Origin of the sequence: Stenotrophomonas sp. ATs4 (genome assembly GCF_051861585.1) — a bacterium.
GTDB lineage: Bacteria > Pseudomonadota > Gammaproteobacteria > Xanthomonadales > Xanthomonadaceae > Stenotrophomonas > Stenotrophomonas maltophilia_AS.
Genome location: NZ_JBLYPK010000004.1, coordinates 339,575 through 396,728 on the forward strand (window position 1 = coordinate 339,575; position 57,154 = coordinate 396,728).

Consider the following 57,154-nt stretch of genomic DNA (forward strand, 5'->3'; position numbering starts at 1 on the left):
CTTCGGGGCTGTAGTCGAAGTCAGTAATGTTGTCGACGAAGTCATGAACGATATCCGGGTTTCCGTTGGCATCGTACGTGCGCTCCTTGTAGCTCGCAGGGCAGGTCGATGACCGGCTTCCGGTCACCGACACCTGACGACCATCCTCGTAGGCATACGTGGTGGTACGTCCCAATGGGTTGGTCTCACTGACTTTCAGCTTGACCGGACGCGTCCGGTCATCCGTTGCCGCCAGAAGCGTGCTCTTTGACCCGCTACGTGCGGCGAGTTGGATCGGACCACCCGGCAGCGAGCGGGGTTGAATGCAGATCTGGCCCTGGCGTGGGTTGTACTCACACCACCCGGTCTCTTCGCTGCCGCGGACACCCCCCGGCCTGGCAGGCGCGGGAGGTGCCGCCACCGGCGCACTGCTCTCGACCGCGTAGCTGAAGGTATGCCGCTCTATCCCACCGGCATGCTCCGATAGCGTCGCTCGCTTGTTGGCATCGTATGCGAAGGTGGAGTACCGCACGCCGTTATAGGATTTTCCGGTTAATCCCCCCAGATAGCGCGCGTCTTCATAGTGATAGGTAATGGTCGTCTGCGGCGCAGCTGGCAGCGTTACGCTTGCAAGGCGGGCACGCCCCGCTCCGAACACGTCGGCGGTATAGCCATACTGGTAGACATTCCCAGCCGGGTCCTTGGCCTGAGTCAGCAGACCGTTGTTCCACGTGAACTGGATGCTTCGACCTGACGAGTGGGTGACCGTCTGCAGGTACTTGTTGATGTAGGCAAAGCTCCAGTACACGCCTTGCTCGTTACGGAGTTCGGTTATGTAGCCGTCTGCGTTGTAGCGTTCGATTCCGAGCTCTTCATTGTTCAGCGTGAAACTTCCATCGCTGTTCTTCGCCAGGTACGCGATCGGCTTGGCGCGATCCTCGTTCCATCGCGCTTGGGCCTCATTCCAGATCAGCTTGATGCGTCGGCCATCCGGGCGCTGTGCCCACGCCGTTTTCTGTGCGTTGGAGAACGCCAGGCTGTAGTCGAAGTTGCTGATCCAGTGATTGCCGAACAGACCTGCGGCACTCCAGTGGTGATTGTAGGTGCGTTCGAGGAACAGACCCATTTCCCCATTGACGGTGAAGTCGCGCTCGATCTCCACCTTGTTGCCGGTGTAGAGAACGACAGGATTGCCCTTGCGTTCACTGCAGTCGTCACGGCGATCATCCGTTTGCTGTTCCAGCGCCGTTTTGGCAGGCATGGAGATATCGGAGTGGTAGGACACACCCCGGCCGATGGAGATCACACCCGAAGAAGCGATTGCGGTGGAGGAGGGCGGACGGATAGCGTTGACCCTGTCCATATTTTGGATATCGGAGCTTCCGTCTTTGTTTTGAAGGTAGACATGAGTTGCCTTCCTCGCAGAAGCGACAGGTACCCACCAGGTACTTGTCATCATCAATGGGATCAACAGAAGGGCGGTAGCAGACGTACTTGTCGAACGGAGCTTCATGCTCTTGGTGTTCCTTGAATTCCTGGATCGGATTCCACTCGCCCCTGAGCAAATGGTTCAGGGGCCCAGATAGTAATCTGATGTTCAGCTCATTGAGTAGAGCAAAGATGCGCGTGTACGACTGTTGATCGCCGATACAGCGAAGAGGATGCCATCACCGTCATGAGCATTGATGTCGATAGCGACAAGCGAGCGCTATATCCGCCACGAGATGCCATGGACGCTGCCGCACCGCTGAAGAAGATCACTCCTGCCAGAGGTAGCCTTAGAACAACGAACCCTGGGGCGTATCTTTCTTCGGCGGCAACGGCTTCAGGAACCGGCTGCAATCCAGCTTCGGCCAGTGGCTGTTCTGCGCATTGAAGCCGAGCCGCTTGCGCGCCAGCTTGAAGCGGTTGTTCAACAGATCGGCATATACGCCCTGGCCACGCATGCGCGTACCGAACTGGCTGTCGTAGTCCTTGCCGCCACGCAGTTGCTGGATGGTGCTCATCACATGCGCGGCGCGATCGGGATGATGGGTGTCCAGCCAGTCGCGGAACAGCGGTGCCACTTCCAGCGGCAGGCGCAGCAGCACGTAGCCTGCGGTGCTGGCGCCGGCATCGTGCGCGGCCTCCAGTACGGCTTCCAGTTCGCTGTCGTTGATCCATGGGATCACCGGCGCCACCATCACCCCAACCGGAATACCTGCCTCATGCAGGCGCTTCATCGCACGCAGCCGTGCATGCGGTGCAGACGCGCGTGGCTCCAGCTTTGCGGATAGATGCGGGTCCAGCGAGGTCACCGAGAAGTGCACGCTGACCAGGTTCTCCGCCGCCAGCGGCGCAAGCAGATCGATATCGCGCTCAACCAGCGCGTTCTTGGTGATCAGCGAGAACGGATGCTTCGTCTCCAGCATCACTTCGATCAGCTGGCGGGTCAGCTTGAACTTGCGCTCGATTGGTTGGTACGCATCGGTGTTGATGCCCAGCGCGATCGGTTGCGGCACGTAGCCCGGCTTCGACAGTTCCTTGCGCAGCAGCTGCGGCGCATTGGCCTTGGCGAACAGCTTGGTTTCGAAATCCAGGCCCGGCGACAGGTTGAGATACGCGTGCGAGGGACGCGCAAAGCAGTACGAGCAGCCATGCTCGCAGCCGCGATACGGATTCACCGACTGGCTGAAGCCCACGTCCGGCGAATTGTTGCGGGTGATGATGCTGCGCGCGGTTTCGGCACGCACCTCGGTGCGCAGGCGCGGCGCAAGGAATTCCTCGCTCTCGTCGACCGCCCAGCCGTCGTCCACCGCCTCGCTGACGGTGCTTTCAAAGCGCCCGGCAAGGTGGGACGTGGAACCTCGGCCTTTGATCGAAATACCCATTGCGGCAAGGTACGCCGTGGCTGTCTCAATGGCTGCGACGGCCGCCTGAAGGATTCAGGACGGTGCTGAGCCGAGCATGGGCTCGGCTCTACAGTTGATGCAGAGATCTTGTAGAGCCGAGCCTACACTCGGCTGCAATGCATCAAAGCAACGCCAGATACCCGCGCACGGTGGCATCCAGCCCGTCATACAGTGCCTCGCCGATCAGCGCGTGGCCGATCGAGACCTCCAGCACGTCCGGCACGTTGGCCAGGAAATCACGCAGGTTGTCCTGCGACAGGTCATGGCCGGCATTGACGCCCAAGCCCACCGCCTGTGCACGGCGTGCTGCGGTCGCGAACAACGCCAGCATCGCGTCGGGATTCCCGGCCGCATGCGCCTCGGCGTAGGGACCGGTGTACAGCTCGATGCGGTCGGCACCGACCTCGGCGGCCTGCTCCAGCAGCGGATTGCCAGCATCGACGAACAGGCTGACCCGGCAGCCCATCGCTTTCAGTTCGGCGATCAGCGGGCGCAGGCGCTCCGCGTCGCGCTCGAAGTCAAAGCCGTGGTCGGAAGTGATCTGGCCATCGCCATCCGGTACCAGGGTGGCCTGGGCCGGGCGTGTCTGCGCGCACAGCGGCAGCAGCCCGGGGTAGCCCTCGCGCGGCGGCGCGAACGGATTGCCTTCGATGTTGAATTCAACGCCACGCGCGCGGGTCAGCGTGGACAGGGCCAGCACGTCCTCGGCGGTGATGTGGCGACGGTCGGGCCGCGGGTGCACCGTGATGCCGTGCGCACCGGCATCCAGGCAGGCCTGGGCGGCACGCACCACGTCGGGTTCGGCACCGCCGCGCGAGTTGCGCAGGACGGCGATCTTGTTGACGTTGACGCTGAGCTGGGTCATGGAACGGAACTACTTGGAAAGAGGGGACGGGTCGTGTTCGTCAGGGGCGGTGCTGCGACGGGCCTGGGCCTGTTCGCGCAGGCGGCGCAGTTCTTCGGCGTCGACCAGGGTGGCGGGGTCGCGCTGCAGATCGCCGAAGCGGGCCACATAACGGCCACGTACCCAGGCCAGCAGAAATCCGAGGGCAGCCAGCAGGCACAAGGTCATCAGCCCGGCGTTGGGGGTCTTCAGGGCGAAGGCGAAACAGCCCAGCGCCAACAGCAGGTACAACCAATACATAGTCGGGCTCCCCGGATGATCGCCGCAGTGTAGCGCTGCGTCAGAGCAGCGGCGAGGCCAGCCGCGCGAACGCCTCGGGCAGGCGGTGCAGCCATAGCGAACGGCCCGCCTGGTCGTTCACCCGGGTGGCGCGGTCGAATTCGCCCTGCAGCAGTTCGGCCAGGGCGGCAACACGGTCGCGATCGCTGATCATCATCGACAGCTCGAAGTTCAACCGGAAGCTGCGATGGTCGAAATTGGCACTGCCCACGATGCAGACATCATCGTCGGCGATGAAGGCCTTGGTATGCAGCATGCGCGGGCCGTACTCGTAGATCTTCACGCCGGCATGCAGGAGCTCGTCGAAGTAGGAACGCGCGGCCTGGGTGACGAACCAGGAATCGCTCATCTTCGGCACCAGCAGGCGCACGTCCAGGCCGCCCAACGCGGCCGAGGTCAGTGCCATCCGCGCCGCTTCCCCCGGGACGAAGTAGGGCGTGACCAGCCAGACCCGCTCGTGCGCTTCCTGGATCGCCGCCACGTGTAGGCGATGGATGGTTTCCCAGCCCGAGTCCGGGCCGGAAACCAGCACCTGGGCGTTGATCGGGCCATCCGCGCGCAACGGCATGTCGGCCGGCCACAGGCGTGCGATATCCATCCGTGAAGGATCCTGCCCACTGGCGTACAGCCAGTCCTCGGCGAACACCAGCTGCAGGCTACGCACCACGTGACCACGGATGCGCATGTGCAGATCGCGGTAGGCATCGCTCCTGCGGCTTTCGTCTTCATCGTCGGTGATGTTGATGCCACCGGTGAAGGCCAGGCGGCCGTCGACGATCACCAGCTTGCGGTGGGTGCGGAGGTTCAACCACGGGCGCTTGAACGGCTTCAACAGTTGCCGTGGATGGAACCAGATCGCTTCGCCGCCGGCATCGAGCAGCGGCTGCAGGAAGCGCCGCGGCAGGGCAGAGGACCCCACCGCATCAAGCAGCAGGCGCACCTGCACGCCGGCCCGCGCGCGTTCCACCAGCGCGTCGCGCAGAGCGGTGCCGGCATGGTCCGGGTTGAAGATGTAGTACTCCAGATGCACGTGATCGCGTGCCTGCGCGACGGCCTCCAACAGCGCCGCGTAGGTGGCGGCACCGTCCACCAGCCAGGTCACTTCGGTGGCACTGCTCGGTGCCAGTCCAGTGGTTGCCTGCGCGATCTTGGCAAGCTCGGTGCAGTCGGCATCGGGCGGGCACACGTCGCTGTAATGCTCCATGCCCGACCGCGCACGCCCGCGACGCAGGCGCTGCCGCTTCACCTTCTGCGGGCCCAGCAGGTAGTAGATGAAAAGGCCGAGATAGGGCAGCAGCGCCAGCGACAGGATCCAGCTCAGCGTGGCGACAGGCTCGCGCTTCTGCAGCATGATCCAGCCCGCCAGCGCGAACAGGTACAGCAGGTAGGCCACCGCCAGGATCGTGCCGAGGTGGGCGATGCCATCCAGCCAGTGACGCAGGGAGTCGAAGAGGGCGAGCATCCGCCGATCATAGCGGGCGCGAGTGTAGTGATGGGGTCAGAGCCCTTTGCGGGAAGGGATCTGACCCTGGCAACCGGCGGCCGACGGGGTCGGATCCCTTTCCGCAGGAAAGGGCCCTGACCCCCGCGCAAAAAAAGACGCCCCTGTTTCCAGGGGCGTCTGCAGTCGCGTCATGACTGTTGTGCTGCGGTAGTACGTATTACTGCTGCACGAAGCCGATCTTCTTCATCTGAGCATTCTTCGCAGCAGCCAGAACCTTGGCCATTACGTCGTACTCGGAATCCGGGCTGGCGTCGATGCGCAGTTCCGGCTGGTTGGTCGGGTCACGCTGGACCTCCTGCTCCATCCGCTGCTGCAGCTCGCTCGCATTGATCGGGCTGTTGTTCCACGAGACCTGGTTGCTGGCGTCGATCTTCAATTCGATCGGCGGCGGCGGTTCGACCAGCTGCGGCGGTGGGTTGAGCACGCGCTGCGGCAGGTCCACGGCGATCGGGTACGTCATGATCGGCGCGGTCACGATGAAGATGATCAGCAGCACCAGCATCACGTCCACGAGGGGCGTAACGTTGATGTCTGCCATGGGGCCCTTGCCACCACCACTACTGAATGCCATGGCTTATTGCCCCTTCTCTTTGGTCGCAACGAAGCCGACGTCGAGCATGCCCTGTTCCTGCGCGATCTTGGTCATCTCGTTGATGACGCGCATCTTGGTGGTGCGGTCACCACGCAGGTTCAACGGCGGCTGCGGGGTCTGCTGGGCGGCGGTCGCCAAGCGCGACTCGAGAGTCTGCTTGTTGATTTCTTCGTCGTTCCAGTAGATCGAGCCATCTTCCTTGACTGCCAAGGTGATGGGACCCTTGCGATCGTTGGTGTCGTCCGGCTTCTGGACCAGGTTGGCCTCCGGCAGATCCACCTTGACCTTGTGGGACATCAGGGGCGCCGTGATGATGAAGATGATCAGCAGCACCAGCATCACGTCCACGAGGGGCGTAACGTTGATGTCGGCCATGGGGCCGCCGCTGTTACCACTACTGAAAGCCATAACGGGCTCCGTCTAGATCGTGTTGACTACGTTCTCGCTGGGTACAGCGCGTCGCAATTAGCGGACGCGCGAACCGGTGGCGAAGAAGTCGTGCAGGTCGTGCGCGAAGGTATCGAACTTGCTGATGGTCGCGCTGTTGATCTTGCTGAAGAAGTTGAAGGCGAACACGGCCGGGATCGCGACGAACAGACCGATGGCGGTCATGATCAGCGCTTCACCCACCGGGCCGGCAACGGCGTCGATCGAAGCGGAGCCGGTGGCACCGATCTTGATCAGCGCGCCGTAGATGCCCCACACGGTACCCAGCAGACCGACGAACGGAGCGGTCGCACCGACGGTGGCCAGCAGGGTCATGCCCGACTGCAGCTTGTTGCTTTCGCGGGTCACGGCCTGACGCAGAGCGCGGTCGACGAACTCCGAACGGCTCAGGTTCTCACCGACGCCGCCAGCAGCGCCGCCTTCAGCACGCTGGTGGTGCGCAGCAGCCTGGGCAGCGTCCAGTGCGATCTTCGAGAACGGCTCCGAAGCCGGCTGCTCTTCCATCGCACGGATGGCGTCCTGCGCGTTCGGGGTATCCCAGAACAGGCTGACGACGCGATCAGCGGCGCTCTTCAGGCGGGTAGCACGGAAGATGTTGATGACGGTCCAGTACCAGGACATGGCCGACATGACGACCAGGGTCAGCAGCACGACCCAGGAGACCGCGAAATCACCCGGCTTGGTGGTCATTTCGTGGATCAGATGCTCGAAGCCCATCTGCGACAGGGCGTTGGACGGATTGCCCCCGGCAGCAGCGGCGATGAAAATTTCCTGCAGCATGACGCTTACCTTTGTTGTGTGTGGTGATAAAGGGTGTAGCTAAGCTAAACAATCGAACCGGGGGCGAGGGCGGCCAGGCGGCCACCCGGGCCACATCAGTTCAGTGCAAAGTTGACCGGGACGCGGACGCGGCCAGCAGCCTTCTTACCGCCAGCTTCGGCGGCGTTGAAACGCCACTTCCGGGCAGCTTCCATCGCAGCACGGTCCAGATCGCGGTTACGGCTGGACTTTTCCACCGTGACATTGGTGACGTTGCCGCTGGCATCGACATCAATGATCAGGATCACTTCGCCCTGGATACCAGCGCGGAAGGCTGCCGGCGGGTAGCGCGGCGGATTCATGGCCTTCGACGAGATGTCCACGCTGGCCTCGATCGAGGTCGGCGGAGCCGGCGGCGACGGCGGCGACGGCGGGGTGACGATGTCGCTCGGGCGCGGCTCCGGCACGTCCACGACCGGCGCCTGCGGCGGCGGCGGAACCGGCGACGGCTTCGGCGGCGACAGGTTCTTCACCGGCGGCGGCGGAGTATCCGTCGGCGGCGGCGGCGGCGGCGGCGGGGGCGGCGGCGGCGGCGCGTCTACGATGGTCACCATGACATTACGCTCCTTATCTGCCACGGCCTTGGGAGCCACGGCGGGGATGAGGAGCATCATGAAGGCGGCCAGATGCAGGGCAATTACAAACGCGATGCCGACGATGCGAGGCCAGCTCAGCCCCTTGTCATCGGGTTGTTCGTACCGGTGAACGACTAGTTGTTCCGTCATGCGCCAAGAGCTCAATAGTGGGGCCGGGATGCCGGGGGCGGAATCCCTGATCAGCGGTGCATGACACCGCAGGAACCTCCAAGCTTATACCAATCCTGAGCGCCTGCGCATCAACCGAGCAGGCATTCAGGCGTTATTCCTACTTACTTCAGGTTGATGATTTTCTTGGCATCAGCCTGGTTCTTCACGCCCTTCGCCAGCGCCTGCTGGGCGGCCTGCTTGGCCTCGGGGACGCGACCTTCGGCATGCAGGACGCGTGCCAGGTTCAGGTAGGTCTCACCGTCCTTGGAAAGCGGGGCGGCCTTCTGCCACGCATCGATCGCCTGCGGCACCTGGTCGGAGTAGTAGTAGGACTGGGCCAGCGCCAGGTACACCTGGTAGTCCGGCTTCAGGATGCCCTTCTGCAACCCTTCGTTGATGACCGCGATGACGTCCTTTTCCTTGTGCTCGGTATTGGCATAGATCGAGTACAGCTGCTTGTACTCGCGCTCTTCGGTGAGCTGGCCGCTGCTGCGCAGCTTGTCCATCACCACAGCCGCCTTGTCCATCTGCTCGGCCTGCATGTACATGCTGGCCAGGTTCAGCTGGGCCTTCTTGTCACTCGGGTTCTTGGCTGCCAGCGCCTCGGCTTCCTTGACCGCTTCACCCGACTGGCCGGCTTCGGACAGGGCCGCCATCAGCAGCTGGTTCCAGTTGTCCTTCGGCTCGGCCGAGCCGGCGATGGCCTGCTTCAGCACCGGGATCGCTTCCTGGTAGCGCTCCAGCTGGTACAGCGCCTGGCCCTTGGCGATCAGCTCTTCCGGCTTGGTCGACTTGCTCTCGGCGAAGTACTTGTCCAGGGTCGCCAGGCCTTCGGCGGTCTTGTCTTCCTGCAGCTCCAGCTGGCCCAGCATCAGCATCGACTGGAAGTGGCCGTTGTTGTCCAGGCCGTTGAACTGCAGGACCTGCTTCAGGTAGGCGACGGCAGCCGGGGTGTCGTCGGTCTGGTAAGCGGCCTGCGAAGCCAGCTGCGCGGCCAGCGACTTGTCGTACTCGTTCGCGGCGCTGTCAGCCAGGATCTCGTCGGCCTGGGTACGGGTTTCCGGGAACTTTTCCTTGTTGTAGCTGTCGATCAATTTCTGCAGCTTGCTGCCCATCTTGGCCGAGGCCTTGACCGACGGCTCCTGGCGGGTCGCGTTCGGGTACAGCGCCTCGGCCTTGGCCTGCTTGCTGCTGCCGCCGCGGTTGCCGCGCTCGGAGGAGCGCGAGGACTGCGCGAAGGCATCGGTGACCACGGCGCCGGTCAGGGCGGTCGCGACGAGGACGGAAAGCACTGCTTTGTGGTTACGGAAAATCATCGTTCACCTCGATCGAACCGCCGGTTAGCGGCAAAGTCGGACTGTCAGAAAAATCTGAGCCGCCAAACGTATCAGAAACAGATGGCGTGAGAAATCGTTTTATGTGCTGCAATACAGCATGAAACTGCGCACTCATCCGCACTTTGGCCGCAGTCCACCCGCCTGCGCCTGCTGATAGACCGGGGTCAAGCCCGGTGCATCGCGGCGCAGTTCCTGGATCCGGTTGGCTGGATCAGGGTGGGTGGAGAGCCATTGTGGGCTGCGACCGCCACTGGCGGCCATCATGTTCTGCCATAGATCGACGGCCTGCGCAGGGTTGAACCCCGCCCGCGCCATCAACCGCTGGCCGATCACGTCGGCCTCGCTTTCCTGGGTGCGCGAACCCGGCAGCAGGAAGGCGGTCTGTGCCCCCATGCCGCCGAGCTGGTTGACGGTACTGGCGGCGCCATCCCCGTAGGCAGCACCGGCCAGCGCGCCGAGCACCGCCAGGCCGGTCTGTGCGCCCATCTGGCGGGTGATGCGCTCTTCATGATGACGGGCAATGACGTGGCCGATTTCATGGCCGATTACGGCAGCCAACTGGTCTTGGTTCTTGGCCACGGTGAAGATGCCGGTGTTCACACCGACCTTGCCCCCGGGCAGGGCGAATGCGTTGGGCTCCTTGTCGACGAACACGGCCGTTTCCCACCGTACGCCACGGTACTGGGGCGGCAGCTGCGCGACCAGGGCGTTGACCACGCACTGCACATAGCCGTTCTGACGGCCATCGGTGCTGATCTTTTCCTTCTGCTTGGTTTCGGCGAACGCCTGCGCACCGAGCTGGTCCAGCTGCGCCTGCGACACGCCACCCACCATCTGCCGGCGGCCGGTGGGGGAGGTCGTTGTCGCGCAGGCACTGACCAACAGGGTAATGACAAGGGCCAGCAGCAGTTGTTTCATGGATGCACCCCCGTGTTCATATGCGCAGTGTGTAGCGTAACGGCTTAATCTTTCGTCAAGCGGACAGGGCGTTACGTTGCCCCGAAGAATACAAGCGCGGCGAGGGCCACGCCGTTGTTCAACGCATGCGCGGTGATCGCCGCCCACAGCGTGCCGGTGCGCTGGTACAGCCAGCAGAACGCCGCGCCCATGCCGCCGTAGACCAGCCACAGCTGTGCGATCTCGGCCGGGCCATTGGCACTGGTGCCGGGAATTTCATGGATCAGGGCGAAGGCAAGGCTGCTCAACACCAGACCCAGCCACGGACGGCCTGCCTGCCAGAGGCGGCCGAACAGCACGCGACGGAACAGAAGCTCTTCGTAGGCAGGCGCCAGCACCACTGCGAACAGCACCAGGAACAGCGGAAAGCGCGCGATCGCACTCTGCATCAGTGCCAGGTTGGTGGGCACCGGCTCAATGCCGAACTGTTTGGCCAGGAAGGCAATGCCGTTGCTGCCGAGCACGATCAGGGTCGCCACCAGCAGGGTCCAGCCCCAGGTGGAGGGGCGGCGCAGCGCCTGGCGCGAAGCGTTGCGCTCCACGGCATTGGCGGGGCGGCGCCAGAAGTACAGCAGCAACGCGGCACCGCCGGTGGCGAACAGGGCCATCAGGATCTGTGCGAGCGCGCCGGGTTGGCCGAGTGAAGCCGCCACCGAACCGGCGTCGGGCGCGCCACCATTGGCCTGCACGTTGGCGTATCCGACCACTACGCCGCGGTACAGGCCCCACAGCAGGCCGCTGATCAGGCTCAAGCCGAACAGCGTAACGGCGGCAATGCCCAGGTCGATGAAGAAACCCGCCAACGGGGAGGCCGCACGCGGCGCGGCAGAGGCCGGCGGAATCGGGGGCGGGGCGGAAACCGGGGCAGAAGCGGACATCAGTTACCTGCGTTCAAGGGTCGAAGGCCGGTGCACCTCCCCGCGCACCGGCCATGACCCGATTGTGTCAGATATCCAGGTTTGCGACCTTCAGCGCGTTGTCTTCGATGAAGTCGCGACGCGGTTCGACGACATCGCCCATCAGGGTGCTGAAGATCTGGTCGGCAGCGACGGCATCTTCGATACGCACCTGCAGCAGGCGACGGGTATCGGGATTGACCGTGGTGTCCCACAGCTGTTCCGGGTTCATTTCACCCAGGCCCTTGAAGCGCTGGATCTGGCGGCCGCGCTTGGCTTCGTCCAGCAGCCAGGCCTGCGCCTTGGCGAAGCTGTCGACTTCGACCGACTTGGCGCCACGGCCGATGGTCGCGCCATCGCGCACCAGGCCATGCAGCAGCGTCGCGGCCTGGTAGATGGCGCGCAGTTCGCCGCCTTCAAAGGCCGCCAGCGGCAGTACCTGGATATGTTCTTCGCCCATGTGGCGACGGGTCACCAGCACGGCAGCCGGACGTTCGTCGGCCGGTTCCTGCAGTTCCAGGCTGAAGCGCGCACTGCCCAGGCTGCCCTGGTTGAGGCGCTTGGCCAGCGCGTCCAGGCCGTGGCCTTCGCCGGCGTTGCGCAGGTTGGCCAGGTCCATCGGCATGAAGTCGACCAGCGCTTCAAGCAGGTTGCGGTCGTAGCGGTGCGCATTGCGTTCGATCGCATCGCGCGCGCCGGCGAAGGTGAGCAGCAGCTTTTCCAGCGCGGCACCTTCGATGCCCGGTTCGCCGGCGGCCGGCACCAGCATGGCGTTTTCCACCGCATTGCTGGCCAGGTAGCTGTCCAGCGCCGGGTCGTCCTTCAGGTACAGCTCCTGCTTGCCCTGCTTGATCTTGTACAGCGGCGGCAGGCCGATGTAGACGTAACCGCGCTCGATCAGCTCCGGCATCTGACGGTAGAAGAACGTCAGCAGCAGCGTGCGGATGTGGGCGCCGTCAACGTCGGCGTCGGTCATGATGATGATCTTGTGGTAACGCAGCTTGTCCGGGTTGTACTCGTCGCGGCCGATGCCGGTGCCCAGCGCGGTGATCAGCGTACCTACCTGGTCGGAGGCCAGCATGCGGTCGAAGCGTGCACGTTCCACGTTGAGGATCTTGCCGCGCAGCGGCAGCACCGCCTGGTTCTTGCGGTTGCGCCCCTGCTTGGCCGAGCCACCTGCCGAGTCACCCTCGACGATGAACAGCTCGGACAGCGCCGGATCCTTTTCCTGGCAGTCGGCCAGCTTGCCCGGCAGGCCGGCGATATCCAGCGCGCCCTTGCGGCGGGTCAGGTCACGGGCCTTGCGCGCGGCTTCACGGGCGCGGGCAGCATCGACGATCTTGCCCGCGATCGCCTTGGCTTCGTTCGGGTTTTCCTGCAGGAACTCTTCCAGGCGCGCACCAAAGGCGTTTTCCACGGCCGGGCGCACGTCGGAGCTGACCAGCTTTTCCTTGGTCTGGCTGGAGAAGCTCGGATCCGGCACCTTCACCGACAGCACGGCGATCATGCCTTCGCGCATGTCGTCGCCGGTCAGGTTGATCTTGGCCTGCTTGGCGATGCCGTTCTGCTCGATGTAGTTGTTGAGCACGCGGGTCAACGCACCGCGGAAGCCGGCCAGGTGAGTGCCGCCGTCCTTCTGCGGAATGTTGTTGGTGAAGCAGTACATCGTCTCCTGGTAGGAGTCGGTCCACTGCAGCGCCACGTCCACCACGATGTTGTTGTGCTCACCGGTGACGGAAATCACGTTCGGGTGCAGCGGGGTCTTCAGCTGGGCCAGATGCTCGACGAAGCTGCGGATGCCGCCTTCGTAGTGGAAGTCATCGCGGCGGCCATCGCCGCGCTCGTCGGCAAGGACGATCTTGACGCCGGAGTTCAGGAACGACAGTTCGCGCAGGCGACGGGCGAGGATGTCGTAGTGATATTCCACGTTGTCGTGGAATGCGACGGTCGACGGCCAGAAGCGCACCGTGGTGCCGCGCTTGGTGGTGGCCTCCAGCTTCGCCAGCGGGCTGACCGCGGCGCCATTGCTGAATTCCTGCTGGTAATGGAAGCCGCCCTGGAACACGTCCACTAGCAGCTTCTGCGACAGCGCGTTGACCACACTGACACCGACGCCATGCAGACCGCCGGAAACCTTGTAGCTGTTGTCGTCGAACTTGCCGCCTGCGTGCAGGACAGTCATCACCACTTCGGCCGCAGAAACTTCGCGACCCAGCTTGGCGCTCATCTGCTCGTGCTTGCCGGTCGGAATGCCGCGACCGTTGTCGGACACCGAAACCGAGCCATCGGCGTGGATGGTGACCGACACATTGTCGGCATGCCCGGCCAGCGCCTCATCGATGGAGTTGTCGACAACTTCGAACACCATGTGATGCAGACCGGTGCCGTCATGGACGTCGCCGATGTACATGCCAGGGCGCTTGCGGACAGCTTCCAGGCCTTCCAGGGCCGTAATGCTGTTGGCGTCGTAGTTGCCGGTGTTTGCCGGGGTGTTCTGTTCGTCGGTCATTGCGCTTGCCGTAGGCTCCGCAGGTCGGCCACCGCGGGTAGCGATAGGCCGAGAATGAAGGGATAGCAGCCTGAATTATACCAGCCGGGGCTGATCGGCCTTGTCGGGTCCACTATGGCACAGCCACGATCTGTGCATGTTCCACGTGGAACCGGGCGATGTGGGTCAGTTCCTGCAGCGCCGCCGGGGATTCGGTGGCGGTAACGAAGATCTGGGCCGGGCCAGCCAACAGGCGCTCCAGTACCCGCGCCTGATGGGTGCGATCCAGCTCCGAAGCCAGATCATCCAGGGCGATGACCGGCCATTCCCCGCGCTGTTCCGCGTAGTCCTCAGCCTGGGCCAGCAGGCAGGCCAGAGCCGTCAGCTTGGCCTGGCCACGGGACAGCGCATCACGACCGGGAATGCTGTGGAAGTCCACGCTCCAGTCTGCGCGGTGCGGACCAACCGATGTGTAGCCCGCCTGGCGATCACGTTCGCGGGCCAGCAGCAGGGCATCTGCGAGAGGAAATTCATGCCGCCGCCAACCCGGACTCAGCTCCATGGCCTGGATACCCAGCTGGGGAGCCAGTTCCGCCGCCAAAGCCACGGTTCGCTGCTGCAACCGCTCCAGGTAGTGCTGTCGGCGGCTGGTCAGCGGCTCGCCCGCCTCGGCCAGCTCGTGATCCCAGGTATCCAGCATCCGCGACGGCCCGCCTTGTTTGAGCAGGGCGTTGCGCTGCTTCAATGCACGTGAGTAACGGCGCCACAAGGACAGAAAATCCGGTTCCACGTGGAACAAGCCCCAATCGAGGAAACGCCGGCGAGGTTCACCACCGCCACTCACAAGTGCGTGGCTGCCCGGTTCGAACGTCACCACGGCCAGCGCAGCACAGAGATTGCCAAGCTGTGCGACATCCTCGCCGTCCAATCGCCCCTTCCAGTCCTGGCCACTGTGGCGCAGGCCAGCCTTTCGGCGGTGCGGCGGGTGATTGGCACGTTGTTCGTCCCATTCCACGAAGATTTCCAGCGCTTCCTGGCCCTGGCGCACCAGTCCATCGCGAACGCGCCCCCGGAAACTGCGGCCATAGGCCATCAGGTGCAGGGCCTCGAGCACGCTGGTCTTGCCGGCACCGTTGTCGCCGGTCAGCAGGTTCAATCCCGGCTGGGGCGACAGGTCCACCGCACTGAAGCGACGCAGTTGGTGCAAGGCAAGGCGGCGGATCTGCATGGGGCGCGAAGGACCATCCGCACGGGGCGGTAGAGGAGCGGGGAATCCATCAGCTTACTGCATCGGTCAAGCCAGCCGTGCCGGATCGGCTGCAGATCTGGAGACGAGGGTCACGTCAGGCCCGCACTCAGATGTTCCACGTGATCTTTTCCCCTCAACCAGTCGCATGCAGGTCTGTATGCACACCAGAATCCTTCCATTCTGCGAGGGCTGCTGGGCGTAGATCCCCAGATTTCAACGAATTCAGCAGCATTTCGCGGATGCCTCCCGGTCGTCTCGACGGCCGGTTCGGCGACGAGCCCGCCGTTTCCTTCAAATCTGTGGGCCGATGCCCAGGAGGGTTCCACAGATTTCAAGAAATTCAGACCAGCCGTTTCACGCTGTCCACAGGGACCATGTATGACTTATACACAACGTATGGGCAATCTGTGGATAAAAAAACCGTTTTCAGCCCGGCTCGAAACTATCCACAGGTTCACCCCCAGCCTGACGTGCCTCTATACAGGGGGTTTCAGGTGCATAAAACCTTTACAAATCAGATAGATAATGCATTTTTCCACCAAATCTGGCGCTACCATCACCACCATGCTTTAGATTTATACCCAGATTTAGAAGCTAGGCAGGACCCGATCCGGCACGAACGGGCCCTGTGGACAGTGGCGTCAGCAGGGCCAGCAACCACTGCGCTCAAACATGAGATCAGCTTCGCTCGCCGGAACTGCCCGCCGTCAACGTTGACGGAAAACCTACCTGAGTTCTGGCAATGGCAGCCGAAATCAATCGGCCCATTCACAGGTGGTGCCGCGTCTGAACTACTCCTGCTCTCCAGTTCCCGCCAATGCTCCACGTGGAACCAAAAAAAACGCCCGGGAAGATCCCGGGCGTCGTTCGGTTCCACGTGGAACAGCGCTACCGTCAGAGACGCAGCGGCATCACCACGTGGCGCGACTTCTCACTGCTGGATTCACGCACCAGCGCCGAGGAGTTCGAGTCGCGCAGCTGAATGATGACTTCTTCGTCGCGCAGGGCGGACAAGGCATCCAGCAGATAGTTCACGTTGAAGCCGATGGCCAGATCGCTGACCGTGGTATCGGCCTCGATCTCTTCCTGGGCTTCTTCCTGTTCCGGGTTGTGCGCGCTGATCTTCAGGTTGTCCGGCGAGACTTCCACGCGGATGCCGCGGTACTTCTCGTTGGACAGAATCGCTGCGCGCTGCAACGAGGCGCGAAGGGATTCGCGATTGACCTTCACCTCACGGTCTGCGCCGATCGGGATCACCGCTTCGTAATCCGGGAAACGACCGTCGATCAGCTTGGAGGTGAAGGTCACATCGTCGCGCTTCACGCGAACGTGGCTGCGGCCGACTTCCAGCTCGATCTCACGATCACCGCTTTCCAGCAGGCGCTGCAGTTCGGTCACACCCTTGCGCGGCACGATGATCTGGCGCTTGGAACCGCTCGGCTTGGCCAGATCGGTTTCACACAGGGCCAGGCGGTGGCCGTCGGTGGCGACGGTACGCAGGGCATCACCGCGCAGATCGAACAGCAGGCCGTTGAGGTAGTAGCGCACGTCCTGCTGGGCCATCGCGAACGCGGTGCGCTCGATCAGTTCCTTCAGCGTCGCTTCGCCGATGGCGACACGCTCGGTGGCTTCCACTTCATCCACCGACGGGAAGTCATTGGAGGGCAGGGTGGCCAGAGTGAAACGGCTGCGACCGGCCTGCACGGTGATCTTGTCACCGGTCTGCGAGACGGTGATCCGGCTGCCGTCAGGCAGGGCGCGGATGATCTCGAACAGCTTGCGGGCGGGAATGGTGGTTTCGCCGTCCTGGGCGTCCTCAACCGCGATCCGCGACACCATCTCCACTTCCAGGTCGGTGCCGGTCAGCGACAGCTGGCCGTTCTGCACCTGAACCAGGAAATTGGCCAGAACCGGAAGGGTCTGGCGGCGTTCGACCACGTTGACGACCTGTGCCAACGGCTTGAGAAAGGCTTCGCGCTGCAGTGTGAAACGCATGTGGTTCCGTGCCCCTATGCTTTAAAAAAATATGGAATAAATCAAAAGCTTGGTGGTGCTGGTAGAGCCAGAATCGCTGGAAAACAAGGCTAAGTCTTTGTAAACAAAAGGTTTATCTGCCTCGAAACCCTCTGCATTACCAGCCCCAAGAGGGTGGGGAAAGCTGTGGATAAATCTACCTCGAAATCGAGCGGCATTTTTATCCACATGCTGTCCCGCGCTTGCTACCGGATTCTGCACCGTTTTATGCGATGACGCCTTATCGGCGCACGTGCATCATTCGCTCAGCTTCCGGATCAGCTTGTCCCAGTCTTCGCGGAGCTTGCCGTCGGCTTCCATCAGGGTGCGGATCTGGCGGCAGGCGTGCAGCACCGTGGTGTGATCGCGACCGGCAAAGGCATCACCGATCTCAGGCAGGCTGTGTTCGGTCAGTTCCTTGGTCAGTGCCATGGCAACCTGGCGCGGACGGGCCAGCGAGCGGGTCCGGCGCTTGGACAACAGATCCTTGATCTGCAGGCCGTAGTAGTCGGCAACGGTTTTCTGGATGTTGGGAATGCTGATCGCCTGCTGCTGGGCGCGCAGCAGATCGCGCAGGGTTTCCTGGGCGAAGTCAGTGGTGATCGCGCGGCCGGTGAAATTGGCGCGGGCGGTCAGGGTATTCAGCGCGCCCTCGAGGTCGCGCACGTTGGAGCGCATCTTCTTGGCGATCAGGAACGCAACATCATCGGGAATCTCGGCACCGCGTTCGCGTGCCTTGGCCAGCACGATCGCGGCACGGGTCTCGAAGTCCGGCGGTTCGATCGCGACGGACAGGCCCCAGGCAAGCCGCGACTTCAGGCGCGCTTCCAAGCCTTCGACTTCGCGCGGATAGCGGTCGCAGGTCAGGATGATCTGCTGCTTGCCATCGAACAACGCGTTGAAGGTGTGGAAGAACTCTTCCTGGGTGCGGTCCTTGCCGGCGAAGAACTGGATGTCATCGATCAGCAGCGCGTCCACCTGCTGGAACTGGCGCTTGAACTGATCCATGGTCTTTTCCTGCAGGGCCCGGATCATCGCGCTGAAGAACTGTTCCGAGCGCAGGTACAGCACCTTCGCGCCCGGATTGGCCTCGCGCATGGCGTTGCCCGCGGCGAACATCAGGTGGGTCTTGCCCAGGCCCGTGCCTCCGTACAGCAGCAGCGGGTTGTGCGCCCGGTCGCCCGGCTTCTGTGCCGCCTGGAAGGCCGCGGCCAGGCCCAGCTGGTTGCTGCGGCCTTCGACGAAGTTGGCAAAGGTGTAGTGATTGTCCAGGTTGCCGGCGAACGGCACCTGAGGTCCGCTGGAAACATGCGCCGACGGCGTGGAAACCGGCGCGTTCTGCGCCTCCACCGGGCGCGGGCGCGAGCCGATTTCAAGAAAAACGTCGCTGAAACCAGCGAAGTGGGCCAGCAGTTCGCGGATCCGCGCCAGGTACAGCTCGCGGACCTGATCGACGATGAAGGCATTCGGTGCATACAGCACCAGGCTGTCAGCGCGCAGATCGGCCTGCAGCGGCTTCAACCAGGTGTGAACGTCTTCCGGCGGGAACTCCGCTTCGAGGCGCTCGAGACTTCGGGACCAGGCATCCATCAGCAATAATCGTCCGGTGGCCGGGGCGTGGACGCGACAAGGCGCCCAAACACAGGCCGGAAAGGGGGGAAATGGATGGCTCAGACTACCACCGAGCGCAGGGCTTCGGAATGCTTGTCCCCTACTTATTCACAAAAACATCCACAGCTATTGCACAGGCCAGTGAATTCGCGTAGCTCCAGGGGGTTGACGCGGGGTGGGGTACCTCTCTAAAATTTCCGGTTCTTTCCGTCCCATTCATACGAGAGGCCCACATGGCCACCAAGCGCACCTTCCAGCCCAGCAACCTCAAGCGTAAGCGCGACCACGGCTTCCGTGCCCGTATGAAGACCGCTGACGGCCGCAAGATCCTGTCGCGTCGCCGCGCCAAGGGCCGCAAAGTCCTGAGCGCCTGATTGCCATGCCGCATCCAGCGGCAGACGCAATCCATTCGACAGTGAATACTGCTGACCCGCGCAAGCGATTCCCTCGCTCTGCGCGGGTTCGCACGCGTGCCGAATATTCAACGGTCTTCAACGGCGCCCGCCGTGTGTCCGATCCGCTGATGACCCTGCACTGGCTGCCGGCTGACCGGCCGGCCAGACTGGGTCTGGCGGTTTCCCGCAAGGTTGATCCGCACGCCGTAGGGCGTAACCGGATCAAGCGCGTCCTGCGCGATGCCCTGCGTCAGACACGAACCGACATCCAGCCAGGCGACTTCGTCGTCGTGGCTCGTAGTGCTGCGCGTAGCGCCAGCAACGACGATATCCGCCAGGCCTTCCTGCGCCTGTTGCGGCGCCTGCGCGCATTGCCCGCGCCGGGCGTGGACGGCACAATGCCGCCGCCTGATGGCATCGCCATTTCCTCCATCACTGAGCCGGCACCGCGTCCCGGCCCCGCTGAGCCTGCCTGCTGATGAACCAGACCCGCGTATTCCTTATTTTTGCCTGGCTGATGGTGGCCGTGCTGCTGTGGATGGAGTGGAGCCGTGAAAAGGCCGCCCCGACCCCGGCACCGACGACCACGTCGGCTCCGGCCGCTGCACAGAGCGTTCCGGGCGCCACGCCGGGCAGCGTTCCCAATGCGCAGGTCCCGGGCGCCCCGGGCCAGGCCGCAACGCAGGCCCAGGCCAGTGCCACACCGGCCAGCCAGCGCGTCACCGTCACCACCGACGTGCTGCGTCTGGTGCTGGACGGCGGCCGCGTGCTCGACGCCGAGCTGCTGCAGTTCCCGCAGACCAAGGATGAAGGCAGTCCGCCGGTACGCCTGCTGACCGAAGACCCCGCGCATCCGTACAGCGCGATCAGTGGCTGGGCCAGCGAAGACAAGAACACCCCGGTCCCCGGCGCTGACGGCTTCAAGCTGGTGGGTGACGCCAAGGACTTCGTGCTGGCCAAGGGCCAGAACGAGCTGCAGATCCCGTTCGTGTGGACCGCCGACAACGGCGTGACCATCAAGCGCACCCTGACCGTCTCGCGCAACGAGTACGCCGTGCGCTTCAAAGACGAGGTCAGCAACACCGGCGCAGCGCCCTGGAACGGTTACGTCTACCGCACCCTGGACCGCACCCCGACCATTCTGTCGCGGAGCATGACCAACCCGGATTCCTTCAGCTTCAACGGTGCCACCTGGTACGACAACGACAAGAAGTACCAGCGTCGTGCGTTCAAGGACTACCTGGAAGACGGCACGCTGAACCAGAACATCACCGGCGGTTGGCTGGCGATGCTGCAGCACCACTTCTTCACCGCCTGGATCCCGCAGAAGGACCAGACCGCGCACTACGTGCTGTCGCAGGTGGCCGGTCGTGACCTGATCGAAGCGCGTGGCCCGGCCTTCACCGTGGCCCCGGGCCAGTCCACCAGCACCGAAGCCCGCCTGTGGGTCGGCCCGAAGCTGGTCAACCTGATTGCCAAGGAAGACGTGCCGGGCCTGGACCGCGTGGTCGACTACAGCCGCTTCTCGATGATGGCGGTGATCGGCCAGGGCCTGTTCTGGGTGCTGAACCAGGTGCACAAGCTGGTTGGCAACTGGGGCTGGGCGATCGTCGGCCTGGTGGTGCTGCTGAAGCTGGTGCTGTACCCGCTGTCGGCGACCCAGTACAAGAGCGGTGCCAAGATGCGTCGCTTCCAGCCGCGCATCGCGCAGCTGAAGGAACGCTATGGCGATGACCGCCAGAAGTTCCAGACTGCGATGATGGAGCTGTACAAGAAGGAAAAGATCAATCCGATGGGCGGCTGCCTGCCGATCCTCATCCAGATGCCGATCTTCTTCGCCCTGTACTGGGTGCTGGTGGAATCGGTCGAGCTACGCCAGGCGCCCTGGTTCGGCTGGATCCAGGACCTGACTGCACGCGACCCGTACTTCATCCTGCCGGTGATCAATGTGGCGGTGATGTGGTTCACCCAGAAGCTGACCCCGGCACCGGGCATGGACCCGATGCAGCAGAAGATGATGCAGTTCATGCCGCTGGTGTTCGGCGTCATGATGGCCTTCATGCCGTCCGGCCTGGTCCTGTACTGGGTGGTCAACGGCGGCCTGGGCCTGCTGCAGCAGTGGTGGATGACCAAGCGCCATGGCGGCGAGCCGGTCCCGGCCACCACCGCTCCGGCCCCGGTCAAAAAGAAGTAATCGGTAGAGCCGGCCGTTGGCCGGCTGACCTCAGCAGAAGCCCGCCGCAAGGCGGGCTTTTCGCATCCGGCGTTAGAATCGCCGGCACACCGATCCTGCATCCATCGAGTCCGCCATGCCGCGTGCGTCGTCGTTCCGCTTGTTCCTGCCCTCGCTGTTGTTGACCCTGATCGTTGCCGGTTGTGGCGACAAGGATGCGAAGGCGCCGGCGACCACCGTCACCCAGCCCAGCGCGCAGGCCGCTGCTGCAGCTGATCCGGCCGCCGCACCGTTGCTGGCAGCGCTGCAGAAGCAGCTCGATGGCTACCGCCGGATCATCGTACTGCTGGCCGACGAAGAGCAGCAGTCGAGCGCCGACCGCAGCACCTCCACCCAGATCGGACAACAGCTGTTCCACGATGGCCTCGAACAGCGCACGGCCATCGCCACGCAGTTCGACACGGTGCTGCGTGGTTCCAGCCCGCAGCGCTTCGCCACCCTGGGTACCGTGCTGGACTACATCGAGTCGGCACCGGAACTGTTCGACGCCGACCGCCTGGCCTTCCGCGAAGTGCTGCGCGACCTGCATGAGCGCGTTGGCACGGATTCGTCGCTGCCGGCGGTGAAGCTGCACCAGCGCATCGGCGAGGATCTGGAGGCGCTCGACGAGATCGAGCGCAACTACAACCAGGAACTGACCCGCATCTTCAGCCGCTTCGAGCGCACCCGCGCCATCGCGCTGAAGCGCGAGAAGTGGGAGGACTACATCGCCCACCTGCACAAGGACTACAGCCGCGAAGCGATCCTGCGCGACTACGGGGTGATCGAGCCGTACCCGATGTCGATGAAGGACAGCGACCGCGAGATATTCGGACGCGACCTGCCGGCCAAGACCGTGGTGCTGACCTTCGACGATGGCCCGCACAAGGCCTACACCGATGAAGTAGTGGCCATCCTCAAGCGCTACGACGTGCCGGGTGTGTTCTTCGAAGTCGGCCGCAACCTGGGCAAGGTCGAGGCCGATGGCAAGGTCAGCCTGGGGCCGATGGCGAAGATCAGCCGCAGCCTGATGGAAGAGGGCTATGCGGTCGGCAACCACAGCCTGACCCATGCCCAGTTGTCGCGCACCACCGGTGACGCGCTGCGCCAGCAGGTGCTCGACACCGACACGCTGCTGAAGGATGTCGACAGCAAGCGCGCCCCGCTGTTCCGCTTCCCGTATGGCGCGCGCAACGCCGAAGGCCTGCAGCTGCTCAACGAGGCTGGACTGAAGTCGATCATGTGGAACATCGACTCGATGGACTGGGCCGACCCGGTGCCGGAGTCGATCGTGCAGCGCGTGCTCGACCAGGTGAACAAGGAGCAGCGCGGCATCATCCTGTTCCACGACATCCACGACCGTGCGGTGAAGGCGCTGCCGCAGATCCTCGACCGGCTGATCGCCGATGGTTACCAGTTCGCCGGCTGGAACGGTCGCGAATTCACCGTGGCGCGCGCGCGCAAGGGCGACACCAGTGCAGCTACGGTCACCACCGGCTACGAGAAGTCGTGGGCGATCGTGGTCGGCATCGATAACTACGCCAAGTGGCCGAAGCTGGAATACGCCAGCCACGACGCGCAGGCGGTGGCCGATACCCTGACCGGGCAGTTCGGCTTCCCGTCCTCGCAGGTGATCGTGCTGAAGAACGAACAAGCCACCCGCAACAACATCCTGGCCGCCTTCCATGATCGACTGGCCGATGACCGCACCGGAAAGAACGACCGCGTGTTCGTGTTCTTCGCCGGCCATGGCGCCACCCGCCAACTCGCCTCGGGGCGCGACCTCGGTTACATCATTCCGGTCGATTCAGATCCGAAGGAATTCGCCACCGACGCGATCGCGATGACCGACATCCAGAACATCGCTGAGAGCATGCAGGCCAAGCATGTGATGTTCGTGATGGATGCCTGCTACAGCGGCCTGGGCCTGACCCGTGGCGGCCCGTCGTCGTCCTCGTTCCTGCGCGAGAATGCGCGTCGCAGCGCGCGGCAGATGCTGACCGCCGGCGGTGCCGACCAGCAGGTGGCCGATGCCGGCCCGAATGGCCACTCGGTGTTCACCTGGGTGCTGCTGCAGGCGTTGGCCGGCAAGGGCGACCTCAATGGCGATGGCCTGATCACCGGCACCGAACTGGCCGCCTACGTGGCGCCTGCGGTGTCGGCGGTCTCGCACCAGACCCCGGCCTTCGGCAGCCTGCCTGGATCGCAGGGCGGCGAGTTCGTGTTCCAGGTGCCCGACAGCCAGGAATTCCTCAACGCCGATACGCGCCAGCTGACCGCCGATGCGATTGCGCTGAACAACAAGGTCGATGCTGCCAGCGAAGCAAAGGGCAGCCAGGCGCCGGTGACCGTGGCCGACCTGCAGGGCGGCAAGGCCAAGCTGGTGGTGCCCACTGCCGGCCCGTCCTCGGACCGCCAGCGCGCGCAGCAGGCCAATGACCGTGGCCTGCAGTTGTACCGCGAGAAGCAGTACGACGAAGCGGTGGCCCAGTTCACCGAAGCGCTGAAGCTGCGTCCGGACTTCGCCCAGGCCGCCAACAACCTCGGCTTCGTCTATTACCGCCAGCAGCGCTACGCCGAAGCCGCGCGCTGGCTGGAGAACACGCTGAAGATCGACCCGTCGCGTGCAGTGGCCTATCTCAACCTGGGCGATGCCTACTTCAACGCCGGTGACAAGGCCAAGGCGAAGCAGGCCTATGCCACCTACCTGGCGCTGCAGCCGCAGGGCAGTGGTGCCGCGCAGGCACGCGCGCAGCTGGAGAAACTCTGAGCCATGAACGACGCGATCCGCACCGATACCATCGTCGCCATCGCCAGTGCCCCCGGCGCGGGTGGCGTGGGCCTGCTGCGCCTGTCCGGCCCGCGTGCCGCGGCCATCGCCAACACGCTGGGCGCGCCTGCACTGCGCCCGCGCCATGCGCACTATGCGCGCCTGCGCGATGCCGACGGCGAGGTCATCGACGATGGCATCGTGCTGTGGTTCCCGGCACCGAACAGCTTCACCGGCGAAGAGGTGGTGGAGCTGCAGGGCCATGGCAGTCCGGTGCTGCTGCAGCAACTGGTCGCGCGCTGCATCGCGCTCGGTGCGCGCCAGGCGCGGCCGGGTGAGTTCAGCGAACGCGCCTTCCTCAACGGCAAGCTCGACCTGGCCCAGGCCGAGGCCATCGCCGACCTGATCGCCGCGGGTGACAACCGCGCCGCGCGTGCTGCACGTCGTTCGCTGGACGGCGTGTTCTCGCGCCGCATCGACACCGTGGTCGAACAGCTGGTGCTGCTGCGCATCCATGTGGAAGCGGCCATCGATTTCGCCGACGAACCGCTGGATACCCTCGGTGGCGCACAGGTGCGGCGCGGGCTGGAACAGGCGCGCGCTGATCTTGCCCTGCTGCGTCGTGATGCCGAGCGCGGCCGTCGTCTGCGCGATGGCCTGCATGCAGTGCTGATCGGCCCGCCGAATGCCGGCAAAAGCTCATTGCTGAACGCCCTGGCTGGCAGCGAGCGCGCCATCGTCACCGACATCGCCGGTACCACCCGCGACACCCTGCGCGAGACCATCCGCCTGGATGGGCTGGAACTGACCCTGGTCGACACCGCCGGCCTGCGCGACGGCGGTGACGCCATCGAACGCGAAGGCATGCGCCGCGCCCATGTGGAAATCGAGCGCACTGATCTTGCATTGATCGTGCTGGATGCGCGCGATCCGGAAGCCGGAGAAGCGGCGCTGGGCGATGCCGTGGCGGCGGTGCCGCACAAGGTCTACATCCATAACAAGTCGGACCTGCTGGATGCGTTGCCGTCGCTGGACGATCCGGACCGTGTGTTCGTCTCGGCAGCCACCGGTGCTGGCCTGGAAGACCTGCATGCGCGCCTGCGTTCGATTGCCTCGGCCGGGGCAGGAGAGCAGGTGGATGGCGAATTCTCCGCGCGTACGCGCCATGTGGATGCGATCGAGCGTGCGCAGGAGCATGCACAGCGCGCCGATGGCGAGCTGGCGCACGAACATCTGGAGCTGGCCGCCGAGGAACTGCGGCTGGCGCATGACGCGCTGGGCGAGATCACCGGGCAGATGAGTGCGGATGATCTGCTGGGAAGGATCTTCTCCAGTTTCTGCATCGGCAAGTAAGCCTTGGTAGTGCCGGCCGCTGGCCGGCAACCCACGGGTAGGTGCCAACCCTCGCTCTGGTAGGTGCCAACCTTGGTTGGCACAGGGCGTCCGGGGTCATGGACGCGGGCTGGCAGAGCGCCGACCAAGGTCGGCGACTACCGGATCCATGGGGTCCCCCACCTGTCACATTGCCGCCGCATACTGACGCCCATCACATACCGCTTGGGGAAGTCGCAGTGAAGTCGTGGGGTTGTGCGTTGCTGTTGTCGCTGGCCGTGGCACCATCGGTGGCCATGAGTGCTGAATCCTCCACCCCGGCCGCGCACAAGGTGTCGGTCTATGGCCATCGCGGGGCAAGCGCGTTGCTGCCCGAGCACACCCTGGCAGCCTATGCGCAGGCCATCGCCGATGGCGCCGACTACATCGAACCGGACCTGGTGATGACCAAGGACGGGGTGATGGTGGCCCGCCACGAGAACGAGATCGGTGGTACCACCGACGTCGCCTCGCATCCGGAGTTCGCCAGTCGCCGCACCAGCAAAGTCATCGACGGGCAGAAGGTCGAAGGCTGGTTCACCGAAGACTTCACCCTGGCCGAGCTGAAGACCCTGTACGCGCGCGAGCGCCTGCCGGAGCTGCGCAGCACCGCCTACGATGGCCAGTTCCGCATCGCCAGCCTGGACGAGATCCTCGCCTTCCTGGTCCAGCAGGCCGGCCGCGCCAACCGTGGCATCGGCCTGGTGCCGGAAATCAAGCACCCGACCTACTTCCAGTCGATCGGCCTGCCGATGGAAGACTCGCTGCTGTCTGCGCTGCGCGGCAACGCCTATACCAACGTCGGCCCGGTCACCATCCAGTCGTTCGAGACCGCCAACCTGCGCTACCTGCGCGGCAAGATCCCGCGCGGTAGCAACTTCCGCCTGCTGCAGCTGCTGTGGAAGGGCGACACCCAGCCGGCCGACATCGCCAAGGCCGGCGGAAAGCTGACCTACGCGCAGATGATGACCCCGGCCGGACTGAAGGACATCGCCGTCTACGCCGACAGCATCGGCCCGGAGCTGCGTTCGATCATCCCGCTGGATGCCAACGGCGCATTGGGGTCACCAACCACGCTGGTGCAGGACGCACACGCAGTGGGCCTGATGGTGATTCCGTACACCTTCCGACCGGAAAACCACTTCCAGGCCAGTAATCTGCGCAAGGGCGCCGACAACGCGCGCAACCCGGAAGGTTCGATCGCCGAGATGCGTGCCTACCTGGCCACAGGCATCGATGCCTTCTTCACCGATGACCCGGCGCTGGGCCGGCAGGCGGTGGATGGCATGGGCGCGGCGGGGAACTGAAGCCCCAACGCGACGCCGGGCATGGCCCGGCGCTACCCGGGGTGCCGGTGTGCTCTGGTAGGTGCCAACCTTGGTTGGCACACAACAACCACGCCGACCAAGGTCGGCCACTACCGGGTCATGAGGTTGCCGGCCAGCGGCCGGCACTACCGTCACCTCAACCGCGCGGCTCGTCCGGGCGGCGGAACGGGATCACCACGTAATCCTGGCCCTCGCGCGGCTGCCACAGCACCGGCACGCGCTGCGGCGACGGCGGCTCCAGCTCGTCGTCGGCCAGCGGTTCGACCTGCTCTTCTTCGTCTTCCCAGCTGTAGCGCTGGCGCGGCGGCAACGGGTCGGCGTTGCGGAACAACAGCGCGGCGATGATGCCGGCGAAGGCACCGCCCATGTGCGACTGCCAGGAGACGCCGTCGGCATGCGGCAGGATGGTCATGAGCATGCCGCCGTAGAACAGCATGCCGATCAGGCCGGTGGCGATCGCCGCGCGGTCGCGGCGCAGCAGGCCCAGGCTGGCCAGCAGGAACATCAGGCCGTGGGTCACGCCGCTGGCGCCCAGATGCACGCTGCCCGGATTGCCGAGCATCCACGCGCCGATGCCCGAGCCCAGCCACAACAGCGGCAGCGCGCGCAGGGTGGCTTTCGGATAGACGCTGCCAGCCAGGGTACCGAGGATCAGGATGGCGATGCTGTTGGCGGCGATGTGCTCGACCGAGGCATGCAGCAGCGGGCCGCCGATCAGGCCAAGCAGGCCCTTGGCTTCCAGTGGCGCAACCGCCCATGGCCGCCAGTCAAACGTGCCCTGCAGCGCGAACACGGCGATCAGTACCAGCACCGCGGCCAGGCTGACATTGAATGCCCGCAGGATACGCATGCGGTCATTGCGGGGGGCTGGCGCGTCGCCAGCGGGCAGGGGCGCGTTGCTGTTCATACCTCAGCAATGGCGGTGACTGGCGCGAAACCAAGGCCACCGCCGCGGGAGAGTGGGGGCGGCCGGCGGGACAATCCCGCCGGCCGGCCGTGATCAGGCGTGGCCGGAGCCTTCCTTCGGCGGGTACTTCAGGCTCAGCACGACGGTGGCGGCGATGATCACCGCCACCACGCCCAGCGATACCGGGGTCGGGATCTTGAACAGGTCGATGATCATCATCTTGATGCCGATGAAGCCCAGCACCAGCGCCAGGCCATACGGCAGCAGGTGGAAGCGGTCGGCCATGCCGGCCAGCAGGAAGAACATCGCACGCAGGCCCAGCACCGCGAACACGTTGGAGGTCAGCACGATGAACGGGTCGGTGGTGATGGCGAAGATCGCCGGGATGCTGTCCACCGCGAAGATCACGTCGGTGACCGCGATCAGGATCAGCACCGCGAACAGCGGGGTGAACCAGCGCACGCCATCACGCTTCACGCTCATCGCATTGCCGGCATAGTCCGGCAGCAGGCGCAGGTGCTTGCGCATCCAGCGCAGGGCCGGGTTGGCTTCCAGGTCGGGCTCCTGACCGGCGGCGAACCACATCTTCCAGCCGGTGAAGAGCAGGAAGGCGCCGAACACGTAGAGCAGCCAATGGAACTGGGTGATCAGCACGCTACCGGCGAAGATCATGATCGTACGCAGCACGATCGCGCCCAGGATGCCGATGATCAGTACCTTCTGGCGCTGCTCTTCCGGCACCGCGAAGTAGCTCATGATCATCAGGAAGACAAAGATGTTGTCGACCGCCAGCGCCTTCTCGACCAGGTAGCCGGTCAGGAACTCGAGGCCCACCTTGTTGGCCACCACCTGGCCGGCAGTCTCGTTGAGGTAGTACCAGAGGCCGGCGTTGAACAGCAGGGCCAGCGCGACCCAGCCGATGGACCACCACAGGGCCTCCTTGAAGGTGACCTTGTGCGGTCCACCATGGCGCATCAATACGAGGTCGACCAGCAGGGCGATGACCACCACTGCTCCGAAGCCGCCCCACAACCACACGTTACCGATCGTCTGCATTGGGAATATCCGTTGGAAAGATGAATGCCAGGCCGGACGGCGAGGATCTGCAACGGAGGATCGGGAGGGGGATCCAGGGACAGAGCTTCGCCAGTACGGCGAAGGTCTCGCTCGCAACCCCACGCGGGTGGGATTGCCGTTGCACCGGAGCCTGCGGGCTCGAATTGACGGCGACAACGTCTGGGAGCTACTCCCCTTCTGGCGCTGATTCTGCGGCCTGGCCGGGCCGCCGTCAAATGCCGGGCTGCCGGGGGCCAGCTCTGGTAGGTGCCAACCTTGGTTGGCACACCGGCCCGGGGTCAGAGCCCCTGTGGGGATCCGACCCCGGTGCCCGGTTTACAATAGGTGGATGAATACCCCCCTTCCGATTGTCCGCCTCAAGAATGCGTGGCGCTCCAGCCACCCGTGGATCTTCCAGAAACTGGTCGAGAAGCCGACCGTCCGGCCCAAGCCCGGTTCCATCGTCGACGTGGTCGGCATCGATGGCGAGTTCATTGGCCGCGGGTTCTACAACGGGCACTCGCGCATTGCCGTGCGCATCCTCGAAACCGATCAGAACGTGCCGGTGGATGCCGGCTGGTTCTCGCGCAAGATTGCCCAGGCGGTGTCGCTGCGCCGTGAGGTGTTGAAGCTTGATGCGGTGTCCGACGCCTGGCGCGTGGTGCACAGCGAGGGCGATGGCCTGTCCGGCCTGGTGGTGGACCGCTACAACGACCTGGTGGTGGTCGAGTTCTTCGCCGCCGGCATGTTCCGCCATCGCGAATGGATCTACGAAGCCTTGCGCGAACAGTTCCCGGGTTGCCGCTTCCACAGCTTCGCCGACGAACACGTGCAGAAGCAGGAGAGCTTCGACTTCCATGGCAACACCACCACCGAAGCGTCGGTGATCACCGAGTACGGCATCAAGTTCCGCGCCGATCCGGCCGGTGCGCACAAGACCGGCTTCTTCGCCGACCAGCGCGAGAACCGCGAGTGGCTGAGCCAGCAGGTGGAAGGCAAGAGCGTGCTGGATCTGTGCTGCAACACCGGCGGCTTCGCCGTGTACGCAGCGGCGCGTGGTGCGTCGGAAGTGGTCGGCATCGACATCGATGAAGACGTCATCCAGATCGCCAAGGGCAATTCGCGCCTGAACAACGTGCGCCCGAAGTTCGTCCAGTCGGACATCTTCCCGTGGCTGCGCGATGCCGCCAACCGCGGCGAGCAGTACGACGTGGTGATCCTGGACCCGGCGAAGATGACCCGCGACCGCGACCAGGTCATCACCGCGCTGAAGAAGTACCTGGACATGAACAAGCTGGCGCTGGGCGTGGTCAAGCCCGGTGGCCTGTTCGCCACGTTCTCGTGCACCGGCCTGGTGGCCGAGGACCAGTTCCTCGACATGCTGCGCCGCGCGGCCTATTTCTCCGGCCGCACCATCCAGATCCTGAAGGTGGCCGGCGCCGGTCCGGACCATCCGTTCATGGCCCACGTGCAGGAATCGCGTTACCTGAAGGCTGTCTTCTGCCGCGTGGTGGACTGAGCCGTCTGTTGCTGTAGAGCCGAGACCTCGCTCGGCTGATCGGCCTGCAGATCCGCCGGGCGCGGCCCGGCGCTACCCAATGCGCGGCCGCAGCGCTATGGTCGGGCTCTTCCCATTGCCGGTGAGAGCCCATGCCATCGTTGCGTCGCCTGTCCGTCGTGCTTGCCCTGGCGCTGTGCGCGCCGCTGTCGGCTCATGCCATCGAGTTCAGTGCACAGGAGCTGGCCCGCGCCAAAGCCCTGCAGCAGCGCCTGGTCACCCTCGACAGCCATCTGGATACGCCGGCCAACTTCGGCCGAACGGGCTTCGATATCGAGCAGCGCCACGACCGCAACGCGCTTTCGCAGGTCGATTACCCGCGCATGGTCGAAGGCGCGTTGGACGGCGGCTTCTGGGCGGTCTACACCGATCAGGGCGACCGCAGCCCCGCCGCGCATCTGGCCGAGCGTGACCACGGCCTGCAGCGGTTGCTGCAGATCCGCGAGATGCTGGCGGCCAACCCCGAGCGTTTCGCGTTGGCGCTGACCGCCGATGACGCGGCACGGATCAAGGCCGCCGGCAAGCGCGTGGTCTACATCAGCATGGAAAACGCCAGCCCGCTGGTGGAAGACCCCAGCCTGCTCTCGTTCTACCACCGTGCCGGCCTGCGCCTGCTCAGTACCGTGCACTTCGCCAACAACGAGTTCGCCGATTCGGCTACCGACCCCAAGGGTGCGGAGTGGAAAGGCCTGAGCCCGGCCGGCAAGGACCTGGTGCGGCAGGCAGTGAAGCTGGGCATCGTGATCGACCAGTCACATGCCTCGGACGCGGTGTTCGATGACCTGCTGGCGATGATGCCGGTGCCGTTCGTGCTGTCGCACAGCTCGGCCAAGGCGGTCTACGACCACCCGCGCAATCTGGATGACGCGCGCCTGCGCAAACTGGCCAAGGCCGGCGGCGTGATCCAGGTGAACGCCTATGGCGGCTACCTGATCGACACGGCGAAGACGCCTGAGCGCAAGCAGGCCGAAGAAGCGTTGAGCAAGCAGCTCGGTGGCTGGGAAGGAATGAACATCGAACAGGGCGTGCAGCTGCTGAAGGCCGAGCAGGCGCTGGACCACGAGCACCCGGTGCGCCATGCCAGCCTGGACGACTTCTTCGCCCACTTCGAACACATCCTCAAGGTGGTCGGACCCGAGCACGTGGGCATTGGCCTGGACTGGGATGGCGGCGGTGGCCTGAGCGACCTGCCCGATGTCAGCCAGCTGCCGAAGATCACCGCGTGGCTGCTGCGCAAGGGCTATACCGAGAAGCAGATTGCCGGCATCTGGGGCGGCAACCTGCTGCGGGTGATGCGCCAGGCGCAGGACTACGCGGCAAAGCAGGGCGGTTGACCGCCCTGCGGTAGTGCCGGCCGCTGGCCGGCATTGCCGTATCAACAGGATGCGAGTTGCCGGCCAGCGGCCGGCACTACCGGTGATCCGTTTATTTCGCGATCAACGCATGGCGGCGGCTGTACAGGAAGTACAGCACCAGGCCGGCCACATTCCACAGCAGGAAATACAGCTGGGTGCGGTGTGGCAGGCTGATGAACAGGTAGATGCAGCCCAGCGCGGCCAGCGGCCCGACCACGAACGCCAACGGCGTGCGGAAGCTGCGCTCGCGGTTCGGTTCGCGCAGGCGCAGCACCACCAGGCACACGCCTACCGCGGTGAACGCCGCCAGGGTTCCGGCATTGGCCAGCGCAGCGATCTCGTCCAGGCGCGCCACGCCGGCCAGCGCCGATACCACCAGCGCGGTGAACAGTGTGGTTGCCACCGGCGTGCCGGTACGTGCGTTGACCTTGGACAGGCCACGCGGCAGCAGGCCATCGCGGCTCATCACGAAGAAGATGCGGCTCTGGCCGTACAGGAAGGCCAGCAGCACCGTCGGCAGGGCGATGATTGCGATCACACCGATCACCATCGCTGCGGTCGGGTGGCCCAGCTCGCGCATGATCAGCGCCAGCGGTTCGGCGCTGTTACCGAACACCGCGTAGCTCATCGCACCCACGGCCGCCAGCGCCACCAGCACGTAGACAATGGTGCAGCCGATCATCGAACCGATGATGCCGATCGACAGGTCACGGCTGGGGTTCTTGGTTTCCTCGGCCGCGGTGGAGATCGCATCGAAGCCGTAGAAGGCGAAGAAGATGATCGCCGCAGCTGCCATCACGCCGTGCTCAACGCCGTCAGGGCCGATCGATTTGGCGAAGCCGTATGGCATGAACGGCTGCAGGTTGGCACTGTCGAACGCGGGCAGGGCCACGGCCACGAAGATGGCCAGCGCGATCAGCTTGAACACCACCAGGATCGCGTTGAGGGTGGCGCTTTCCTTGGTGCCGGCCATCAGCATGCCGGCCACCAGCCAGGTGATGATGATTGCAGGCAGGTTGATCATCCCGCCTTCCACGTGCGGGCCGGCCGCCAGCCAGGCCGGCAGATGCACGTTCCAGCCGAACTGGGTATGCACCCATTCGAGGAAGCCGACGAAGTAGCCGGACCAGCCCACCGCCACCGTACTCACCACCAGCGAATACTCCAGGATCAGGCTCCAGCCCACCACCCACGCGAACACCTCGCCCAGCGCGCTGTAGCTGTAGGTGTAGGCACTGCCGGCGGCCGGCATCATCGTCGACAGCTCGGCGTAAGACAGCGCCGCGCAGGCGCACACCGCACCGGCGATGGCGAAGGAGATCAGCACGGCCGGGCCGGCCAGGTTGGCACCGACGCCGATCAGCGTGTAGATGCCGGTACCGACGATGGCACCGATGCCCAGCGCGATCAGGTGCGGCCAGCTGAGCGTCGGGATCAGGCGCCTGCCGGCTTCGTGGACGGTGACGGAATCTAGGGACTTGCGCCGGAACAGGGACATGCAGGCCTCGGAAGGGGTGACTGAGAACGACAAGTTCCCGAGTGTGACCGAACGCAGCGCAGCATTGCCACTGACGGGGGTCATGCATGGCGGGGCGCGCGCTGCGCCCCGACCAGACCGCCGGAATCGGCACAATCCGGCGGCAGTCACCGGTGTGGGTTCGTCCGGGCCGCTTCTACGACTGGATGTTGGCCATGCCACTGACCGAATAGCGCTCGCCGGCCGCGGCATGCAGCGGGAAGGCCGCATCCAGTGCGTCCCGCGTGGCCGCATCCAGTTCCACCTGCAGCGCACCGAGGTTCTCGTCCAGCCGTGCCCGCCGCGTCGTGCCCGGAATCGGCACGATGTGCTCGCCGCGCGACAGCACCCAGGCCAGCGCCAGCTGCGAGGCGGCGATGCCGCGCTCGGCGGCCAGCGCCTGCACGGTGTCCACCAGTGCCAGGTTGCGCTGGAAGTTTTCGCCTTCGAAGCGGGGCGAGGTACGCCGGTAGTCGTCGGCGTCGAAGTCATCCGGGCTGCGGATGGCGCCGGTCAGGAAGCCACGGCCCAGCGGTGAATACGGCACGAAGCCGATGCCCAGTTCCGCTGTGGTGGCCAGCACTCCGTTCTGCTCCGGCTCGCGCGACCACAGCGAGTACTCGCTCTGCACCGCAGTGATCGGGTGCACCGCATGTGCGCGGCGCAGGGTGGCCGCCGAGGCCTCGGACAGGCCCAGCCAGCGCACCTTGCCCTGTTCCACCAGGCGCGCCATCGCACCTACGGTGTCCTCGATCGGCACGGTCGGGTCGACGCGGTGCTGGTAGTAGAGGTCGATGTGGTCCACGCCCAGGTGGCGCAGGCTGGCCTCGCAGGCGGCCTGCACGTAATCCGGGTGGCCGTTGACCTGTCGCCCCTTCGGGTCGGTCGGGTCCAGGCCGATGCCGAACTTGCTGGCCAGGAACACCTGGTTGCGGCGGCCGGCAATCGCGCGGCCGACCAGCACCTCATTGGTGTGCGGGCCATACACATCGGCGGTATCGAGCAGGGTCACGCCACGGTCCAGTGCGTGCCGGATGACGGCAATGCCGTCATCGTCACTGCCGCGGCCGCCGTAGTAGGCGCTCATGCCCATGCACCCCAGGCCGAGGGCGGACACGGTGGGGCCGGCGGGGCCAAGAGTACGGGTCTTCATGTGGATCTCCTTGGGGGAAGGCGCCATGCCTGGATGGGCAGCGGCGAAGGGCACAGCATCCTCCACGCCATCGTGTGGATAAACTGCGTATCACCGGACTTACCTTGAAGACTGGCTTCACAATGGATGCCTCCGTCCCCCTCACCGCTGTGGTCGCCTTCGTCCACGTGGCCGAGCATGCCAGCTTTACCCGCGCCGCCGATGCCCTGGGCGTGTCGACCTCGGCGCTGTCGCAGAGCGTGCGCGCGCTGGAAGCGCGGATGGGCGTGCGGCTGCTGCAGCGGACCACACGGCGGGTCAGCCTGACCGAACACGGCGCGCGTTTCCTGCAGCGCGTGCGCGGCGGCCTGGACCAGATCGACCAGGCCTTTGCCGAACTGGACAGCGCGCGCTCGGTGCCTGCCGGGCGGCTGCGTGTGACCCTGCCGCGCATCGTCGCCGATCGCATGGTGCTGCCGCGGCTGCCCGATTTCCTTGCGCGCTACCCGCAGGTGCAGGTGGAACTGTGCGTCGACCCGGCGCTGACCGATCTGGTGGCCGAGGGCTTCGACGCCGGCATCCGCCTGGGCGAATCACTCGCACAGGGCATGATCGCGGTGCCGGTCGGGCCACCCGAGCGGCAGGTGGTGGTGGCCACGCCGGCCTATTTCGAACGCCATGGCGTGCCGCAGACCCCGCATGACCTGCAGGGCCACGCCTGCATCGTGCACCGGCTGGCCAATGGCCGGCTGATGCCTTGGGAGTTCAGCCGCGAAGGGCACGACCTCGACGTGGAAGTGAGCGGGCGGCTGGTGTTCAACGATGCCGGCGTCGCCCATCGCGCCGTGCTGGCGGGGCTGGGCATGGCCCAGGGCTTCGCCTCGCTGATGGCCGACGACATCGCCGCTGGGCGACTGCAGAGCGTGCTGCAGGACTGGCAGCCGCCGTTCCCTGGCTTCCACCTGTACTACCCCGCGCGCGAGCAGATGGCACCCAAGCTGCGGGTGTTCATCGACCATCTCCGCGCGGAAATGCATGATTCCCAGCCCTGGTAGTCGCCAACCTTGGTTGGCGGACGTCGCGTCGGTTCAGTCGAGCCCGCTCGACGCGACGGTCAGCGGCGCGACGCCCGGCCAATGGCAGCCGTCTTCCTGCCACGCCTCGCTGTCATCGTGGAAGGTGGTGCGACGGCCATCATGGGTGCGTTCGTAGCTCAGATCCAGCACCAGCGCGCCCTGCGTGCTCAGCAGGTAGCGGCCGTTGAGGCGCCCGTCGATGCGCTCTTCCCAGACGCTGTCGAACTGGTACGGGCGGTCTTCGTCCAGCACCGTCGTTTCCTGCGATACCTGTTGCACCTGCAGGCGGCCGCGCTGCCCGGCGTACTGCACGTCGGCGCTGCCATTGTCCAACCAGCGCCACAGCAGGTGGATGCCGTCTTTGCGGCCCCCGCTGAGGCAGCGATGGTCCTGCGCGCTGGCCGCTGCGGTGTCGGCCAGAAGCCCGATGAACACCAGCACCAGCAGTCGCCGGATCACCCGTTCAGCCCCAACCGGATGCCGAAGCCCACCAGGAACAGACCGGCCACGCGGCGCAGCGCATCGCTGATGCGCGGGTGCTGGATCAACCGGCGACGGGCCAGGTTGCCTACGCCGATCAGCATCGAGCAGTAGGCGATGCTGACCACCAGGATGATGCCGGCCAGTGCCGCGAAGGTGGCGATGCCCTGGTGTGCCTTCGGATCGATGAACAACGGCAGGAAGGCCATGTAGAACAGGATCGCCTTCGGGTTGAGCAGGCTGACCAGGATCGCCTGCTGGAAGTAGCGGCCCGGCTGCATGCGGATCGGGCCGGCGTCACCGCCCTCGTGCTTCGGCGTGCGCAGCAGGCTGATGCCCACCCACACCAGGTAGGCCGCACCCAGGTACTGCACGGCGTGGAACACCAGCGGGTTGGCCTTGAGCAGCGCGGCCACGCCGGCCAACGCCAGCCACATCAGGATCTGGTCGCCGACCAGCAGGCCCGCCAGCGCGGTGTAGCCGCCACGCACGCCGCCACGGCCGGTGGCGGTCAGCAGAGTGAAGGTACCGGGGCCGGGCAGGGCGAGAAACACCAGCACAGCGACCAGAAACGTCCACAGGTCCTGGATGCCCATCCACGGCATGGCGGCGTTCTCTTGTTACGGGGGGCCGCCATTGTCGGTCAGCGCCGGGATTGGCGACAGGGGGCCGGTGGACCCACCAGGCATGCCAGACAGCAGCGGTTGCAGGTGCTGGCGCAGCTGCGCATGCAGTTGCCGTACCGCTGGCGAGAACTGCTTGCGGTGCGGGCATACCAGCTGCAGCGGGATGCTGCTGCCAACACCGTCGAGCAGCAGCTGCAGGCGCCCGGCCAGCACGTCCTCGCGCAGGTCCAGCCAGGACTTGTAGGTGATGCCTTCGCCGGCCACGGCCCAGCGTCGCACTACATCGGCGTCGTCGCAGACCAGCGGACCACGCACCGGAATCACGCTGCGGCGCCCGTCGACCTCGAACGACCAGCGATCATAGGCGCGGCCACTGAGCTGGTAGACCAGACAGTCGTGCTCGCGCAGTTCGTCCAAGCGTGTGGGCGTACCGCGCCGCTGCAGGTAGTCGGGCGAGGCCGCGAGTACGCGCCGATTGCCTTCCAGCAGGGGCAGGGCGACGTAGTTGGCGTCGTCGAAGTGGCCGATGCGGATGGCCACGTCGACCGGGTCGCGGAACACATCAGCCACTTCGTCGGACAGGCGCAGGTGCAGGCGCAGCCGCGGGTGCGCGGCGCGGAACGCGCTCAACCAGGGCAGCAGCAGGTTGCGGCCGAGGTCCGAGGGGGCCGACAGCTGCAGCGTGCCGTGCAGCTCGGTGTCTTCGCCCTGCACGCGCGCCTGGCCCTCGCGCAGGGTGGCCAGCACCTCCTGCGCATACGGCAGGTACAGCGCGCCCTCGCCGGTCAGGCGCAGGCTGCGGGTGGTGCGCACGAACAGGCGCAGGTCCAGCTCGCGCTCCAGCCGCGCCACCGCTGCGGCGACCTGCCCCGGCAGCAGATCGGCCTCGCGGGCCGCCTGCGAGAAGCTGCCCAGCGCGGCAGTGCGGACGAACAGCTGCAGATCGTCGAAGCGGATCATCTTCATTGCCAGAGTGAAAGTGCTGCCCGATTCTGCGCCTTTCTGCGGCAGCGCGCGCGGCGCAACCTGTCGCCTCCTTCCCCACTGGACCGCTGCCATGCGCGCCATTGCCTACACCCAAGCCGGCCTGCCGATCGATGATGCCCAGGCCCTGATCGACATCGAACTGGAGCTGCCGCAGCCCGGCCCGCGTGACCTGCGCGTGGCGGTACGCGCGGTGGCGGTGAACCCGGTCGACACCAAGGTCCGCCGTGGCGCGGCCACCGATGGACCGCGCGTGCTGGGCTGGGATGCGGTTGGCATTGTCGATGCGGTGGGCAGCGAGGTGACCCTGTTCCAGCCCGGCGACGCGGTCTACTACGCCGGCGTCATCGACCGCCCGGGTAGCAATGCCGAGTACCAGCTGGTGGACGAGCGCAGCGTCGGCCGCAAGCCGGCCAGCCTCGATGATGCCGCCGCCGCCGCACTGCCGCTGACCGCGATCACCGCATGGGAGCTGCTGTTCGACCGCCTGCGCATTCCCGAGGGCGGCGGCGAAGGCCAGACTCTGCTGGTGATCGGTGCTGCCGGCGGTGTCGGTTCGATCCTGGTGCAGCTGGCGCGGAAGCTGACCAAGCTGACCGTGATCGGCACCGCCTCGCGTCCGGATACCCAGGACTGGGCGTACGCAATGGGCGCACACCACGTGATCGACCACAGCCTGCCGCTGGCCGAGGGACTGGCGCGGCTGGGCATCAGCGAGGTGCAGCACGTAGCCAGCCTGACCCATTCCGACCAGCACTACGCGCAGATCGTGGAACTGCTGGCGCCGCAGGGCCAGCTGGGGCTGATCGATGATCCCGGCCAGGTGGATGTGATGGCGCTCAAGCGCAAGGCGTTGTCACTGCACTGGGAATCGATGTTTACCCGGCCGCTGTACCGCACCGCCGACATGCAGCGCCAGCACGACCTGTTGAACAGGGTGGCCGAACTGATCGACACCGGCGTGCTGCAGACCACCCTGGGCGAGCACTTCGGGCGCATCGATGCGGCCAACCTGCGGCGCGCACATGCGCTGCTGGAGAGCCATCGCGCCAAGGGCAAGATCGTGCTGGAAGGCTGGTAAGGCAGGTTGTTCCCGCGCCCTTGGGGTCAGATCCCTTTCCCAAAGGGAAAGGGATCTGACCCCTGCTTCAGGCCACGCCGTTGTCGACGTGGTCGGCGAAACCGGGCTGCTGCCGCAGGCGTTCGAACCACGCTGCGAGGTGTGGCAGCGCCGGCTTGCTGCCGGGTGTGCTGCGCCAGCGTTGGGTCGAAAGTCCAAGCACGATGTCGGCGAGGGTGAAGGTGTTGCCCGCCACGTAGCCGTCGGTAGCGGCCAGCTGTGCATCAAGCACACCCATCAGCCGGTTCCACTGCGCCAGGCTGGCGTCTGCACGGGCGTCATCCGCATAGTCCGGATGCTGGCGCACGCGGGCCATGAACACGTGCCGCCAGGCGCTGTTGAGGTCGCTGGCCTGCCAGTCCATCCATTGCTCCACCTGCGCACGCTCATGCAGCGTGGTGGGCAGCAGATCGTCACGCCCTGCGCGCGCAGCCAGGTAGCGGCAGACGCTGTTGGACTCCCACAGCACGAAGTCGCCATCACGCAGCACCGGCACCTGCCGGTTCGGATTCAGCGCGGCCAGCAGGTCCGGCGGTGGGGCCGGCTCGTGGTGCAGGGGCAGGTCCAGACCGGCGCACAGCCACAGCACCTTGCGCACGTTGATGGAGGTGGGCTTTCCGTACAGAGCGAGCATGGTCCTGACGCAGCAGCTGAGACTCGGCCAGCCTACACTTGCCCCATGCAAACCGAATATCTGCTCATTGGCGGCCTCCTATTGGCCGTGCTCATCCTGCAGCTGGTCACCCTGCTGCGCCGCCCGCCGCATGACCGTCTGGAACAGGCGGTACGCGAGGAGGCGCGCTCCGGCCGCAGTGAACTGCGCGAACAGCTCGATGGTTTTGCCCGCGCGCTGACCGATCTGTCCACCCGCACCGACCAGCGCCTGGACCTGTTGCGTGAAGCGCTGGGCGAAGATGCCCGCAAGGCGCGCGCCGAGGCGGCCGAGAGCCAGCAGCGCGGTGCCGCGCTGATGGGGCAGCGGCTACAGGAACTGCGTGGCCAGCTGGAGACCTTCGGCCAGCAGCAGGAAGCCCGCATCCATGCCTTTGGCCAGCAGCTGCAGGAACTCACCGGGCGTACCGATACCCAGCTCGGCGCGCTGCGCCAGACCCTGGTGGACGATGCACGCAAGGGTCGCGAGGAAGGCGCGCAATCGCAGCAGCGCCTGACCGACAACCTGGGCCTGCGCCTGCAGGAACTGACCCAGCGCAACGAGCAGCGCATCGCCGAGATGCGTGCCACGCTGGAAGAACAGCTGCGCGCGCTGCAGAACGACAACGCGCAGAAGCTGGAGCAGATGCGCCACACCGTGGACGAGAAGCTGCAGTCGACGCTGGAAACGCGGCTGGGCAATTCCTTCAAGCTGGTCTCCGAGCGCCTGGAACAGGTGCAGCGTGGTCTGGGCGAAATGCAGCAGCTGGCCACCGGCGTCGGCGACCTCAAGCGCGTGCTGACCAACGTCAAGAACCGCGGCAGCTGGGGCGAAGTGCAGCTGGAGAACATTCTCGAGCAGACGCTCACCCAGGAGCAGTACGCGCGTGCAGTGAAGGTGCGCCCGGACAGCGGCGAGATGGTCGATATCGCGGTACGCCTGCCGGGCCGCAGCAGCGATGACACGCCGGTGTGGCTGCCGATCGACTCCAAGTTCCCGCGGGAGGACTACGAGCGGCTGCTGGACGCGCAGGAACAAGGTGACGCCGAGGGCGTGCGCCTGCAGGGCATCCAGCTTGAACGCGCGATACGGGTCCAGGCCAAGTCGATCTGCGACAAGTACATCGTGCCACCGCACACCACCGACTTCGCGGTGATGTTCCTGCCCACCGAAGGCCTGTATGCCGAAGTGATCCGGCGCCCGGGCCTGGTCGACCTGCTGCAGCGCGAGCACCGCGTGGTGGTGGCCGGACCGACCACGGTCACCGCGTTGCTCAACAGCCTGCAGATGGGCTTCCGCACGCTGGCCATTGAAAAGCGATCCAGCGAAGTGTGGAGCCTGCTGGGAGCGGTGAAGAGCGAGTTCGGCAAGTTCGCCGGCATTCTGGAAAAGGCCGAGAAGCAGATCACCACGGTGGGTCGCAGCATCGGCGAGGCCAGCCGCAAGACCCGCACCATCGAACGCCGCCTGCGTGGCGTGGAATCGTTGGCGTCCGAACAGGCCCAGTCAATGCTGGGCGATCTTGCCGAGGGTGATGCGGCGGGCGAGGACGAAGGCAGCGACGGCGACGGCGACGAAACCTGAGGCACACGGACACGCCGCCTGCATCGTCGATGCGTATGCTGGCGGCCTGTCCACCCAGATCAGGTCTCGTCATGCGCCTGCGCCGCTTCACCAGCCTCGTCCTGACCGCGCTGCTTGCCGCCTGCAGCAGCACGCCCCCGGCCGCCGACACGGCGGCGGCACCTGCCGCAGCCACCAGCGCCGAAGCGGCCGAGGCCTACCAGGAAGCGCGCGACGTCGACTGCCAGGCCGCCGGCGGGACCCTGCAGCGGCTCGGCCGCCTGCAGCGCGAGCAGTGCGTGATTCCCCATGCCGACGCCGGCAAGGCCTGCACCCGCAAGAGCGATTGCAGCGGCCAGTGCCTGGCCACGGGCAAGGTGGCTGCCGGCAGTGCCGCCATCGGTACCTGCCAGCGCGATGCCAGCCAGACCTTCGGCTGCCGCCAGCGCATCGATGACGGCAAGGCGCAGGGCACGATCTGCGTGGACTGATCGTCGTGCCGGCCGCTGGCCGGCAACCGCATGAACCCTTGGGAATGATCGCGCGGTTGCCGGCCAGCGGCCGGCACTACCAACAGCGCGCGCGGCGCTATGCTGGTGGGCCATTCCCCGCTGTAGCCGGAGCCCCCGCGTGAGCACCCCGATCCAGGACATTTCCCTCACCACCATCGACGGCCAGCCGTCCTCGCTTGCCGACTACCAGGGCAAGGTGCTGCTGCTGGTCAACGTCGCCTCCAAGTGCGGCCTGACCCCGCAGTACGAAGGCCTGCAGGCGCTGTATGCGGAAAAGCAGGCACAGGGCCTGGAAGTGCTGGGCTTCCCCGCCAACAACTTCCTCGGCCAGGAGCCGGGCAGCGAGGCGGAAATCCAGCAGTTCTGCCAGCTCACCTATGACGTCAGCTTCCCGATGTTCTCCAAGATCAGCGTGGCCGGTGACGACACCCACCCGCTGTACCAGCAGCTGACCGCTGCCCAGCCGCAGTCGATCGGCGAAGGCCCGCTGCGTGAGCGCCTGGCCAGCAAGGAGATCCCGATCCACGCAGCACCGGCGGTGCTGTGGAACTTCGAGAAGTTCCTGGTCGGCCGCGACGGCAAGGTCATCGCCCGCTTCGCCCCGGATGTGGCCGCCGATGACGCGCGCCTGCGCGAGGCCATCGAGGCCGCGCTGGCGGCCTGAGGAAAGCGTGCCAACCAAGGTTGGCACCTACCGGAAAAGAAAAACCCCGCCGAGGCGGGGTTTTTCATGCGCCGCTGAAAGGACTCAGTGCGTCCACTGCGGCATCGGCATCGCATCGACCGGGATCGGCGAATTGGCATCTTCGTGGCCACGGTCGCGCTTGCTGCGCAGATCGTTCTCGATCTGGTAGTTGCGGCGCTGCATCCACGCATCGCGTACCAGCGAATACTCGTCCACGGCGGTGTCGCGCAGGTCGTCGATCGCCAGCAGCTGCGCGCGGGTATCGACCAGCTGCAGACCCTGCAGGCCGATGCGGAGCTTGTCCTCTTCGATGCGGCGGATCGGCGACAGCGGAATGTCACCGGCCAGGCCGAACACATCGCGCACGGTACGCGGGCCGAAGAACGGCAGCTCCACGTAGCGCGAACGACGCCAGCCCCAGGCACCGAGGGTCTGGCCGAAGTCCTCATTGCGACGCGGCACCATCGCCTTGCTGGCCGGATCGAACAGGCCGCCGATACCCAGCGTGCTGTTCATCAGGAAGCGGCCAAGGCTGTCCCAGGCATCGCCACCGCGGCCCTGCAGCAGCTGGTTGGTGATGGTCACCGGTGCACGGAGGTTGCTGAAGAAGTTGCTGACGCCGGTACGCGCGAAGCGTGGCACCACGTGGGTATAGGCGGTGGCCAACGGACGGGCGACGCCGCGGTCGACCGCATTGTTGAACTTGTGCACCTTGCGGTTGAACGGTTCCCACGGGTCGTAGGCCGCCGCGCTGCCGGTGTTGCCGGCACCACCGTAGAGGGCATCGAAGTCGTCGTCGCCGCCGGGTGCGGTCGCTGCGGCGGCCCTGGCCGCATCGGTGTCGGCGCTGCGAGCCGGTACGGCTGGCGTCGGCGTGGCCGGTGCAGGTGCAGCAACCACGGCTGCTGCCGGCGCGGCGTCGACGGTTCCAGTATCGGTGGTGGGGGCGGAGGGCTCGGCGATGGTGCTGGCCGGGACCACGGTGCCGGCTACCGGTGCATCGCTGCGCGCGGGCTTGCCGGCGCAGGCGGTGAGGGCGGTGGCCAGGACGATCAGGGGGAGAGTGCGTACGACGTTCATGTCAGCTCGCAGCAGAAGTAGCGTTGAAATCCAGGTCGGGCGACAGCCGGTAGGCTGCGCTCAATTCGTTGTAGCCGGCCGGCGCGCCGGAGATTGCCAGCGGATGGCCGCTCGTGCGTGCACGGGCGGCCAGTTCGGCCAGCAGGGCCAGGCCAGCGCTGTCAACGCGCTCGACCTCGCCCAGTTCCAGCCGTGCCAGCTTCGCCGGCAGGGCCTGCAGCTGCGGCCACAGTGCGATCACCGCAGCACGGTCCAGCACCCCACGCAGGCGCAGGGTGTCGCCTTCCAGCAGCGCCAGCGCGTTACTTGCCATTGCCCGCGGGCCCGGCCTGCATGCTGCCGCTGTGCAGTTCGGTGGCCACCTGCTTGATGCCCTTCTGGCGCAGCGGGGTGTCGAACTGGTTGCGGAAGGTCTGCACATAGGAAATGCCTTCGATGTTGACGTCGAAGATCTTCCACTGGCCGTTCACGTTGCGCATCCAGTACTCGACCGGGGTCGGCTCGTTGCCGGCACGGACCAGTTCGGTGCTCACGCGCACGCCGCGGTTGCCCGGCAGCGGGCTTTCACCCTTCAGGCGGAAGCTCGGCTTGCCCTGGATGTTGAGCAGGGTCGAACCGTAGCGCTGCATCAGGCTGTCGGCCATTGCATCGGCAAACAGCTTGATGTCGGCATCGGAGGCGCCGCGGGCGTGCGGGCCCAGCACCAGGCGCGCGGCGTAGTCGCGGTCGAAGGTGCGGGTCAGCTCGCTGTCGATGTAGCTGCGCAGGCTGGCCGGATTGCTGGTGAACTCGCTCTTGCGCTGCTGCAGCGTGGACAGGATGCGGCTGCTGGCATCGATCACCACCTTGCCGGCCTGGCCCTGCGTTGCGGCAGCGGCAGGCGCGGCGGCCTGGGCCTGGGCGAGGAACGGAGTGGCCACCAGCAGCGCCGAGGCGAGCAGGGCCGGGATCAGTTTCATCTTCATGGTTGCGGTTCCGTTGCAGGCGCCTGCGCGCCATCGTTGGGCTTCTGAGCAGCACCGCCACCGGCGCCGCCACTGAACATGTACTTGCCGACCAGCTGGATCAGGTCCACCGCCGGCTGGGTGAAGACGATCTCGTCGCCGGCCTTGAGCACGTCCGGATCACCGCCCGGCTGCAGACCGATATAGCTCTCGCCGAGCAAACCACTGGTGAAGATGCCGGCCGAGGTGTCCGCCGGCAGGTCCTTGACCTTGCTGTCCATGCGCAGGGTCACGATCGATTCGAACTTCACCGGGTCCAGGTCGATCGAAGCGACCTGGCCGACGGTGACGCCGCCGATCTTCACCGGCGCCTGCTTGCGCAGCTGGCCGACCTGGGAGAAGCGTGCCTTCAGGTCATAGCCTTCGCTGCCCCAGCTCCAGCGCTGGTTGGTCGAGGCCACGGCCAGCACCATCAGCGAGGCCAGGGCCAGCAGCAGGAAGGCGCCGACGGAAAATTCGAGTCTGGGACCGCGGATGGCCATGTGGATTACCTGATCGATTCGTTGTGGCCGCGCGCATGCGCACCGCCGGTGGAGGGGTTAGGTGAACAACATTGCCGACAGCACGAAGTTGAACATCAGCACCAGCAGCGAGGCGTTGACCACCGCACGGGTAGTCGCCACCGAGGTACCCTCGATGGTCGGCTCGGCATGGAAACCAACGTAGGCGGCGACCAGCGCGGCAGTGCCGCCGAAGATCGCCGACTTCAGCATCGCCACGCCGAAGTCGTCCCAGAAGTCCACGCTGTTGCGCAGTGCCGACCAGAACACGCCATTGTCCAGGCCCAGTACATGCACCGCTTCGAAGTAGCTGGCACTGATCGCCAGCGAACAGAAGATGCCGGTCAGCAACGGCACGGTCAGCACCGCCGCCCAGAAGCGCGGTGCCACGGCCTTGGCCACCGGATCGATCGCCATCAGCTCCAGCGCCTTGATCTGGTCAGTGGCACGCATCAGGCCCAGTTCGGCGGCAATCGAGCTGCCGGCGCGGCCGATGAACAGCAGCGCGGTCAGCACCGGCGCCAGTTCGCGGTACAGCGACAGGCCGAGCAGGGTCGACAGCGCGTCGGCCGCGCCGAAGGTGGTCAGCGTGCGGTAGCCCTGCAGGGTCAGCACCAGGCCGACGAAGGCACCACCAACGGCGATGATCGGCAGCGAGCGTGCGCCGATCTTGTAGATCTCACGGGTCAGCTCGGCCAGGAAATCACGGGTCGGCAGCGAGCCACGCAGCACGGTCAGCGAGAACAGGCCGGCACGGCCCAACGAGCGGGTGGCTTGCACGAACGGCATCAGGCAACCCTCGCGCGCGGCGCGGCATCGAACGGGATGGGACCATCGGGCTGGCCGTGCAGGAACTGCCGCAGCAGCGGATCCTGGCTGGACTGCAGCGCTTCGGGAGACCCCTGGAACACGACACCGCCATTGGCGATCGCGATCACCTGGTCGCAGATCGGCAGCGTCTCGTGCACGTGGTGGCTGACGATGATGCTGGTCAGGCCCAGGCTGTGATTGAGGCGCTGGATCAGGCTCATGATCACCCCCGAGGCGATCGGGTCCAGCCCGGTCAACGGTTCGTCGTAGATCATCAGCGGCGGGTCCAGCGCCAGCGCGCGGGCCAGCGCCACGCGTCGGGCCATGCCGCCGGACAGCTCGCGCGGCCAGGCATCGGCGGCGGCCAGCAGGCCCACCGAATGCAGCTTCATCTGCACCAGCCGGCGCAGCACCGCCGCCGGCAGGCGGGTATGGGTGCGCAGCGGCAGTGCGACGTTCTCGGCCACGGTCAGGTCGGTCAGCAGGCCATTGCCCTGCAGCAGTACGCCCACACTCCTGCGCATTTCCAGCAGTGCACCGCTGTCATGCGGGATCGGCTTGCCGAACAGGGTGACATCGCCAGCGACCGGGCGCAGTTCGCCGGTCAGCGCCGCCAGCAGGGTCGACTTGCCGCTGCCGGACGGACCGAGCACAGCGGTGATGCTGCCCTTGGGCACCTGCAGCGATACATCGCGCAGGATCGTGCGCCCGCTCCGGTCGATGCGGACGTTGGATAACTGCACCAGACTGGAGGCGGAAGCCGACATGGGCACCATTAACGTTTTTTAGACATCGAAGGATCGGGCCCGTCGGCTGAACATAAGCAGACTGGACGGTCCAGTATTGTTGCACGGCAAGGCCTCGCGCAGGCCGGGACAATCGCCCGGCAGCCCGGAACAATCCGTACCGGCGATGGGCTGACCATTGAATACTGCCTGCCGTCCTGCACACTGTGCATGATGAGTGACCCAGGCAGCGACTTCCGCCTCTACCATTCCAACTCCCTGGACGTGCTGGCCGCGCTGCTGGCGCGCAACGTGCGTGCGCCGGTGCCGGGCCAGCCGCTGCTGGCGCCGGAAGTGGTGCTGATTCCGCAGGTGGCAATGCGGCGCTGGCTGCAGGCGACACTGGCGGCCGAGTTCGGTGTCGCTGCGAACCTTGAGTTCTTGACCCCGGGTGAGTTCGTGGCCCGCGCGCTGAAGGCCAACGTCAGCGGTGAGCAGGACGATCTGGACGCCGCCGGCCTGCACTGGAAGCTGTACCAGGCGCTGCGCGATCCGTCGTTGCTGGCGCAGCCACCGATGCGCGTGCTGCAGTCCTATCTTGCCGGCGATGATGCTTTGAAGCCGTGGGCGCTGGCCGGCGAGCTGGCCTCGGTGTTCGAGAAGTACCAGGCCTGGCGGCGTGACTGGCTGCTGCGCTGGGCGGCCGGCGCAGATCCGGCCGATCCACAGGCAATCCTGTGGCGCACCATTACCCGCGGCCACGACTACCGTGCGCGCCGCATCCAGGAGTACCTGGACCGCTTCGAAGGCGCCGGCCAGCCGCTGCCGCAAGGCCTGCCGCTGCGCATGTCTGCGTTCGCGACGCTCAACATCTCGCCCGACGTGCTGCGGGTGATGGCGACCCAGGCCCGGGTGGGCGAGCTGCACTTCTATATGCCCACGCCGGTGCAGTCGTACTGGGGCGACCTGCAGACGCTGGCCGAGCGCCTGCGCAGTGGCGCGCCGGATCCCTTCGGTGAAGCAGCCGGCGAGAACCGCCTGCTGGAAGCCTGGGGTGCGGCCGGGCGCGACTTCATGGCGGTGCTGGGCAGCTATGAGGTGGTGCATCCGGCCGGCGAGATCGCCGCCTATTCCGATCCGGAGGAGGACACCCGGCCGACCCTGGACGAAGGCGGGCTGTCCGACAGCCTGCTGCATCGCCTGCAGCGCGACCTGTTCCATCGCCGCGCGCTGCCCTCGGGCGAGCTGCGCGACGGCCTGCGCAGCGACGACCCCAGCCTGCAGGTACACGCCTGCCATACCCGCCTGCGTGAGCTGCAGGTGCTGCACGACCAGCTGCGCAGCCTGCTGCAGGACCCGCGCTTCGACCCGCCGCTGCAGGCGCGCGAGATCGCGGTGCTGGCGCCGGACATCGATCCCTACGTGCCGTACCTGGAAGCGGTGTTCGGCGGCCGTGGGGGCGACGAGGAACACATTCCGTATGCGCTGGCCGACAGCAGTCCGCTGGCGGGCGAGCCGTTGGCCGATGTGTTCGTGCACCTGCTGGGCCTGCCGGTCTCGCGCTTTGGCTTGAATGAAATACTGGACCTGCTGGCCAGCGCGCCGCTGGCCGAAGCGGCCGGGCTGGAAGCGGTGGACTTCGACCGCCTGCATGGCTGGCTGCAACAGGCCGGCGCACGCTGGGGCCTGGACGCGAAACACCGCAACCAGCACCAGGCCCCGGCCGATGATGCCTACACCTGGCAGTTCGCGCTGGATCGCCTGGTACTCGGTCATGCCACCGGCAGCGAGGCCGATCTGGCCGGGGTGGCGCCATGGATCGAACTGGAAGGCGGCGCGCTGGACGCGCTGGACCGGCTGTTGCGCCTGCTGCGGGTGCTGGCGGTCTACCAACGCCGTCTGGGCGAGCTGCTGACCCCGGCGCAGTGGCGGCAACGCCTGCTGTCGCTGCTGGATGCACTGCTGCCCACCGCGCCCAGCTCGCCCAACAGCCAGCGCGCGCTGGAGCGCCTGCGCAAGCTGCTCAACCAGTTCGCCGACGATGCCGCCAAGGCCGGTTTCGAAGACGGCGTGCCGCCGGAGGTGGTGCGTTCGCACTTCGCTGGTGCACTGGGCGAGGCCGATACGCGCGCGCCGCTGCTGACCGGTGGCATCAGTTTCGGCCGCATGGTGCCGATGCGCCTGCTGCCGTTCCGGGTGATCTGCGTGCTGGGCCTCAATGATGGCGATTTCCCGCGTCGTGACCCGGCTGCCGGCCTCAACCAGCTCACCGCCGAGCTGGATACGCCGCGCCGCCGCCCGGGTGACCGCTCCACCCGCGAGGATGACCGCTTCCTGTTCCTGCAGCTGTTCGCCGCCGCGCAGGAGGTGTTCTATCTCAGCTATCTCGGCGCCGATCCGCGCGATGGCAGCATGCGCGAGCCGTCGGTGCTGGTCAGCGAACTGATCGATGCCGCCGCCGCGTATCACCTCGATCCGCCCGCGGCCACCGGTGCCTTCACCGTGCGTCATGCCTTGCAGCCGTTCTCGCCAGCCGCATTCGGTGATGGCGACCCGCGTCGCTTCAGCTATCGCCGCCAATGGCATCCGGCTGCCGGCCGCCTCACCGGCCAGCGCGGCGGCCTGCAGCCGTGGTTCGATGCACCGTTGCCGCCGCCGCTCGACGATGCGGTGGAAGAGGAGGTCGCGCTCGATGCCCTGCGCCGCTTCCTGTGCGACCCGGCCGGGCAGTTCCTCGCACAGTCGCTGGGCCTGCGCCTGGCCGACGATGTCGAGGAGGTCGATGACCTGGAGCCGCTGGTGCTGTCCTCGCGCGGGCCGGAAAAGCGCAGCGTGCAGGCGGCGGTGGTGCGCGCCACGCTCAGCGGCGATACCGAGCCGTTGTACCCGCGGCTGCGCGCGCGTGGCCTGCTGCCCTCGGGTCCATTGGGCGAGCGCCAGTTCGAGGTGGAGCAGTTGAAGACGCGCCCGTATGCCAGCGCGCTGCTGGGCTGGATGCAGGGCGAGCCACTGGAAAGCCGTCGCTATGAGGTGGACATCGACGGCGTGCGCCTGCATGGCCGCGTGGCCGATCTGCATCCCGAAGGGCTGGTGCGCCTGCGTGCCGGCACGCTCAATGGCAATGCAGTGATCCGCCAGGGCCTGGACTGGTTGCTGGCCAACGCCGCTGGCGACGCGCTGCCCCTTGTGCAGTTCCACGATGGCGGTGACGCCGGCCCCGGCCCGCATGTGCTGCCGGCATTGAACGTTCCCGCTGCACGCGCGGCGCTGCGTGCGCTGCTGCAGCTGCGCCAGCGCGGCCTGCGTGAGCCGCTGCGCTTTGCTCCGTATACCGGCTGGGTGCTGTACAACGCGCCGACAGAAAAGCAGCGCAGCGAAGGCTGGAAGCAGTGGCACGGCAGCGACCGCACCTGGGGGGAATCCAGCAGTGACGCCTGGCAGCTGCTGCTGCGCGGTGCCGACCCGTTCGCCACCGATGCCAGCTATGCCGACCTGCTGCGCAACAGCCAGGTGGTCTTCAGCGCGGTGCGCGAAGGCCGCACCCTCGGCGCCGAAACACGCCAGGAGGGCAGCGAATGAACACCGCCATTGCCAAAGACGGCATCGATTCCCTCAGCCGCGACCCCTACCTGGCCCTGCCGCTGGACGGCATCCGCCTCATCGAAGCCAGCGCCGGTACCGGTAAGACCTTCACCCTGGCCACGCTGTTCACCCGCCTGGTGGTGGAGCAGGGCTTGCGCATCGGCCAGATCCTGGCGGTGACCTTCACCGACGCCGCCACCCAGGAACTGCGCAAGCGCATCCGCGAGCGCCTGGCGCTGGCCGCGCGCCTGGTCGATCTGGAACCGGCCGAGGGCGAAGCACCGGATGTGCGATTGACCCGCGAAGTGCTGCAGCGCCATCTGCACGGCGGCACCGAGAGCGCCGCCGCACTGAAACGCCGCCTGCAGGTGGCCGCCGACGAGATCGACCTGGCGTCCATCTTCACCATCCACGGCTTCTGCACCCGCGTGCTGCGCGAGCATGCGCTGGAAAGCGGCCACACCTTTGATCCGCCGGAACTGCTGGCCAGCGATCGTGAGTTGCTGGAGGAGCTGGCCGCTGATCTGTGGCGCGTGCATGCCAATGACCCGGTCACGCTGGAGCCGCTGACCTGGCTGTGGTCCAATCCGGATGCGTTGGCCGCTGATCTGCGCGCGCTGCTGGGCGCGCCGCCGCTGCACCCGTTGCCACAGCCGGTGGCGCTGGCCGATCCACACCCGGCATTGCAGAGCGCGGCGGAAGCATTGTCTGCAAGCGTGCGCGAGCATGGCGAGCAGTTCTTCATCGACCTCTGCGATGCCGTCGACAACAAGTGGATCAACGGCGTGTCCTACAAGCTCGGCTGGCTGCACCCGCTGGGCCGGCAGTTGCTGGCCTGGGCCGAGCGCGCCGACCCGCGCGAGCTGCTGGCCAGCGAACGCCTGCCGGCACTGCTGCCGGAGGTGCTGGCCGACAAGACCAACAAGAAGTTCCCCGACCGCACGCCATCGTCGCCGCTACAGGCGCCGTTGGCGTGCTATGTCGCGCTGCTGGCCGAACGCGATGCCTGGTTGCGTGCCACCGCGCTGAATTTCCTGCACGCGCTTCGCGCCGAAGCCACGCAGCGCCTGCAGGCGCTGAAGCGCACGCGCCGGGTGCAGACCTACGACGATCTGATCGATGGCGTAGCGCTCGCCCTGGAAGGCCCGCAGCGACTGACGCTGGTCAGGCAGCTGCGCGCGCAGTACCGCATCGCGCTGGTCGATGAGTTCCAGGATACCGACGACCGCCAGTGGGGCATCTTCCACACCGTGTTCGGCGATTCGCCGGAGGTGCGCGAGCTGGGCCTGGCGCCGGCGCTGTTCCTGATCGGCGACCCCAAGCAGGCGATCTACGGTTTCCGCGGCGGTGATATCCACACCTACCTGAAGGCCAAGCAGGTGGCGCAGCAGGCGCCGGTGCTGGACCAGAACTTCCGTTCGAGACCGTCTGTGCTGCGCGCGTTGCAGGCGCTGTACGACAACGGTGGCGAAGACGCCTTCCTCGAACGCGACATCCAGTTCGAGCCGGTGCGCGCCGGTGGCGTGCGTACCGACGAGGACTACCAGCGCGACGGCCATGCCGCCACGGCGCTCACCCTGCGTGTGCTGCGCAGTGGCGGCGACAAGGCGATGAGTGCCGATGCCTCGCGCGATGCGGCCACCCAGGCCTGCGTGGCCGCGATTCACCAGATCCTGGTCGAGGCGCGTGCGGGCAATGCCGTGTTGCGTGGGCGTCCGGTGCAGCCCGGTGATATCGCGGTGCTGGTGCGCTCGCATCGCGAGGCCACCCTGGTACAGCGCGCGCTGGCCGCGGTGGGCATTCCTGCCGTGGCAGCCGGCAAGCAGAGCCTGTTCTCCACCCCCGAAGCGCGTGATCTCCGTGCGCTGCTGTTGGCACTGCTGCAACCGGCCGACGAAGGCCGCCTGCGTGCAGCGCTGGCCACCGTGCTGCTTGGCCAGCGCGCAAGTGCGATCGCCGCGATGGAACGCGAGGGCGACCTGCAACGCGGGTTCCAGGCACAGCTGCTGCACTGGCGTGAGCGCTGGCAGCGCGGCGGACCGTTCGCGGTGATCGCCGATGTCTGTGCCGCGCAGGGCGAACGCCTGCTGGCGCTGATCGACGGCGAGCGCCGCCTGACCAATTACCTGCAGCTGGGTGAACTGCTGCAGGAAGCCTCGGCGCAGGCGCTGGGCATGCATGGCCTGCTGGACTGGCTGCAGGGACAGATGGCCAGCGCCGACCAGGATGACGAGCAGCAGCTGCTGCGCCTGGAATCGGATGCGCGCCGCGTGCAGATCATCACGCTGCACAAGAGCAAAGGCCTGGAGTACCCGCTGGTGTTCCTGCCCTTTGTCGGCATCGACGGCGGCGCACCGAACACCGCCTCGCACTGCACCGTGCACGTCGGCGGCCAGCGCCAGCTGCACTGGAAGCTGGGCAAGGACGAGGCCTGGGAAGCGGCCAGCAGCCAACGTGAGCGCGAGCAGCGCGCCGAGGACGCGCGCCTGCTGTATGTGGGACTGACCCGCGCCGAGCACGCGCTTTGGATTGCCGTGGGCGATCTGGCCGGGCTGGGAAAGACCCGGCTGGCGCCGCTGCTGGGCGATCTGCAGGTGTTGCGCGCGCACGCCGACGTGCACATCGATGACAGTGAGGCACCGGCCGCGCTGCCGCAGCTGGCGGCCGAAGTAGAAGGTGATCTTCCGGCGGTGCGTGCACTGACCCGGCGCGTGCCGCACGACTGGTGGGTCTACAGCTTCACCCAGCTGGCCCACGCAGACGCCGGTGCCGGCAACGATATCGAAGCGGCCGCCACCGAGCTGCCGGCACCGGCCGCCGACGAGCCGGTCGGCCCGGAGCTGCCGCTGGAACCGGCGCTGCCGGAAGCGGCCGCGATCGCCGAAGACAGCACGCCGATCGACCCGCGCTTCATGGGCAGCCGCTTCGGCAATGTGCTGCACGAGGCGATGGAGAATGTCGACTTCGCTGCCTGGGGTGACTGGCAGCCGGGTCTGGAAGCTCCTGAAGGACAGGCCGAGGTGCTGCGCAAGGCGCTGCACGACGAAGGCTATGCCGACGTTGATCTGGACGATGGCGTGGCCGTGCTGGTGCCGCTGGTGGGCCACACGCTCACCGTGCCGCTACCCGAAGGTGGTGCGCTGCACAGCCTGGGTGAAGGCGAGCGCCGCGCAGAAATCGACTTCCATTTCGCCATCGAACCGACCACGGTGCCGGCGCTGCTGCAGGTCCTTCATGCGCACGGTGTTTCCAGCGCGCGCCGCGGCTTCGGTCAGCGCCGCCGCCTGGAAGGGCTGATGACCGGCATGATCGACCTGACCTACGTGCGCGATGGCTGCTGGTATGTGCTCGACTACAAGTCCAACCGTCTGCCCGGCTACAGCCCGGACCTGCTGGCCATTGCCATGCGCCACAGCGAGTACGACCTGCAGGCGCTGATCTACACCGTGGCGCTGCATCGCTGGCTGCGCTTCCGCCTGGGCGCGGCCTACGACTACGAGCGCGACATGGGCGGCATCCGCTACCTGTTCTGCCGCGGCCTGGATGCCGCTGGCAACGGCGTGCATGTGGATCGTTTCCCGTTGGCGCTGGTAGATGCGCTGGACGCACTGTTCGCCGGTGGCGAGCAGGCCCAGGCCGAACTGGCCGCGCGTGCCCGTGGAGCCAGCGCATGAGCCTGCTGAAGGAACTGCACCAGAAGGGCCTGCTGCGCACCCTCGACCACGCGTTGGCGACCAGCCTGATGCGGCTGCGCGACGACACGCCCGAGAGCGTGGCGCTGGCGGCGGCGCTGGCCTCGCTGGCGGTGTCGCAGGGCCACGCCGCGTTCGATCCGGCACAACCGCAGCGGTCGCTGGAAGGCGTGCCTGAGTGGCCTGCCGCACAGGACTGGCTGGCACATCTGCGTGCATCGCCGTGGGTAGCGACACCGGAGCAAGCCGACGCCATCGCCGAGGATGCGCCGCTGGTGCTGGAGAACGGGCTGCTCTACCTGCGCCGTTATCGCGAGTACGAGCGCCAGTTGGCCGCCGGCCTGCAGCGCATCGGCCGGCATCCGCTGCCGGCGCCGGACATGACGGCGTTGGCGCCGTTGTTCGCGCAGCTGTTCCCGCAGGCATTGAACAGTGAAGATCACCAGGCACGCGCAGCCGGCGTGACCCTGCGCCATCCGCTGGCGCTGGTCACCGGCGGCCCCGGCACCGGCAAGACCACCACCATCGCGCGCCTGTTGTTGCTGCTGGCCGCGCAGGCCCGGTACGCCGGCCAGCCGCTGCCCGAGGTGGCGCTGGCCGCGCCTACCGGTCGCGCCGCCGAGCGCATGGCCGAGAGCCTGCGCATAGTCGTGCAACGGCTGCAGGAACAAGGACTGGACCCGGCGCTGTGTACGGCGCTGCCCAGTACCGGCACCACCCTGCATCGCCTGCTCGGCGTGATTCCCGATTCACCGCGCTTCCGTCACCACGCCGACAATCCGCTGCCGGTGGATGTGGTGGTGGTGGACGAAGCCTCGATGATCGATCTGCCGATGATGGCCAAGCTGGTCGACGCGATTGCCAGCGGCACCCGGCTGATCCTGCTTGGCGATCCCGATCAGCTACCGTCGGTGGAGGCGGGCGACGTGCTCAGCGCGATCCTGCGTGCCAGCGGTGATGGCATCGGCACCCGCGCCGACGACGCGCAGGTACTGCACGGCCTGCTGGCGCCGGCCACCTTGCAGCCGCAGGCCGCACCACGCGCCTTCGCAGGCCGCCGCGTGCAGCTGCAGCGCGGCTACCGGCAGAGCGATGCGCTGGATCTGGCACCGCTGGCACATGCCGTGCGGGAGGGCGACAGCAGCGCCGCATTGCAGCTGCTGCGCAGCGGTGCATTGGCTGGCGTGCACTTCCACGAAGGCGAAGCCGATCCATTGCGCGGCCAGCGCGAGCACCTGCTCGGCCACTGGCGTGCACTGGCCGACGCGGCCGATCCAGTGCTTGCCCTGCAACAGGCCGGGCGCCTGCGCGTGCTGACCGCGTTGCGCGAAGGCCCGCAGGGTGCGCGCGGGCTCAACAGCCGCATCGAACAGCTGCTGGCCGGCAACACCCCGGGCTACTTCCAGGGCCGCCTGCTGCTGGTCACCGAGAACAGCTTCCGGCACCGCCTGTTCAACGGCGATATCGGCATCTGCCTGCGCGATGACAGTGGCGCGATGGTGGCCTGGTTCCCCGGCGATACCGTCGACCAGCCGCGCGCCTTTCACCCGGCGGCACTGCCCGCGCACGAAAGCGCCTTCGCGATGACCGTGCACAAGGCACAGGGCTCGGAGTTCGATGAGGTGTGGCTGCAGCTGCCACGTCAGGACAGCCGCGTGCTGTCACGGGAGCTGGTCTACACCGGCCTGACCCGCGCCCGCCAGGTGCTGCATGTGGCGGGCAGTGCCGAGGTGCTGCAGGCCGCATTGAAGCGCAACGCCAGCCGGTTGGGTGGCCTGGCCTGGCGGCTGGGTGCGGAAGAGGTGGCCGAAGCACCAACGCGCGTCGAACAGCCCACGGTGCAGGGCACGCTGTTCTGAATCGGGGTCGGATCCCGTTCCCAACGGGAACGGGCTCTGACCCCCGTCGCCCGATGTCGCATTTGCCCTTTGATGACGCCGCTGGTGCTACCTATCCTGCGTTGCTACCCCACGACACAGGAACCGGCACATGGCGCTTATCGCCCTGGATGACCCACGCTGGGCCGAACTACAGCATGCCTACGGGGCTGCGGATGACATTCCGGAGTTGCTGGCGAATCTGAGTATTCCGAAGGGTGAAAGAGCGGACGACGATCCGATTGAAGATACCTGGGAGGAATTGTGGAGCAGCTTGTGCCATCAAGGGGATGTCTACAGCGCTTCGTTTGCAGCGGTGCCGCATATTGTTGATGCGCTTCTGCGACAGCCAGAGCTCCTGATGTTCGACTTCGTTGGGCTGCCGATCAAAATTGAAGTTGAGAGACGAGAAGCCGACATCGTGCTCCCGGACATTCTGGAGCCGCAGTACTCAGAGGCGCTCCAGAACCTCGCTCGCTTTGCCGCCAGCGTAATCCTGGAGACGCATGATAGAAGCATGAGTTCAGCGTTGCTGACATCGCTCGCGTTGGCCCACGGCAATACCGGCGTCGCACGCATGCTTGGGCAGATAACCGCTTACGAAGCGGATGAAGCGGTTGATCTGTTCCTCAATCGCTAGCCAGAAGCAGTCGAGCATGGCTCGACTCTACAAAAGCGTACTTCGATCATTCCGACGTTCATCCACGCATGGCGTGGATCTACCGTGTCGACCAAGGTCGACACCTACCAGAGCAGAACGCCGTGCCGACAGATCGCAGGAAACTGTCGAAGGCGGGGTGGGTCCGGTTGAGGGAGTGTGAGCGGCATGGATGCCGCGACCAAGCCCCCATGGATGGGTTTACGGCGTCCCCCTCAACCGGACCCACCCCGCCATCCCACGGAATGCCCGCTTTTGACGTTGACGTTGCCTCGGCAGGTGCAGGGCGCAGCCCTGCCGCCCCCGTCATTCAGCGATCAGTACCAGACCATCCGGGAACACAATCGCGGCTTCATCGGCACTCACATCGAAGAAGCCCACGCCGTGCTTCTCAGCCAGGTCCTGTACGCGGCCATGCGCGCGCTCGGCCACCGAATACGCGAACGCGCCGTAGATCACCTCGCGGCCGATGCTGTACTCGGTCACCTCGGCACGGTCGTCATCGTCGTTGCTCAATGGGCCGTTCAACGGCGGGAAGTCCTGCGCCATCTCCGCGAACCAGGCCTGCAGCGCAGGACTGCTCACCGCCGGGTCGTCGTACTCGTGGCGTTCGTTCCACTGCGTCTGTTTTTCAAACCAGACGATGAAGGCCGCCGCCTCGCGCGGGGCGATGCTGGCGTCGAACACCATCATGTCGTAACTCATTGGAGCTTCCTGTTGTCTGGGCGAAAGGCCGCCGGGCGTGGCCCGGCGCTACCGGAGGATAAGGGGTGCGCCGGGGCATGCCCGGCGATTCGTATCAGGCGAACAGGGTAGCGCCGGGCCATGCCCGGCGGATCGCATTACACGGATGGAGCTGTGGCGTCCGCCCATCCCGGCGCCAACGCCTTCGCCTCCGGGAACAGCGCGAAGCGCAGCCCGATCAGACCCATCAGGGCTTCATCGCGCGCCTTGCACGCGGCCACGCTGCCGACCCGGCCCAGCGAGGTATCCAGCCGCTCGCGCAGCGCGTCGGCCGCCAGAATCGGTTTGCGCGCGGCGATCTGCCGGCGGTAGTGCACGGCGACCTCTTCCAGAATGTGCTCGACCGCTTCGCGGCTGCGCTCGGGCAGTTCCAGCCGGGCGCGGCGCAGCTGCAGGATGTTCAGGCCGATGCGCGCTTCGTTGAGCATGTCCACCGAGGCGATGTCGCTGCCCTCCGGCGTTGCCGCCAGGC

At 66.1% G+C, this 57,154-nt stretch carries 49 protein-coding genes (2 of these 49 cut by a window edge); 17 read left to right on the forward strand and 32 right to left on the reverse strand.

Annotation, left to right across the window (positions count from 1 at the left end; all coding sequences use genetic code 11):
• From ABR323_RS09645 to dnaA, 16 genes are all read right to left on the reverse strand, one after another.
• On the reverse strand, positions 1 to 1,492 hold the beginning of the coding sequence (locus ABR323_RS09645) for a DUF6531 domain-containing protein (RefSeq protein WP_439449126.1). It extends 1,763 nt beyond the left edge of the window; the window shows 1,492 of its 3,255 coding nt (coding positions 1-1,492); the start codon lies at positions 1,490 to 1,492; its stop codon lies off the left edge, out of view.
• A gap of 265 nt (positions 1,493 to 1,757) precedes the next feature.
• Positions 1,758 to 2,849 carry a PA0069 family radical SAM protein gene (locus ABR323_RS09650; RefSeq protein WP_439449127.1) on the reverse strand — a complete coding sequence of 364 codons (1,092 nt, stop codon included), beginning with the start codon at positions 2,847 to 2,849 and terminating at the stop codon, positions 1,758 to 1,760.
• Between the two features lie 142 nt (positions 2,850 to 2,991).
• Positions 2,992 to 3,735 (reverse strand): pyridoxine 5'-phosphate synthase, encoded by a 744-nt coding sequence (locus ABR323_RS09655; RefSeq protein WP_439449128.1) that lies wholly within the window; start codon positions 3,733 to 3,735, stop codon positions 2,992 to 2,994.
• A 9-nt stretch (positions 3,736 to 3,744) separates the two neighbouring features.
• Positions 3,745 to 4,014 (reverse strand): hypothetical protein, encoded by a 270-nt coding sequence (locus ABR323_RS09660; RefSeq protein ID WP_135275652.1) that lies wholly within the window; start codon positions 4,012 to 4,014, stop codon positions 3,745 to 3,747.
• A 40-nt stretch (positions 4,015 to 4,054) separates the two neighbouring features.
• The gene (gene cls / locus ABR323_RS09665) at positions 4,055 to 5,515 is read right to left on the reverse strand and encodes a cardiolipin synthase (RefSeq protein ID WP_439449129.1); all 1,461 of its coding nucleotides are present in this window, start codon (positions 5,513 to 5,515) and stop codon (positions 4,055 to 4,057) included.
• A 199-nt stretch (positions 5,516 to 5,714) separates the two neighbouring features.
• Positions 5,715 to 6,128 carry an ExbD/TolR family protein gene (locus ABR323_RS09670; protein ID WP_004132666.1) on the reverse strand — a complete coding sequence of 138 codons (414 nt, stop codon included), beginning with the start codon at positions 6,126 to 6,128 and terminating at the stop codon, positions 5,715 to 5,717.
• Positions 6,129 to 6,131: 3 nt separating this feature from the next.
• The gene (locus ABR323_RS09675) at positions 6,132 to 6,557 is read right to left on the reverse strand and encodes an ExbD/TolR family protein (RefSeq protein ID WP_012509603.1); all 426 of its coding nucleotides are present in this window, start codon (positions 6,555 to 6,557) and stop codon (positions 6,132 to 6,134) included.
• Positions 6,558 to 6,614: 57 nt separating this feature from the next.
• Positions 6,615 to 7,376: a TonB-system energizer ExbB gene (exbB, locus tag ABR323_RS09680; protein WP_093820368.1), complete on the reverse strand. Its 762-nt coding sequence runs from the start codon at positions 7,374 to 7,376 to the stop codon at positions 6,615 to 6,617.
• A 95-nt stretch (positions 7,377 to 7,471) separates the two neighbouring features.
• Positions 7,472 to 8,140: an energy transducer TonB gene (locus ABR323_RS09685; RefSeq protein ID WP_439449177.1), complete on the reverse strand. Its 669-nt coding sequence runs from the start codon at positions 8,138 to 8,140 to the stop codon at positions 7,472 to 7,474.
• 143 nt (positions 8,141 to 8,283) lie between these two features.
• Complete coding sequence (locus ABR323_RS09690; protein ID WP_439449130.1) at positions 8,284 to 9,477, reverse strand: tetratricopeptide repeat protein; 1,194 nt, start codon at positions 9,475 to 9,477, stop codon at positions 8,284 to 8,286.
• Positions 9,478 to 9,609: 132 nt separating this feature from the next.
• A complete protein-coding gene (locus tag ABR323_RS09695) occupies positions 9,610 to 10,416 on the reverse strand; it encodes a M48 family metallopeptidase (protein WP_439449131.1) in 807 nt (268 codons plus the stop codon).
• Positions 10,417 to 10,487: 71 nt separating this feature from the next.
• A complete protein-coding gene (locus ABR323_RS09700; RefSeq protein ID WP_439449132.1) occupies positions 10,488 to 11,333 on the reverse strand; it encodes a lysostaphin resistance A-like protein in 846 nt (281 codons plus the stop codon).
• A gap of 67 nt (positions 11,334 to 11,400) precedes the next feature.
• On the reverse strand, positions 11,401 to 13,860 hold the full coding sequence (gene gyrB / locus ABR323_RS09705) for a DNA topoisomerase (ATP-hydrolyzing) subunit B (RefSeq protein ID WP_439449133.1): 2,460 nt from the start codon (positions 13,858 to 13,860) through the stop codon (positions 11,401 to 11,403).
• Between the two features lie 112 nt (positions 13,861 to 13,972).
• On the reverse strand, positions 13,973 to 15,067 hold the full coding sequence (gene recF / locus ABR323_RS09710; RefSeq protein WP_439449134.1) for a DNA replication/repair protein RecF: 1,095 nt from the start codon (positions 15,065 to 15,067) through the stop codon (positions 13,973 to 13,975).
• Between the two features lie 915 nt (positions 15,068 to 15,982).
• Complete coding sequence (gene dnaN / locus ABR323_RS09715) at positions 15,983 to 17,083, reverse strand: DNA polymerase III subunit beta (RefSeq protein WP_135275645.1); 1,101 nt, start codon at positions 17,081 to 17,083, stop codon at positions 15,983 to 15,985.
• Between the two features lie 276 nt (positions 17,084 to 17,359).
• Positions 17,360 to 18,691, reverse strand: a complete 1,332-nt coding sequence (gene dnaA / locus ABR323_RS09720) for a chromosomal replication initiator protein DnaA (protein ID WP_135275644.1) — start codon at positions 18,689 to 18,691, stop codon at positions 17,360 to 17,362.
• A 254-nt stretch (positions 18,692 to 18,945) separates the two neighbouring features.
• On the opposite strand from dnaA, the gene rpmH reads away from it, so the two are divergent.
• From rpmH to ABR323_RS09750, 6 genes are all read left to right on the forward strand, one after another.
• Complete coding sequence (gene rpmH / locus ABR323_RS09725; protein WP_006404565.1) at positions 18,946 to 19,086, forward strand: 50S ribosomal protein L34; 141 nt, start codon at positions 18,946 to 18,948, stop codon at positions 19,084 to 19,086.
• Between the two features lie 5 nt (positions 19,087 to 19,091).
• A complete protein-coding gene (rnpA, locus tag ABR323_RS09730; RefSeq protein ID WP_135275643.1) occupies positions 19,092 to 19,586 on the forward strand; it encodes a ribonuclease P protein component in 495 nt (164 codons plus the stop codon).
• Entirely contained in the window at positions 19,586 to 21,301 is a 1,716-nt protein-coding gene (gene yidC / locus ABR323_RS09735; protein WP_439449135.1) for a membrane protein insertase YidC, read from the forward strand. Before rnpA ends, yidC begins: the two co-directional genes overlap by 1 nt.
• Positions 21,302 to 21,416: 115 nt before the next feature.
• Positions 21,417 to 24,089, forward strand: a complete 2,673-nt coding sequence (locus ABR323_RS09740; RefSeq protein ID WP_439449136.1) for a polysaccharide deacetylase family protein — start codon at positions 21,417 to 21,419, stop codon at positions 24,087 to 24,089.
• 3 nt (positions 24,090 to 24,092) lie between these two features.
• Positions 24,093 to 25,442 (forward strand): tRNA uridine-5-carboxymethylaminomethyl(34) synthesis GTPase MnmE, encoded by a 1,350-nt coding sequence (mnmE, locus tag ABR323_RS09745; RefSeq protein ID WP_439449137.1) that lies wholly within the window; start codon positions 24,093 to 24,095, stop codon positions 25,440 to 25,442.
• A 218-nt stretch (positions 25,443 to 25,660) separates the two neighbouring features.
• A complete protein-coding gene (locus tag ABR323_RS09750; RefSeq protein WP_439449138.1) occupies positions 25,661 to 26,767 on the forward strand; it encodes a glycerophosphodiester phosphodiesterase in 1,107 nt (368 codons plus the stop codon).
• Positions 26,768 to 26,924: 157 nt separating this feature from the next.
• On the opposite strand, the gene ABR323_RS09755 is transcribed toward ABR323_RS09750, so the two are convergent.
• Both ABR323_RS09755 and ABR323_RS09760 read right to left on the reverse strand, forming a co-directional pair.
• Entirely contained in the window at positions 26,925 to 27,695 is a 771-nt protein-coding gene (locus tag ABR323_RS09755; RefSeq protein ID WP_135275638.1) for a rhomboid family intramembrane serine protease, read from the reverse strand.
• A 93-nt stretch (positions 27,696 to 27,788) separates the two neighbouring features.
• Positions 27,789 to 28,751 carry a TerC family protein gene (locus ABR323_RS09760; protein ID WP_135275637.1) on the reverse strand — a complete coding sequence of 321 codons (963 nt, stop codon included), beginning with the start codon at positions 28,749 to 28,751 and terminating at the stop codon, positions 27,789 to 27,791.
• A gap of 349 nt (positions 28,752 to 29,100) precedes the next feature.
• On the opposite strand from ABR323_RS09760, the gene ABR323_RS09765 reads away from it, so the two are divergent.
• Positions 29,101 to 30,270, forward strand: a complete 1,170-nt coding sequence (locus tag ABR323_RS09765) for a class I SAM-dependent rRNA methyltransferase (protein ID WP_135275636.1) — start codon at positions 29,101 to 29,103, stop codon at positions 30,268 to 30,270.
• Between the two features lie 131 nt (positions 30,271 to 30,401).
• On the forward strand, positions 30,402 to 31,643 hold the full coding sequence (locus ABR323_RS09770) for a dipeptidase (RefSeq protein WP_439449139.1): 1,242 nt from the start codon (positions 30,402 to 30,404) through the stop codon (positions 31,641 to 31,643).
• A 91-nt stretch (positions 31,644 to 31,734) separates the two neighbouring features.
• Here ABR323_RS09770 and ABR323_RS09775 read toward each other — a convergent pair whose 3' ends face one another.
• Positions 31,735 to 33,162, reverse strand: coding sequence for an amino acid permease (locus ABR323_RS09775; protein WP_439449140.1), 1,428 nt, complete (start codon positions 33,160 to 33,162; stop codon positions 31,735 to 31,737).
• 175 nt (positions 33,163 to 33,337) lie between these two features.
• A complete protein-coding gene (locus ABR323_RS09780) occupies positions 33,338 to 34,333 on the reverse strand; it encodes an aldo/keto reductase (protein WP_439449141.1) in 996 nt (331 codons plus the stop codon).
• 122 nt (positions 34,334 to 34,455) lie between these two features.
• Here ABR323_RS09780 and ABR323_RS09785 point away from each other — a divergent pair, with 122 nt between their 5' ends.
• Positions 34,456 to 35,367, forward strand: a complete 912-nt coding sequence (locus ABR323_RS09785) for a LysR family transcriptional regulator (protein ID WP_439449142.1) — start codon at positions 34,456 to 34,458, stop codon at positions 35,365 to 35,367.
• Between the two features lie 33 nt (positions 35,368 to 35,400).
• Here the strand turns inward: ABR323_RS09785 and ABR323_RS09790 are convergent, their stop codons facing one another.
• From ABR323_RS09790 to ABR323_RS09800, 3 genes are read right to left on the reverse strand one after another with little or no spacing between them, the layout of a single operon-like run.
• The gene (locus tag ABR323_RS09790) at positions 35,401 to 35,847 is read right to left on the reverse strand and encodes a hypothetical protein (RefSeq protein ID WP_439449143.1); all 447 of its coding nucleotides are present in this window, start codon (positions 35,845 to 35,847) and stop codon (positions 35,401 to 35,403) included.
• Positions 35,844 to 36,473: a leucine efflux protein LeuE gene (gene leuE, locus ABR323_RS09795; RefSeq protein WP_005411716.1), complete on the reverse strand. Its 630-nt coding sequence runs from the start codon at positions 36,471 to 36,473 to the stop codon at positions 35,844 to 35,846. The genes ABR323_RS09790 and leuE overlap by 4 nt, the downstream gene beginning before the upstream one ends.
• Positions 36,474 to 36,488: 15 nt before the next feature.
• A complete protein-coding gene (locus ABR323_RS09800) occupies positions 36,489 to 37,460 on the reverse strand; it encodes a LysR substrate-binding domain-containing protein (protein ID WP_439449144.1) in 972 nt (323 codons plus the stop codon).
• A 91-nt stretch (positions 37,461 to 37,551) separates the two neighbouring features.
• Here ABR323_RS09800 and ABR323_RS09805 point away from each other — a divergent pair, with 91 nt between their 5' ends.
• On the forward strand, positions 37,552 to 38,559 hold the full coding sequence (locus ABR323_RS09805) for a zinc-binding alcohol dehydrogenase family protein (RefSeq protein WP_439449145.1): 1,008 nt from the start codon (positions 37,552 to 37,554) through the stop codon (positions 38,557 to 38,559).
• A 67-nt stretch (positions 38,560 to 38,626) separates the two neighbouring features.
• Here the strand turns inward: ABR323_RS09805 and ABR323_RS09810 are convergent, their stop codons facing one another.
• Positions 38,627 to 39,232, reverse strand: coding sequence for a glutathione S-transferase family protein (locus ABR323_RS09810; protein ID WP_439449146.1), 606 nt, complete (start codon positions 39,230 to 39,232; stop codon positions 38,627 to 38,629).
• 45 nt (positions 39,233 to 39,277) lie between these two features.
• Between ABR323_RS09810 and rmuC the strand changes: the two genes are divergently transcribed.
• From rmuC to ABR323_RS09825, 3 genes are all read left to right on the forward strand, one after another.
• Entirely contained in the window at positions 39,278 to 40,834 is a 1,557-nt protein-coding gene (rmuC, locus tag ABR323_RS09815) for a DNA recombination protein RmuC (RefSeq protein ID WP_135275626.1), read from the forward strand.
• Between the two features lie 71 nt (positions 40,835 to 40,905).
• Positions 40,906 to 41,304, forward strand: coding sequence for a hypothetical protein (locus ABR323_RS09820; RefSeq protein WP_439449147.1), 399 nt, complete (start codon positions 40,906 to 40,908; stop codon positions 41,302 to 41,304).
• 139 nt (positions 41,305 to 41,443) lie between these two features.
• The gene (locus ABR323_RS09825) at positions 41,444 to 41,989 is read left to right on the forward strand and encodes a glutathione peroxidase (protein ID WP_439449148.1); all 546 of its coding nucleotides are present in this window, start codon (positions 41,444 to 41,446) and stop codon (positions 41,987 to 41,989) included.
• 84 nt (positions 41,990 to 42,073) lie between these two features.
• Here ABR323_RS09825 and ABR323_RS09830 read toward each other — a convergent pair whose 3' ends face one another.
• Genes ABR323_RS09830 through ABR323_RS09855 form a run of 6 tightly spaced genes read right to left on the reverse strand, consistent with a single transcriptional unit; the run spans position 42,074 to position 46,171 of the window.
• Positions 42,074 to 43,090: an MlaA family lipoprotein gene (locus ABR323_RS09830; protein WP_439449149.1), complete on the reverse strand. Its 1,017-nt coding sequence runs from the start codon at positions 43,088 to 43,090 to the stop codon at positions 42,074 to 42,076.
• A gap of 1 nt (position 43,091) precedes the next feature.
• Positions 43,092 to 43,403 (reverse strand): STAS domain-containing protein, encoded by a 312-nt coding sequence (locus ABR323_RS09835; protein WP_012512544.1) that lies wholly within the window; start codon positions 43,401 to 43,403, stop codon positions 43,092 to 43,094.
• Positions 43,393 to 44,055 carry an MlaC/ttg2D family ABC transporter substrate-binding protein gene (locus tag ABR323_RS09840; protein ID WP_439449150.1) on the reverse strand — a complete coding sequence of 221 codons (663 nt, stop codon included), beginning with the start codon at positions 44,053 to 44,055 and terminating at the stop codon, positions 43,393 to 43,395. The genes ABR323_RS09835 and ABR323_RS09840 overlap by 11 nt, the downstream gene beginning before the upstream one ends.
• The gene (mlaD, locus tag ABR323_RS09845; RefSeq protein WP_010487482.1) at positions 44,052 to 44,576 is read right to left on the reverse strand and encodes an outer membrane lipid asymmetry maintenance protein MlaD; all 525 of its coding nucleotides are present in this window, start codon (positions 44,574 to 44,576) and stop codon (positions 44,052 to 44,054) included. Before mlaD ends, ABR323_RS09840 begins: the two co-directional genes overlap by 4 nt.
• 57 nt (positions 44,577 to 44,633) lie before the next feature.
• The gene (locus tag ABR323_RS09850) at positions 44,634 to 45,383 is read right to left on the reverse strand and encodes an MlaE family lipid ABC transporter permease subunit (protein WP_005414955.1); all 750 of its coding nucleotides are present in this window, start codon (positions 45,381 to 45,383) and stop codon (positions 44,634 to 44,636) included.
• Entirely contained in the window at positions 45,383 to 46,171 is a 789-nt protein-coding gene (locus tag ABR323_RS09855; protein ID WP_439449151.1) for an ABC transporter ATP-binding protein, read from the reverse strand. The genes ABR323_RS09850 and ABR323_RS09855 overlap by 1 nt, the downstream gene beginning before the upstream one ends.
• A gap of 189 nt (positions 46,172 to 46,360) precedes the next feature.
• Here ABR323_RS09855 and recC point away from each other — a divergent pair, with 189 nt between their 5' ends.
• The 4 genes from recC to ABR323_RS09875 all read left to right on the forward strand — a co-directional run bounded on the left by recC (position 46,361) and on the right by ABR323_RS09875 (position 55,920).
• Complete coding sequence (gene recC / locus ABR323_RS09860) at positions 46,361 to 49,708, forward strand: exodeoxyribonuclease V subunit gamma (protein ID WP_439449152.1); 3,348 nt, start codon at positions 46,361 to 46,363, stop codon at positions 49,706 to 49,708.
• Positions 49,705 to 53,385, forward strand: a complete 3,681-nt coding sequence (gene recB, locus ABR323_RS09865) for an exodeoxyribonuclease V subunit beta (RefSeq protein WP_439449153.1) — start codon at positions 49,705 to 49,707, stop codon at positions 53,383 to 53,385. Before recC ends, recB begins: the two co-directional genes overlap by 4 nt.
• Positions 53,382 to 55,262 (forward strand): exodeoxyribonuclease V subunit alpha, encoded by a 1,881-nt coding sequence (gene recD / locus ABR323_RS09870; RefSeq protein ID WP_439449154.1) that lies wholly within the window; start codon positions 53,382 to 53,384, stop codon positions 55,260 to 55,262. Before recB ends, recD begins: the two co-directional genes overlap by 4 nt.
• Positions 55,263 to 55,392: 130 nt before the next feature.
• Positions 55,393 to 55,920 (forward strand): hypothetical protein, encoded by a 528-nt coding sequence (locus ABR323_RS09875; RefSeq protein ID WP_439449155.1) that lies wholly within the window; start codon positions 55,393 to 55,395, stop codon positions 55,918 to 55,920.
• Between the two features lie 324 nt (positions 55,921 to 56,244).
• Here ABR323_RS09875 and ABR323_RS09880 read toward each other — a convergent pair whose 3' ends face one another.
• Both ABR323_RS09880 and ABR323_RS09885 read right to left on the reverse strand, forming a co-directional pair.
• Complete coding sequence (locus ABR323_RS09880) at positions 56,245 to 56,643, reverse strand: hypothetical protein (RefSeq protein WP_135275618.1); 399 nt, start codon at positions 56,641 to 56,643, stop codon at positions 56,245 to 56,247.
• A gap of 137 nt (positions 56,644 to 56,780) precedes the next feature.
• Positions 56,781 to 57,154, reverse strand: partial view of an FUSC family protein gene (locus tag ABR323_RS09885; RefSeq protein WP_439449156.1) — the final stretch only. Its footprint extends 1,666 nt past the window's final position; 374 of the gene's 2,040 nt are visible here — the last part of the coding sequence; its start codon lies beyond the right edge, outside the window — the gene reads right to left on this strand; its stop codon occupies positions 56,781 to 56,783.

Coding starts and splice junctions, on each gene's coding strand:
- ABR323_RS09650 (WP_439449127.1), bottom strand. CDS start 2,849: ATGGGTATTTCGATCAAAGGCCGAGGTTCCACGTCCCACCTTGCCGGG.
- ABR323_RS09655 (WP_439449128.1), bottom strand. CDS start 3,735: ATGACCCAGCTCAGCGTCAACGTCAACAAGATCGCCGTCCTGCGCAAC.
- ABR323_RS09660 (WP_135275652.1), bottom strand. CDS start 4,014: ATGTATTGGTTGTACCTGCTGTTGGCGCTGGGCTGTTTCGCCTTCGCC.
- cls (WP_439449129.1), bottom strand. CDS start 5,515: ATGCTCGCCCTCTTCGACTCCCTGCGTCACTGGCTGGATGGCATCGCC.
- ABR323_RS09670 (WP_004132666.1), bottom strand. CDS start 6,128: ATGGCATTCAGTAGTGGTGGTGGCAAGGGCCCCATGGCAGACATCAAC.
- ABR323_RS09675 (WP_012509603.1), bottom strand. CDS start 6,557: ATGGCTTTCAGTAGTGGTAACAGCGGCGGCCCCATGGCCGACATCAAC.
- exbB (WP_093820368.1), bottom strand. CDS start 7,376: ATGCTGCAGGAAATTTTCATCGCCGCTGCTGCCGGGGGCAATCCGTCC.
- ABR323_RS09685 (WP_439449177.1), bottom strand. CDS start 8,140: ATGACGGAACAACTAGTCGTTCACCGGTACGAACAACCCGATGACAAG.
- ABR323_RS09690 (WP_439449130.1), bottom strand. CDS start 9,477: ATGATTTTCCGTAACCACAAAGCAGTGCTTTCCGTCCTCGTCGCGACC.
- ABR323_RS09695 (WP_439449131.1), bottom strand. CDS start 10,416: ATGAAACAACTGCTGCTGGCCCTTGTCATTACCCTGTTGGTCAGTGCC.
- ABR323_RS09700 (WP_439449132.1), bottom strand. CDS start 11,333: ATGTCCGCTTCTGCCCCGGTTTCCGCCCCGCCCCCGATTCCGCCGGCC.
- gyrB (WP_439449133.1), bottom strand. CDS start 13,860: ATGACCGACGAACAGAACACCCCGGCAAACACCGGCAACTACGACGCC.
- recF (WP_439449134.1), bottom strand. CDS start 15,067: ATGCAGATCCGCCGCCTTGCCTTGCACCAACTGCGTCGCTTCAGTGCG.
- dnaN (WP_135275645.1), bottom strand. CDS start 17,083: ATGCGTTTCACACTGCAGCGCGAAGCCTTTCTCAAGCCGTTGGCACAG.
- dnaA (WP_135275644.1), bottom strand. CDS start 18,691: ATGGATGCCTGGTCCCGAAGTCTCGAGCGCCTCGAAGCGGAGTTCCCG.
- rpmH (WP_006404565.1), top strand. CDS start 18,946: ATGGCCACCAAGCGCACCTTCCAGCCCAGCAACCTCAAGCGTAAGCGC.
- rnpA (WP_135275643.1), top strand. CDS start 19,092: ATGCCGCATCCAGCGGCAGACGCAATCCATTCGACAGTGAATACTGCT.
- yidC (WP_439449135.1), top strand. CDS start 19,586: ATGAACCAGACCCGCGTATTCCTTATTTTTGCCTGGCTGATGGTGGCC.
- ABR323_RS09740 (WP_439449136.1), top strand. CDS start 21,417: ATGCCGCGTGCGTCGTCGTTCCGCTTGTTCCTGCCCTCGCTGTTGTTG.
- mnmE (WP_439449137.1), top strand. CDS start 24,093: ATGAACGACGCGATCCGCACCGATACCATCGTCGCCATCGCCAGTGCC.
- ABR323_RS09755 (WP_135275638.1), bottom strand. CDS start 27,695: ATGAACAGCAACGCGCCCCTGCCCGCTGGCGACGCGCCAGCCCCCCGC.
- ABR323_RS09760 (WP_135275637.1), bottom strand. CDS start 28,751: ATGCAGACGATCGGTAACGTGTGGTTGTGGGGCGGCTTCGGAGCAGTG.
- ABR323_RS09765 (WP_135275636.1), top strand. CDS start 29,101: ATGAATACCCCCCTTCCGATTGTCCGCCTCAAGAATGCGTGGCGCTCC.
- ABR323_RS09770 (WP_439449139.1), top strand. CDS start 30,402: ATGCCATCGTTGCGTCGCCTGTCCGTCGTGCTTGCCCTGGCGCTGTGC.
- ABR323_RS09775 (WP_439449140.1), bottom strand. CDS start 33,162: ATGTCCCTGTTCCGGCGCAAGTCCCTAGATTCCGTCACCGTCCACGAA.
- ABR323_RS09780 (WP_439449141.1), bottom strand. CDS start 34,333: ATGAAGACCCGTACTCTTGGCCCCGCCGGCCCCACCGTGTCCGCCCTC.
- ABR323_RS09785 (WP_439449142.1), top strand. CDS start 34,456: ATGGATGCCTCCGTCCCCCTCACCGCTGTGGTCGCCTTCGTCCACGTG.
- leuE (WP_005411716.1), bottom strand. CDS start 36,473: ATGCCGTGGATGGGCATCCAGGACCTGTGGACGTTTCTGGTCGCTGTG.
- ABR323_RS09800 (WP_439449144.1), bottom strand. CDS start 37,460: ATGAAGATGATCCGCTTCGACGATCTGCAGCTGTTCGTCCGCACTGCC.
- ABR323_RS09805 (WP_439449145.1), top strand. CDS start 37,552: ATGCGCGCCATTGCCTACACCCAAGCCGGCCTGCCGATCGATGATGCC.
- ABR323_RS09810 (WP_439449146.1), bottom strand. CDS start 39,232: ATGCTCGCTCTGTACGGAAAGCCCACCTCCATCAACGTGCGCAAGGTG.
- rmuC (WP_135275626.1), top strand. CDS start 39,278: ATGCAAACCGAATATCTGCTCATTGGCGGCCTCCTATTGGCCGTGCTC.
- ABR323_RS09820 (WP_439449147.1), top strand. CDS start 40,906: ATGCGCCTGCGCCGCTTCACCAGCCTCGTCCTGACCGCGCTGCTTGCC.
- ABR323_RS09830 (WP_439449149.1), bottom strand. CDS start 43,090: ATGAACGTCGTACGCACTCTCCCCCTGATCGTCCTGGCCACCGCCCTC.
- ABR323_RS09835 (WP_012512544.1), bottom strand. CDS start 43,403: ATGGCAAGTAACGCGCTGGCGCTGCTGGAAGGCGACACCCTGCGCCTG.
- ABR323_RS09840 (WP_439449150.1), bottom strand. CDS start 44,055: ATGAAGATGAAACTGATCCCGGCCCTGCTCGCCTCGGCGCTGCTGGTG.
- mlaD (WP_010487482.1), bottom strand. CDS start 44,576: ATGGCCATCCGCGGTCCCAGACTCGAATTTTCCGTCGGCGCCTTCCTG.
- ABR323_RS09850 (WP_005414955.1), bottom strand. CDS start 45,383: ATGCCGTTCGTGCAAGCCACCCGCTCGTTGGGCCGTGCCGGCCTGTTC.
- ABR323_RS09855 (WP_439449151.1), bottom strand. CDS start 46,171: ATGTCGGCTTCCGCCTCCAGTCTGGTGCAGTTATCCAACGTCCGCATC.
- recC (WP_439449152.1), top strand. CDS start 46,361: ATGATGAGTGACCCAGGCAGCGACTTCCGCCTCTACCATTCCAACTCC.
- recB (WP_439449153.1), top strand. CDS start 49,705: ATGAACACCGCCATTGCCAAAGACGGCATCGATTCCCTCAGCCGCGAC.
- recD (WP_439449154.1), top strand. CDS start 53,382: ATGAGCCTGCTGAAGGAACTGCACCAGAAGGGCCTGCTGCGCACCCTC.
- ABR323_RS09875 (WP_439449155.1), top strand. CDS start 55,393: ATGGCGCTTATCGCCCTGGATGACCCACGCTGGGCCGAACTACAGCAT.
- ABR323_RS09880 (WP_135275618.1), bottom strand. CDS start 56,643: ATGAGTTACGACATGATGGTGTTCGACGCCAGCATCGCCCCGCGCGAG.